We start from the raw sequence: 46128 nt of genomic DNA, 5'->3' as shown, positions 1-46128 counted from the left end.
GGTGTCCAAAAGGCCGTATAGATGAACTTGGAATAATTCCTAGCAAATATAGTAGCTTAATAGAGATCACGGGAAATTTTAATACTGAAAAAGAAAACTATGCTGCAAGAACAAAAGCCAATATAAAAGATTCTGATGGAACTTTAGTTATTGTACCTACATTACCTTTTCTTAAAGACAGTGGCACTGCATTTACAATCTGTGAAGCTTCAGTACAGGAAAAACCATATCTTATCATCGATATTTCACTATCTCAGGAAGAAAACTTTTCTAATATACAGGATTTTATTAGGCAGAATGATATAAAGGTTTTAAATATCGCAGGACCTAGAGAGTCAAATAATAATGGTATCTATCAAAAAACTTTTGATTTTCTTAAATATACTTTTCAACAACTGGAGCAAAGCTGCTCATATTCAATTTAAACATAAATTACAAAATTCTAGTTTTATATGTTATTACTTGCATATTATCCTTTTATTAAAGAACTTGCTGTTTTGAACGCTCTTTTTTTAAAGTTAGAAACTATAGCATAATTAAAAACACCCTGATCATATTATTTACATTACTCTGTAAAATGAATTTTCATTCCTTAAATCTAATTTAAATTTATTAATGTATAATGCACACCTATTTTTCTAGTATATAAGCTAGCATTATGCTATTAAAGTGCTATCAAATTGATTGCTCTATGAAATCATTTTGATAGCACATGATAGTAATTTTTACATTACCAATAAATTTATAATTTAATAACGTTGACTTTCTAAGTGCTTTCAAAATACATGCATTATGCTAGCATTTAGCTAGTATCCTAAAAATTTGTTTTATACGTACATGCTTTAGTAAGCTGATATCATTTTGCCTTTAAAGTGAGCGCATTATGCTCGCACTTCAATAGCATATTCAAACTTCATTCTAATATTAAAATATATAACCAGATATCAATTGGCTATCAAAATGCTTTCGAATTGCTATCAAAAAGCTTGCATTTTGATAGCAATTTATTAAATTGCGTTGGATAAGTAAAATTTTATAAAAAATTATTATCAAGCAATCAAAATGCTTTCAAAACAATTGCAAAATGCTATCAATATGATAGCATTTTTGTGTGTATAATTTAGGAAGAAAAATAAAATGATTATCTTAATTGGTGGTGAAAAAGGTGGGACAGGAAAAACAACCTTAGCTACGAATTTAGCTGCAACAAGAGCTATAGATGGATTTGATCCACTTCTAGTCGATACAGATCCTCAGAAAACTGCTAGCTTTTGGTCTTTAACTCGCGATGAGAATAGTTATAGCCCACGTGTAACAACCATACAGAAATTCGATAATGTTAAGCAAGAAATATTAGCCTTAAAAAGCAAATTCGATGATATTATTATTGATGCTGGTGGCCGTGACTCATTGGAATTAAGAACCTCCCTTCTTGTAGCAGATAAAGCCTTTTTCCCTTTAAGGGCATCTCAATTTGATCTTTGGACTTTAGCCAAAATTAATAGTCATATAAAAGATGCTCGTTCAATAAATGAAAAATTAAAAGCTTTTGTATTGATTAATCAAGCCTCCCCGAATCCGGGTGTTAAGGAAGGAGAACAAGCCTCTATGTATTTAGAAGAATTTGATGAACTTACTTCAATCGATACCATCGTTAGTGAAAGAATAGCTTATAGAAAGGCTGCTATTTTAGGTTGCTGTGTTCAGGAAATATCTCCAGAGGATAAAAAAGCTTCAGCAGAAATTTTATCCCTATATGAGGAAGTATTCCATGTCTGAGAAACCACCATTCAAAAAACCCCCTCTAACACCTGAAGAAAAGAAAAAGAAAGAGGCTGAATTTTTACGTTTTGATAAAACAGGTGAGGAAAATTCTTATCAGCCTCGCAAAAAAGAAAAGGAACCTACAAAAAGTATCTTTATTCGGGCCCCTGAAAGTTTCTGGCATGATATACAAGAAATTGTAAGCTTAACAGGTATATCTATGAATGCTGTATGTTTAGAGTTATTAAGACCAGCAATAAAGAGAAAATTAAAAGAAATTCGAGAAGATAATTAATTTTTTAAAATAGCATATTGCTAGCATATTGCTAGCAATTTATAGCTCCATACCTAGCAATATGCTCTATTTTCGCTATCAATCTGCTAGCAAAAAGCTATCAATTTGCCTTTAAATCGAAAAAAAAAATTATTGACATATAAAGATTTGCTACCCAAAATTACCGAAATGACAATCTATTAAATATTGATTTTTTATTTGTTTTTCTGAAAAAAGGACAGGAATAATGACAAGTTGATAGTGAATTAAAAGAATAGTTATGAAGAGCGCCAACTCTTCATAACTTAAGATATTAGCTAGGAACGTCTGCTAATTCATACTAAAATTAAGAAAGATTACCTTGCTTAAATTTAGTTTTTACTCAATCTATATTGTAGCTACGTTCCCTAAAAAAAACAACAAAGATAAGGAAATTATCTATGGGGAATTTTTGTTCAATTTTTCATGCTCATTTTGGTAGGTTGGTCGACTACACCCAAAGCCATAATAAAGCAGTCTTTTTAGATAAGTGTATCTTCTGGTGGCAGATATCCAACTACACGCTTAATGATGAGGAGATTTGGTTTACCAGGACCTTATCACAAATGGCTAAAGACTTAGCCTTATCAGAACGATCTATTAGTCGCTACTTAGAAGAGTTTGAGCAAAAAGGATTAATCGAGCGGGCATGCAAGCTCAGTGCATCGACTAAAAATGGCTTTCGTGTCACAAAACGCCTCTATATTCGAGTGACCCAAAAACTACTTGATTTGCTTCAGATACAGGAAGAAACAACAAAGTTAACTGATGCTCATACAACGCCATGCACTTTTTTAAATCAAGATGGCGAGATCGAAAAAGACAAAAAGTCTTTATTTATAAATAAAGAAAAAGATCATAATTATCTAGTTAACGGTACAGTTAGTTGTCAAGAAAATGTGGAAAAATTGTCTAAGCCCCTTAACCAAACACTCTATCCAATCTATCCAATTGAAAAAATAATTGGGGAGAGGGTAGGAGAGCGAACAAAAAATTATATTAAGGGCATGATGAATAATTTAAGCCATGAGCATCAAGTTCACTTTTCATCACCTGAGCAAACCTTTGCAGAAATTATTTTTACATTAATAAATCAACCGCAGCTAAAGCAGGTTGAGACTATTCAGCATAAGGTGCAAATTATTGCTAAGCTTTTGCGGGAAAAACGTTGGCGTACACCAAAGGGCTTTTATAATCACGCTGATTATGGCCAACACTTTAAACAAACATCTGGCAAATTAGTAGCTAAGGAAAACAAGCAAGACGCGTTATCTGTAAAAACCTCCCATTTTGAAAAAAACCGTTTGCTTAAACAAAAGCAAGATGCATTAGGGAACATTCGACATGCTATCCATAGTGAAAAGAGATATTTAGAGCTGGCTCTACAAGGCCAAGAGAAGGGAATTGATAAAAAAGCCTTGCTGGATTCTATCAAACGGCAACTTAATCAATTAGAAGACGAATCTTTTAGCCTTACAAAGGATATTATAACGCTTGAGCAGGAACTCGCTCCAGCGTTTAAAGCAGGACCTGATAAACGTAGCGAAAAAACGCACCAATTAAATCATCTCCAAGATAAAGCCGATGTATTGCGATTAAGTATTAATCGACAATTTGAAAAACTCTGTGAAACCATTGAATCCTTACCAAAAGGGCATAAAGAAATTAATATACAGCAACAAACCTATGAACATTTACAAACCGAACTTATTCGTCTTGAAAATACTATTTCAGAGCTAGAGTATGACTTGTATACTCATCATGCTGCTTAGAAGAGGTAAAGATTAGTAAAGAAAAGCTGGTTTATAAGGGAAGTGAGAACAATTATAGAGTTTTGTTGATATATTTATTTCGCACTGCAATATGTTATACACAATTTCTGTGGATAAGGCTGTGTGGTATTTATATAAAAGTCGCTAAAATCTAAGCTAAGTATGCGTTGAGGATGTGAGCGCTAGATAATAGTAAATTAACTCATAAAATAGACAACCATTTTAGCACATTAGCTAAGATAAGAGGATTATTTGGTTAAGTCGTTCCATTATTAAAAAAATTAGCAGAGAAAAATATGACATTAGACATTACTATACGTAAAGCGCTAATAGAGGATGCTCCAAGCTTCCTGCCTTTAATAGAGCAATTAGGGTATCCACTATCGCTTGAAATATTAAAAGCACAATTTGAGGTTTTTACTAAACAAGACGGTTATGAGATTTTTCTTGCTGAAAAGGCAGGTATTGTTGTTGGTTGGGTAGCCTGGTCAAAAAGCTATCTTTTTGTTTCGCCTACCACGCGGATTCACATTGAAGGATTGGTCGTTGATAAAAATTTTAGGGGTGAGGGTATTGGAAGGAAATTAATGGAGAAGGCTGAAGAATTCGCAAAGCAGTCAAGTCCTTGTATCGTTGATCTTACGTCGGGCTTAAGACGAGCAAAAGATGGCTCTCATGATTTCTATCAGTCTATGGGTTATTATAATGAAGGCTATATGGCTAAATTGTATTTAAGAAAGGAAATTTTCTAAAAATCTGCCACAAAAACTAATCTAAGTAAGAGTAATTATATTTGAGAATTCTTGCAGAGAGGCTTATAAACTATTTTTCTAATTCAGATTTTTAAGTTTATTTTCAATTTAAGCTCTAGTCTTAAGTCACCTAAACAAAAAATAACTATCAATAACCAGTTCCACTTCAAAAGATTAATTTATAATTTTTGGGAGTAGGTTAGGGGCAGTGCCACAAGTAATAGTTTCTAGCGATGATTTTTTATTTAACATCCTTAAAAGAATGTATTTTAACTAAAAAAGGAACTCTTACAAAAAATAAAAGGTACTGACGTTCAAGAATATATACAGTTATTGAAGAGGTCCTCAAATCATTATTTCAGGACCTCTTTTGAAAGTTATGAGCTGATATTTCTGCATTGGTAATATACTAAATTATTAAGTACTCCGTTGTTTACTTTTCAAGAAAGTAAAGCAACACGTTTTAATATTTTGTATTAGTAAGGTGAAATTATTTAGTAACTAATTTATTTTTGAGTAGCTATTTTAATAACATCTGGTGGCTTTTAGGACAGTAATTTTATTATTAGTGACACTCTTTTCCAGTCATCAAACCAAAGTACAAGAGCTAGAAAGATCAGCCTGAATTATTTTTATTATTCTTATACAGCACTACTAAGTGCTCATTATTATAAAAATTTATTAGATCTGACTGAGTTATTTAAACACTGTCAGATTTTATAATTCCTTCGTGAATTTCTGTCACAAAACTCTTAAGTGGGCTTAAACAAGTACTATCTAATGGATAATCTGTTAGAAGTTTAGTAACAAATTTTGGCCCATGGGATCCAACTTCGGGATTGAAATTTTCAACTTCTCCTACAGGCACTATAAATATCCCAATTTCATTTAACTTTGCTTTAAGTTCATTGTAATATCTTTGAGCATCACCGCGAGGAATAGCAGTAATACCGTATCTTTTAACTTGGGCCCAGGCTTTATTTTGATTCATTATATTTGAAATATCATTTTTACTTGGAAGAGAATCATTTGTAGCACTATCGTTTAATAATTTGATTATTTCATTTTTTATTTCATCATTAGTTTTAATTTCAATTCCTTTGCGCACTTCGCAGTCAATACGCCTCCATAAGCCCTCTAATTGCGTCCAAACACCGCCAAATGCTTCAACTGTTGATTTTACTAAATTAGAATCAGATAAAAAGTCCATATCGAAAACAGCCTTAACTGGAACCCCAACTTTAAGTAATACAGCAGCTATTTTAGGTATGTTATGTTTTCCGCCAGAAGGAATATATGATGTATCTTTCCAAGGTTTTTCTGATAATGCTGATATATAGTCTGCAATTGAATCGAATAAACGGCAGTCACTATCATCTTCACAAATAATTATTTGCTCATGGAAAATTCCTTCCAGGGCAGTTGAGTAACGAAGAACAGGTTGCCTCCAAAGTTCTCTTATGACTTCTTGAGATGCTTCATAAACTTTGTTTACATCGTTCTCTCTGCAAATTCTTAATATTCTAATATTTCCGCGAGTACCTTCTAAAAATCCACGAAGAATATCACTACTGTGTGTAGCAACAATAAGCTGTCCTGAAACTTTAGAGGAAAGAGTTTCCCCTAATCGCCGCATTTGAGGTGGATGCAAAAAAGCTTCTGGTTCGTCAATTAAAGTGATATCTCGATTTGCTACAATAGCCTCAAACAAAATGCCGGCATAGCTCTTCATACCATCGCCTTGTTTATCTAGCAATGGATTTTTGCGAACTCTATTTACATATTCGTCGCCAACTCGGTTAATTAATACTTCTTTATTTGGAATGGTTCCGACATGAATTGGCAGAACGCTTCCTCCTCTAAAATCAAACATAAGATCTTCTTTAAACGCATGATAAAAGAGAGTGCTTATTTTTTTCATAAGCTCTTCATCATCGTATAAAATATGTTGTGGTTTTGATTTTTGTTGACCTGGAGAAATACTTGATTGCTTCTTACATATTGTTAAACGTTCTTCAGCTGCGATTAATTTAATAAATCCTATAGCGAGATTATTTATAAGATAAGGGCTAGAGGACCAGTGGTTAATCATGTTTTCATGTAAATGCCAATCTTTATAACTATAATAACCATTAATGTATTCTGCTTCACTCTGAAGAAATTTTTTAAAATCCTCAGTACTTCCTGATTTTTTAATCTCTAGATCAGAAATCACAACTGCTTGTGATAGTTTACCATTTTGACAAATTTCCGAAATTTCACGAAGAGATTGTGATTTTCCGCTATTATTTGGTCCAACAATTATTATCTTATCCTGTGGGGAAAGAGTAAACTCATTTCCACCAGAAAAAACAACTTTCGATATGGATACATGTGGTTTGTTAAACTGTTTCATAAATTATTCCTTTCTGTTCCTAAACACAGAGAATATTTAATTTAAAAAACTTAATTCTAGACTTTCTGTGCTAGTGACAATGCTCCCTTTTTTAAACGATTAAATAGTTTTTCAGTGAGTTAAAATTAATAATAGTAAAAAACTGTGAAAATTACTTTACGTTTTTAATCTGATAAATAACGATACAAAGTTGGTTTCGAAATATTAAGAACTTTACAAATATCGGCAATGGCTAGGGCTTTATCTTGGTGCATACGCTTAGCAGCTTGAATTTTGGAGCCGTCTACTTTAGGGCGTCCACCTTTTCTGCCTCTTGCTCGCGCAGCAGAGAGCCCTGCTTGAGTTCGCTCTTGAATGAGTCGTCGTTCAAACTGGGCCATGGAAGAAAAAATATTAAAGACTAACTCACCAGAAGCAGTGGTCGTATCAATCGCCCCATCACATAATGATTTAAAACCAACCCCTTTTTCTCGTAACGTTTCAATAAGCGTTACTAAATGCACCATTGAGCGACCTAATCGGTCAAGACGCCAAACGACTAATACATCTCCAGAAGTTAAATTTTCTAAACATTGATTTAATCCAGGCCGCTCAGTTTTGGAGCCGGAAACTTTATCTTTAAAAATAAGATTTTTCTGACAACCTGCTTTTAGCAGGGCATCCACTTGCAAGTTTAAATTTTGCTCAAGGGTACTGACGCGGGCATAGCCAATTAAGCGTGACATTACTTTTTCTCAATTATTATTGTTTTTGATGGGTTTTCAATACTTTGATTTATTATACGGGTATTTGAGAAATATAGCCATGATTAGAAGTGGTGCTGCATAAGGGTTTTTGGTAAGGCAGGGTAGGGCGCTAAAAAAGTCTCAAAAAAGGGTCGTTTTACGAGACGCCTATATCACGAGTCAGTAACTTTTTTATGATATTGAAAACAGAGAAAATTTAAAATGTAACGCATTTGTTATACAATTTACTTATAGAAATCTTTGGAGTTCATAAGATGAATAAGGCAGCAACAATTAATGCCCGTATTGAGCCTGCTCTTAAACTAGAAGCAGAGGCTATTTTACACAAAGTAGGTTTATCATCAGCCGAGGCGATTCGCTTATTTTATAGCCAGGTATGCCTTCAAAATGGCCTTCCATTTGAAGTAAAAATACCAAATAAACGAACGTGTGATGCGATGAAAGAACTAGAATCAGGTAAAGGTGAACGGTTTAAAACAATGCAGGATGTATGGGATTCTATAGATAATGCTTGAATTAGAATTAGCGACTCAATTTAAGCGTGATTTGAAAAAAATTGACAGAGAAGGGTAGTTAACTTCTTAATTTTATTTTTGAACAATTGTAAAAGGAAGAGCCGTGGGCTCCAGGACATAAGAATTATTATCTTTTCAGAAATTGGAAATGTTATCATGAATGCTAATTAACTTTGATTAGTTATTAATTTTTAATGCAGTAAAATTATATTACTTTTCAGATGCACTACTCTTTGAGAATAGTTAAATTTTCTGCAAAGAAACAATTATGAGCAGGATATGGAAGAAGAATTAAACCATAATAAAGCAGAACGTAGTACCTTAAAGAAGGTCTTTTGGGAATGGCACTTGATAACCTTGCTGATGCAGGTGTTTATATTGTTATTATTTATGCAGTAGGAAAATCACATCAGGCCAAAGCAAGAGCGGCTCGTTTATCCGGATCTTTGTTAATTATTCTTGGATTAGCACTAATGGTGGAAATAGTACAAAAGTTTGGTGGAATTAGTGAACCTATAGGGTTTGCTATGATCATTACAGCTATTATAAATTCTCTTTCCAATCTTGTTTGTCTATACTTATTGCGCTCATACCAAAAAGAAGGGGCTCACCTGAGAGCTTCTTACATTTTTACAAGTAATGATATGTTGATTAATTTAGGTATTGTTTTATCGGGTGTTTTAGTAATGGTGTTCCAATCTCCTCTTCCCGATTTAATTATCAGCGTAGTTCTGGCAGGAATAGGGATTAAATATGGTTTTAAAATTTTAAAAGAGGCAAACCAAGAAGCAAAACTATAACCTTAAGAAGCTACTAAATTTTAGTATTTAAACTACATAATCCTTCATTGTTAAGATGTTTTTCACGTTCAATTTGTAAGGTAGTATGAGAAATTCCAAACTGTGAAAATAAGCACTTCTAAGGTTTAGATTTTTATCTTTATTTTGAGCTAATAAGTACATGGAGACTAAATTAATTATTAAACCTATACAAGCTATGATTAACATACCCATGGAATAAATCTCAGGCGGCTTTTTTAATCGTTGATAAGCTTCAAATAAAATATAAAGAGCAACCAGAAAGAGAAGACTTGCATTAAAAGCTGCAGCTAAAATTTCAAATCGATAATAGCCAAAAGTACGACGAGCATCCGCAGCCCGTTTTCCTATGCGAATCGCTATCAATGCAATAATTAATGCGGTAACATCAGTCATCATGTGGGCTGCATCAGATATTAAGGCAAGGCTGCCCGTGATAAGGCCGCCCACAACCTCTGCAATAAGAAAGCTCCCCGTTAACAAAAGAGCCAGCCAAAGTGAGCGCTCCCTTGCATCTTGTTTAGTGTTTTGATTCACTTAATCTCCTTTCCTTCATAAACTTCCTAGTTGTTAATTTAACTTACCGCTAATAATGTATTATTTATAATATTGTTTATGTATTTCTTTTCCGTGAGTAAATATTTTCTGCTCAACCGCGTGAGGAAACATATCATACAAAATAATATTTTCTTTAAAAGACTCCGCTTTATTCCATAAGGCATTTTTAATGGCATTAGTTGCTTGCTCACAACCCATGATAATATTCTGGGCAATGGCTTGTGCTGAAAAATTATAGTCCTTAGATGCTAAATCGGCTTCTTGCTCGTGCCGATGAAATTTAACAAATACCAATTTAGATTCTTTTTCCATTAAGGAAATATTTTTAAATTGAGGTTTTTTCTTAAGGGGCTCAGGTAAATTTTTATAAAGTTCTTTAATCATATGTCGCATGTCATATGCTTCACAAAAAGTTCTTAAGGCGCGATTGGAGTTACTTGTATAGATTATATCCTTTTGCTTTAATAAAATTTTATCTAAGGAGTTTGGTAGGGTTCCTTCCGGATCAAAAAGCTGCATCATGAAACACAAGGTATTGACTCTAGGTAAATCATCTAAAATAACCTCAAGGGAACTATTATTGACTAAAGCGCCATCCCAGTAATATTCCTTATCAATTTTAACAGCTGGAAAGCTTGGAGGAAGAGCACTGCTTGCCATAATATGGTCAAGGGTAATAGTTTGATATTTAGAATCAAAATGAACTTGTTGGCCATTACTTAATTGCACTGCTGATAAGGTTAAACGTATATTGCCACTATTGAGAATTTTAAAATCAATAAGTTCATTGAGGGTATCTCTCAGTGGTGCGGTTTCATAGAAACTAATTTTATCTGGTGTTTGATTATAGGTGAAATAGGGGCTTAACAAACGAGGATGAAAAAAGCTTGGTTGCCCATAAAATAGCGCAGATTGAGCTTGCCAAGCATTAACTAAGCTGGGAGAGAAGTCAAATTGACGAAAAAAGACCTCCCACCAAGCGATATAATCAGGCCTGGTGATTCTATGCCAAAACTCTTTAAGTTTATCAATCCGATATTCAGGCCTATTGCCTGCCACAATGGCTGCATTAATTGCACCAATAGAAATACCACTTACCCAATTGACGGAATACCCAGCATTATATAATGCTTCATAAACACCTACTTGAAATGCGCCTAAAGCGCCACCGCCATCAAATAAAAAGGCAATTCTATCATAGCGGAAATCCGGTTTATTATATTTTGCCATCACCTCTTCCATTTCAATGGTTTATATGTTTAGTCCATTAATAACAAACCCATTTTATTTTTGTATGAAATAAAATGATATATGCAATTGCTTATAAAAATATTAATCATCCTAGTGAATTTATATAATAAACACTAAACATGCGCTCTTACTCTACACAGTTACCATCTTCTGCTATTTACTTGCGGCCTGTAATTTATAGCCGTATCTATCTCTAAGGTTGTACTTCTTATTAAAGCAATTTGTTTACCTATTTTTTTGAATTTCGATTAAATAATTTTTAATTTTTGCGTCAGTAGTTAATGTTGCTAGCTCCAAAGCAAAATAATTAATGACCTCCATGACCTCCATGACCTCCATGACCTCCATGACCTCCAGAGCCACCAAAACCAGTATTAAGTGCGCCGGTTCCTGAAGGATGTGTAGGTTCATTATGATTACTACATCCTACAAGTAAGCCTGTGAATAATAAAAATAGTAATAATGTGCGGTTCATGTCTATCCTTGTTTATTAAAAACTGCTATTTGACATCTAATATGATTTACTTGGGTGACCTAATGTAAGAATATACCAATAAAAGGAAAAGCCCTTAATATTTTAAAATAGCGTTTAACTAGTATCTTTGCACTTATTTAACTTAGATATTCTCTTTGTTTTGGTGAATATGTCCGCCATCACCACCAAAATCACCATAGGTATTGCTGGGTTCAGCAGATGTTGGACTTGGTTGCGTGGTACAAGCCGTCAATCCTAAGACGAAAATACCAATAAAACACAAAATGCAAAATTTAATATTATTCATTAATATCTCCGAACTAGTGTGAATAGTAAAAAAGTATTTTCCATGTACTTTCAACTTATTTTTTTTAAAAATCAATTAAATTAAGTACACTATTTTGACTTATTGGTTTGGCAAAATAAAATGCTTTGCTCGAATATTTTTCCTCTTTATAAGTTGAAGAAGTCATTATAATGGTTGGTATTTGGCGATTTAGTTCTGAATGTTTTTCTATGTATGTGATAAATTCATAACAACTAAATCGTTATCTAAATACTTATCTAGTAGTATAAAATTATAAGGCCTTATTAAAATAAGCTCAGATGCTGTTTTAATATCTGAAGCCATATCTACTGAATAATTTAGCTTTAATAAATGCGAACGAATGATAATTCGCTCTACTAAGGAGCTATCAACCACTAAAAAACGAAAAGTATTAATCATATTTAGTGTAAAATCCCTATTTAATCTTGGTAATAGGGCTTCATTGGCTTTGCTTTTCCATCACCATACTATTAAGAGAAATATACTTGCTAGGTTTAACGTTAAAAATCGCTCCTGACAATTTCTTTTCGACGGGCAAGGTTCGTTACTGGTTATTTCTCTTTAACTCGCAGTATCTCAGTTGCAATTTGCATTAAACTTCGAATTATTAATCATGCTTTACACATTCAAATATGTTCGCCAAGCGCAAACAATATAGTAACTATAGACACTTTTAGGCCATATACCTGCAAACATAACAACAATATTAGTAAGAACCATTAAGCTGTTAATATTCAGGGTCCTGTTTTTCAAATACCATCTTATTAGTTCTCTCGTCGTTTTACAGCTGGCTTTGTAGGAGGTGGTATTGTTATTATTATGGAGGCACTATCTATCCATTTATTTATTTTGGCATTACTATCAATCAATTTAAAACAATATCCCAGCAATGCCTTCTAGTAATTTAGCCAAAAACTTAAAGTATCTAATGAGGGAGCAGAGTCTAAATTCCCTTAGTTTATCTAGACAAATCCATATTCCTCAACCAACTTTACACCATATCTTATCGGGGGTGACTAAAAAGCCAAGCTCTAAAGTCATTAAGGCTTTAACGGAATTTTTTAATGTTTCAGCGTCATCATTAATTGACTGTAAATTGCATATGTATGACTTAATTAGTTTAAAGAAAGTGCCAATATATACTTGGGATGAAATCAGTCATTGTTTCAAAGAGTCTAGGTGTTCAGAGCAATTTATTTTCGGTAATTATGCTGATAAGAGTTTTGCTTTTTCTATTAATAAAGGTACTTGCCAGTCATCCTGGCCTGATAAAAGCTTAGCTATAATTGAAAAAGGCCAACTTCCAGAAGAGGGTCGCATGGGTTTAGCTTGGTTAAAAGAGCATGGGCTTATTTTAAGTAAAGTTTATAAAGACAAAGGCTCCTTTTTTATCAAGCAGCCTATGTCAAAAGAACAAATAACATTATTGAAGTTTAATTCTGTGCAAGATGTTTGGTATGGTCTATTAAGTGAATTAAGGTTAGAAGAGCAAGAGGCGATTGATGACTATTTACATTCATAGTTTATGTATTTTTAGTAATGTTGAATCTAGAAGGTATTTTTTTAGTTTACTAGTTAATGTGCTAAATAGATTAATGGCAGTTTCTTCTTTTTAATTATTTTTATTAGGTATTAAATCACCTCAACTTCTTCAGCTTGCAAACCTTTTTTGCCTTGGCTTACTATAAAGCTAACCCGACTTCCTTCCCCTAAGGTTTTAAAACCGGCTGTTTGAATCGCACTAAAATGAACAAAATAGTCTTTGCCACTACTTTCGATAAATCCGAACCCTTTGTCTTCATTAAACCATTTTACTTTTCCGTGTATCTTGTCGGTCATTTTGCTAACTCTTAATTATGAATATATAAACTTGTTATTAACAGTTAGTTTAAAGAAACTGTTGATAAAAGCAATGGCTTTTATTTGTTTTAAATGAGTTCAATTTAATAGTTTTCGTGATTAACAATATAAGGATTCGTGTACCCCTCAATTTTAGTGACCGCTTGCGCCCACCATTTCTCCTGCGCTGTTGGCGGAAATTGCTTATCCCACACCATAAAAAGGGTTCGCTGTGCTTCGCTTAAGGTGATGTCATATTTATACGCCATAAATAAATTAGCACGTGCCACAATGCCTTTGGCAAAATCCGCAGGCTCAACACGACGTAATTTTTTATCAATCGTAATAGGGCAGCTATAAAAGAGGGTATGGTTTTCTAACATGCTGTAACGATAGTTAGAACGTGCGCCATTAACAAGGCCTACAGCAGGCCATAAATTATAAAGCTCAGCTTCTGCTTGTCTAAATTGTTTATCACTTCTTTCACAGCATTTTCTGCCTTTATAGCGCTTACCATTTTTCTTAATGCAGATGGTCTCTCGCCAACATTGGAAGTGATTACCAAAATTTTCAGCAGGCATCATATGTTCATATTCAACATGATAAGCTCGTTTGATTTTGGCTGCTGATTGCATATTACAGCCTGCTAAATCAACTTGTAAGCGGGCATCAAATTTACATTTACAATAGAGCGTTTCGCGCTGAAATGCAAAAACGATTCGTGCTTGCTTTTTAGCCTCACTAAAGGTTTTAGGTGGCTGCGCTAGAGTAGAAAAAGAGAGAAGTAAAACAAAAACAACGCCTAAAAAGCGAGAGTATAAAATCATCAGAATAAACCATTAAATAATAAAAGGTAAATCAGCTTGAGCTTTATCACCATCATAAGACGTGTAAGGACTTGATAAACGTGTCAGTACAAATAAATTTGTTTCCACAGTACCTTTATTCATAAAATAAATCACGCTTTTATTAATATGAGAAGAATGGCATCTTAATACCAAAGTCTAATTACCTTTGTAACGTTTGCTACAATGACGCTGTTTAATTCTCATTAAAAGCTACTTCCTTTCATCACCTGCATTGATAAGCGATACCTTCTAAACGATGCGTATCCACTAAATGTGTTTGAGGATTGCCTGCGTAAGTGGCTTTATCACTAATAATGACTAATGTATTACCACCTAATTGAGCCGTCTGATTTTTTAAGATGTTCAATTCATCTTGATATAAATGTTCATGTGACTGATAAGCTTGGCTCACACCATTAACATCAGAGGCCATTAGTTTGCCTAAATTTTTACAATGTTTAATCGCTGCATGTGATTGAGTAACAGTGACTTTTTGTGCCTCAGGCAGCAAAGCTACATTATTGCTACACCCCATCAAGGCCTGCAATGCAACGGATAAAATAGCGTAAGTGATTCTTTTCATTTTACTTAACTCTCCTTTTATTTAAATCTTTTTATACTTTTAGTATTTTCGAGTGTTGCATGGCAACATAGCTCATAATCATCATCATGCTACTTTCCTAACAATAGAGCATATGACACTGGATTATCTGTAGCAAATTGTACTTGAACTATGGAGTTAGGCAACACCAAAACCATATCGTACAAAAGACCATTGTGAATTGGCTTTCCGTCAATTTCATTGACTTCAAATACATGACGATGTAAATCCATCCATGGTCTTGTTGTTAAACACCATTCCTACCCATTTATTCACTTTTAATGGATTAATCTCAGGCCACGCCTGCTTATTTATTGTTCAAACGCAGCGCATCATGTCGCCTTCTAAATTAACTATTAAGGTTTGGCTAGGAGGTGCGTTTTTTGCTAAAGGTGTTGCCGTTTTAAACTGAAATCCTTGGTAATAGTTAAGCGCGCCTACTGTTAATACTCCTTCTCATTAAGCAATGAAACTTTAGCCTGTATTGTTGTTAAAATAAGTTTTGTCTGTAAATTCGTGCCCCTTTTTATTGCGCAAAGATAGGGTAAGCGTTCTCGCCTTAAGCAAAGCCAATCAATAGCAACAAAATTTTGGGAGGAGACAAGATACCTGTGCAATAAGTTATTTGGAACTCTTAGTAGCATACATATCCTGTCTTCCCCCTTTTTATTCTGTATTATTAACTCGACTGCATAGATAAAGTGTCTTTGTACATTCCGTTTGTAAGGTAGTATGGGAAATTTTAAATTGGCTCAACAATAATGACTGAACCTCCTCCCTGACCGACTCCTCTTTAAACCCTGAGCCAATGACAAGGTGGGCTGTCAAACTAATTTTATCGCTGGTTATGGCCCAGATATGTAAATCATGTACGTCTGAGACACCCTTTGTAGACATTATTCGAGACTTAATTTTATTAAAATCTACTCCTTCTGGTACCCCTTCTAAAAGTATGTTGATAGTTTCTTTGAGAAGTATCCATGTGCGGGGTAGCACCCAGAACCCAATTAAAACAGCGATAGCTGAGTCCACCCAGCCCCAACCAGTAAAGCGAATTAGAAGTGCTGCGATGATAACCCCTATTGAGCCTAACATATCACTCCAGACCTCAAGATAAGCACTTTTCAAATTTAAATTTTTATCTTTGTCATGCGATAATAAATACATCGACGCTAAATTAACAATTAAACCAATACTGGCAATAATTAACATACCCATGGAATAAATTTCTGGAGGTTGTTTTAGGCGCTGATATGCTTCATATATAATATAAAGAGCAACTACAAAGAGAAGAGCGGCATTAAATGCGGCTGCTAAAATTTCAAATCGATAGTAACCAAAGGTACGGCGTGCATCAGCAGGGCGTTTACTCACACGAATAGCAATTAATGCAATAATTAACGCGGTAACATCGGTTAACATATGCGCCGCATCTGATATTAATGCAAGACTGCCAGTCAGAATACCCCCTATTACCTCAGCAATCAGAAAACCACCCGTTAATAAAAGAGCCCACCAAAGTGATTTTTCTCTTGAAACGCCTAGCCTATTGGGATTAACCTTTTTATCCATTAATTATTCCTAACAAAACATGAATCACAAGACCTCCGGGTATCTAAAAATTTCATTCTTAGAGGCGCATTAAACAAAAATTTTTATAGTATTCTAAATGAAACATCCTGTAAAAAATGGCTACAAGAACAAATAGAGCAATATCATTATCTATGATTATCTCTGAGATGTTTTAACATTAAAAAAAGTTTACCAATATCTTCTTCGTCTTTAAAAACAAGAACCATCGTGTTATTTTCTATCTTTAAGATCTCATATTTAATTTTTTGTAAAAAATTATGAATATTAAACTCGATAATTCCACTTTCTGGAAGCTGAATATTTGCTTTAATTACTGCCACACCCGAAGAAGAAATATCGATAACCTCTAAAGCATGGGTTTCATATCGAGCCAGGATATCTCCTTTGTTTTTAATCCTAAAAAACTGTCTTCTCTCATCCATTAAGTAGCCAAATTAAAAAAGTGTTCTTTTAATTGTAGGTGTAGTACATAATAGACGTCAACAAGGAGGGAGGGAGCCCTGTCGTTTCAAAAGGAGCATGAAGTCATGATTTTAAGCTAAATTAAACTTTTCGTTTTTATCAAGATTGTCTACTCCTATTTTTAGTATGTCTTGACAAGTCAAACAATTTTATCTAATTTTTAATTAAACACTTGTTTAACTGTTAAAGTATATGAAACTGCCCTCAGAGAATATTATTGCAACAATAGCAGATATTTTGCGATTAATGGGCGAACCAAATCGGTTAAAGCTCTTATTAGTTTGCCTTGATAAACCGCAAGCAGTTAGCAACTTAGCAGAACAATTACACCTTTCCGTACCTCTGGTTAGTCATCATTTGCGTCTCCTTCGTTCAGCACGATTATTGTGTGCAAAACGAGAAGGGAAACATATCTTTTATGAAATTGATGATGAGCATGTCCGTTGCATTTTAATTGATATGATTAGTCATTTTACAGAAGAAGTAGAGTGTAATGACAATGGAAAGATGATATGAAAAGCTCAATAACAACCTTATTCGTTCCGGGATTAGATTGCCCCTCAGAAGAAAAACTGATTCGAAGGCAATTAGAATCTATTCCAGAAGTGGAAAATTTAATTTTTAACTTTATCACTCAAGAAGTGACCATTGAGCATTATTTAAACACGCCTGCGTCTTTTGTGAAAAAGATTGAGGCGCTTGGGATGAAAGCCACATTAAAAACAAAACAGGAGAAAGAGCACTTAGAAGAAAATTTACACCCCTCATGGTGGATAATAGGATTTGCAGGGTTTTTGGCTCTCATGGCCGAAATAATTGCTTATAGCCTTTCAAATGAACAATCACTGTGGGTTGCCGTACTTGCGCTCATTGCCATGGCCTTAAGTGGGAAAACCACGCTTAAAAAAGGGTGGTTAGCCCTTAGCACCAAAACACTGAATATTAGTAGTTTGATGCTGATAGCCATTACCGGGGCTGTGCTCATTGGCGAGTGGCCAGAAGCTGCTATGGTGACCGTTTTATTTGCGCTTGCTGAACGAATTGAAGTGTATTCATTGGACAAGGCACGAGAGGCTATTCGAAAATTGATGGAAATTGCGCCCGATGTGGCGACTGTTAAAGTGGCTGATGGTAGTTGGCAGAGTATGCCCGTCAATCAAGTTGCATTAGGTGAGGTAATCTGGGTAAAACCGGGTGAGCGGATTCCTTTAGATGGGGAAATCATTCTAGGAAAAAGCAGTGTCAATCAAGCACCAATTACTGGTGAATCCATGCCTATTGATAAAGAGGTCGGCGATAAAGTCTACGCTGGAACTCTTAACGAACATGGCTCATTTCAATTTAGTGTTACTGTGGTAGCTGGCGATACCGTTCTTGCAAAAATTGGAAAAACCATTGCGCAGGCCCAAGCAGAGCGTGCGCCTACTCAGCGTTTTGTTGATCAATTTGCCAATTACTATACCCCGCTGATGATTGTAATTGCTATTTTGGTCGCTTTTCTTCCGCCTGTTTTTTGGGGAGGTGCATGGTCATTGTGGCTTTATAAAGCGTTGACCTTGCTCGTCATTGCTTGCCCCTGCGCATTAGTTATTTCAACGCCTGTGACAGTTGTTAGTGGTTTAGCCGCTGCTGCTAAACACGGTATTCTTATCAAAGGGGGATCCTACCTTGAACAAGGGCATCGTTTAAAAGCGATTGCGCTGGATAAAACAGGAACCCTTACTGAAGGCAGGCCCGTGGTTACAAAATTGATTCAACTAAGCGACCCAGGCGTGAATGTGCTGCAGCTTGCAGCCAGTCTAGATGAGCACTCGGAGCATCCTATTGCTCAGGCCATTGTTAAACAATGGCAAAAACAGCAACCAGCAGATTCATTACTTTCAGTCACCGATTTTAAAGCCCTTCCTGGTCGTGGAGTAACGGGCTTAATAGCCGATGTGCGGTATTATGTTGGTAACCATCAATTAGCTGAAGACAATCAGGTGTGTAATTCCACAATTGAAGCACAGCTTAAAGCCCTTGAGCAAACAGGACAAACCACCATCATTTTAAGTAATTCAGAGCGCGTATTAGCCATTTTTGCTGTAGCCGATACCCTGCGTCCTACCAGCCAATTGGCTATCAAGTCATTGCATCAACAAGGTATTAAAACGTGCATGTTAACAGGTGATAATGCAACCACAGCGCAAGCCATTGCCACTGAAGTGGGGATAGATGAAGTTCGGGCCAATGTATTACCTGCTGATAAACTTAAAGCCATTGATGAGTTAATTAAGCGTTATGGTGAGGTAGGCATGGTAGGTGATGGCATTAATGATGCACCAGCACTTGCCAAAGCGACAATAGGTTTTGCAATGGGAAAGGGAACTGATATTGCATTAGAAACTGCTGATATTGCTATTATGAATGATAACTTAGTTAAGTTGCCCCAATTTATTGAGTTAAGCCGTAAAACAGCAACTGTGTTGTTCCAAAATATTAGTTTGTCTATTGTCGTTAAAATTATTTTTTTTGGTTTGGCTTTAGCGGGTTTGGCTACCTTATGGATGGCTGTATTTGCCGATATGGGTGCGAGCCTCCTGGTGGTTGCCAATGGGTTGCGATTATTGACCTTTAGTGGTAAGTAGGTATCTAAGCGCTAAGCTCATATAGTTTAATGATTAAAGGATTAATTGAATGCCCTGTAACTATTGGTTTTTTGTATTTTTGCTGATGAATACATTAGTAGCTCAAGCAAGCACGCTAACATTCCATCAGGCATTAACATTGGCTTATAGAAACAATCCTACTTTACAAGCCCAAGCGGCTATCGTTGAACAAGCTAAGGGGCAATTTATTCAATCAGGGTTATATCCTAACCCCTCTGTAGCGATACAGGTTGAAAATATTGGGACCCCTTCTAGCCTTGAATCAGGATTTACAGGTACTGATACAACCATTTTAATTGAGCAACCCATCCCCTTAGGAAACCGGTTATATTATCAAAGACAAGCTGCAAAAATGGAATTTTTAGCGGCCTGCTTAAAATTAGCAGCAACCCGCGCCTCTCTATATATCGATGTAGGTAATGCTTATGTGGATGCTTTTTACGCCCAATATTGGACTCATGCCTCCAAACGTCTTGTGAAACTCAATGAATTAGTAGTTTTAAGCATTAAAAAACGATTAGAGATAGGCGCTAATTCCGAAGTTGATTTGAGATTAGCTGAAATAGCCCTTGATGAAGCGATTATTGTTTTTGATAGAGCACGTCGGAATGAGTTAAAAACTAAAATTGCTTTATCTAATTTAATTGGCGTCAGGGGACTTAGCACACGTGTTTTAATTGAAAAAGGTCTCTCTCACCAATTAGACACCTGGGCCTCCATTAAAAAACGCATTCTGACAAGCAATCTGATTAAAGCACAAATGGCCTTGGTTAAGGCGATGGGGTCGCGCATTACTGCCGCTGCTAAGCAAGTCTGGCCTGATTTAAATCTGCAAGTAGGATTTCGTCATTTTCAGCTAAACCATCAAAAGGCTGCCGTGGTTTCAGCTGCAGCGCCCATTCCAATTTTTAATCAAAATCAAGGAAATGTCTATTCAGCACGTGCAAAACAGAGTGAGACAATTAAGGATTTACACCAATTAAAGTTAAACTTAGAGACTAATTTATACGGGACTTTTTTAGATGGCTTGCAATTTAAAGAAGAGGTACAAAAAATTACATCGAGGATGTTGCCTAATGCTAGGAAAGCAGTTGAATTAGCCCGGGAAGGGTTTGAGCAGGGGCGTTATAATTACCTTATTCTCAATAACGCGATGCTTATGCTTAACCGTGAAGAAGAACATTACACCAAAGCACATACCGATTACCATAAAGCAATTATTAAAATACAGGGACTATTGATGAGAGATAACTCTCAAGGAAAATAACAAATTAAAAAAGGAATTCGTGTGAAAAAGTACCATTATTTTTTAATCATCGCAGCAATCCTTATTGCAGGTGCGATATGGTGGTTATCAGCCCGATTGACGTTTGCCACGGAATCATTATCTAAAAGTACTAGCATCGAGGCAGAACACGGTCCGAATAAGGGTCGTTTATTCCGGGATAAGGATTTCATGTTAGAGTTGGTTATTGATGAAGCAGGCCAAGCACCTAAATTTAAAGCTTATGCCTCATTGAAAGGCAAAGCTATCCCACCGTCTAAAGTAAATCTTACAGTTAAATTAAAACGTCTTGAAGGAGACATTACTACTGTTACCTTTGCACCTCAACAGGATGCTTTAGTCAGTAATCAAGATGTGCAAGAACCCCACTCCTTTGATGTAACCATTAATGCAATTTATGAAAACAAACGCTACAGCTGGAGCTATTCATCCTATGAGGGCAGAATTACACTCAGTGACAAAGCAGCACAAGAAGAAGGTATTAAAGTCAAAATAGCAGGGTCTGGGGTAATAAAAAAATATGTCCACCTCAATGGTCGTATTACGCTTAACCGCAATACCACCACCGAAGTTCGAGCACGTTTCCAAGGGGTTGTTAAAAGTGTATTTGTTAAGTGGGGGGACTCGGTTAAAAAAGGCGATTTATTAGCGACAATTGAAAGTAATGAGAGTTTGAAAGAATATGAGGTACGTGCGCCAACCGATGGCCGTATCCTTAACCGAAATATCACACCTGGGAATGTGGCGGGAACGGAGACCCTTTTTACCATTGCTAATTTATCAAATGTGTGGGCCGAGCTTCATGTTTTTCCGCGGGATTTAGGTAAAATTAATGAAGGACAAATGGTCACCATTCATTCCGAAGAAGAAGATAGGGAGGTGAGTGCTCCTATTACCATGATTCTGCCTACCACTGACCCACTTAGTCAAACGGTTATTGCCATTGTCACTATTTTAAATCCTGCTGGAGAATGGCGCCCCGGAACCATTGTTAGAGCCGATGTACTCATTGCGGAAAAACCTGTCTCATTAATGGTGAAGACTTCTGCGCTGCAAAACGTCAAAGAAGAGACAGTTATTTTTATTAAGGTAGGAAATCAATATGAGATGCGTCAGGTGGAATTGGGTGAAAAGGATAATCAATGGGTGGAAGTGAAAAGTGGTTTAAAACCAGGTACAAGCTATGTAGTCAGCAATAGTTTTCTAATTAAGGCTGATATTGAGAAGTCAGGTGCTGAGCATGAACATTAAATCAGGACGATTATGTTAGAACATATTATTAATTTTTCCATTCAGCATCGCTGGTTTGTATTGTTAGTTGTTGTCGGTCTCATGGGATTTAGTATCTACAATTTTAAAAAATTACCCATTGATGCCGTCCCTGATATTACCAATGTGCAAGTACAAATTAATACCGAGGCTGAAGGGTATTCGCCCTTAGAAGTGGAGCAGCGCATCACCTATCCTATTGAAACAGCCCTTGCAGGCATTCCTAAACTGGATTATACCCGCTCACTGTCTCGTTACGGACTCTCACAAGTGACGGTGGTGTTTGAAGAAGGCACTAATATTTATTTTGCCCGACAATTAATCGCGGAAAGACTACAACAAATCAAAAGTCAATTGCCTTCGGGCTTAGAGCCTGAAATGGGGCCTATTGCTACAGGACTAGGCGAAATTTTCATGTACGCGGTGGAAGCAACCCCGGGGGCTGTTAAAGAAGATGGTAGTGCTTATACACCGATGGATTTATTGACGGTGCAAAAATGGATTATCTTACCGCAGTTGCGCAACACTAAAGGCGTCATTGAAGTCAATTCCATCGGCGGCTATGAAAAGCAATTTCATGTCATGCCCTACCCACAAAAATTACTGGCTTATCAATTAACGATTGGCGATCTTCTTCAAGCATTAGAAAAGAACAATGCCAATATAGGCGCAGGTTATATCGAAAAAAATGGTGAACAGTATTTAATTAGAATACCAGGGCAGGTGAAAACAATTGAAGACATCAAGAAGATAATTGTTGCGAAAAAGGATGAAGTAATTATTCGTATTGGCGAGGTAGCGGATGTTAGGTTAGGTTCACCGTTAAGGACAGGAGCTGCCACTCAAAATGGTAAAGAAGTGGTGCTTGGTACTGCCATGATGCTTATTGGTGAAAACAGCCGTGAAGTCTCTGTGCGAGTGGCTACCAAATTAGAAGAAATTAATCGCAGTCTACCCAAAGGTGTTATTGCAAAGCCTGTTTATGACCGAACTAAGCTTGTGGATAGAACGATTGCGACCGTTGAGAAAAATTTATTGGAAGGGGCTTTGCTGGTTATTGTTATTCTCTTTCTCTTACTGGGAAACATTCGCGCCGCTTTAATTACCGCAGCTGTTATTCCTATTTCAATGCTCATGACCATTACCGGTATGGTAGCGCAAGGAGTATCTGGCAACTTAATGAGCTTGGGCGCCTTAGACTTTGGTTTAATTGTGGACGGCGCGGTCATCATTATCGAAAATTGTATACGCCGATTTGGTTTGGCGCAACATGAACTAGGGCGCGTATTAACTAAAGAGGAGCGATTTAACTTAACGTCAGTGGCCGCTGCTGAAGTGATTCGCCCGAGTATCTTTGGTGTAGTGATTATAACGGTTGTCTATTTGCCCATTTTTACTTTATCAGGTGTTGAAGGCAAGATGTTTCATCCGATGGCGATGACCGTCGTTATGGCACTTTTATCAGCCTTAGTGCTTTCGTTAACCTTTGTACCCGCGGCGGTTGCTCTATTTATTAGTGGTCGAATAGAGGAAAAAGAAAATTTCATTATCCGCTTTATTAAAAAAGGGTATGAGCCTTTATTAAACTGGAGCATGAATAATCCATGGAAAATGGTTAGCGGCGCTATGATAATAACAGTGCTTAGCTTATTGTTATTCTTACGCATCGGTGCAGAATTTATACCAAGCCTTGATGAGGGAGACATTGCACTCCATGCCATGCGTGTGCCGGGTACAAGTCTATCCCAAGCGATTGCAATGCAGGCCACATTAGAAAAGCGCATTAAACAATTCCCCGAGGTTCGCGAGGTGTTTAGTAAAATTGGTACGGCTGAAGTAGCGACCGATCCAATGCCTCCTAATGTGGCAGATACCTTTGTTATGCTAAAGTCTCGCTCTGAGTGGCCTAATCCTAACAAGTCAAAAACCGTCCTGGTTCAGGAAATGGAAACTGCGGTCAAAGAAATTCCAGGAAATAATTATGAATTTACGCAACCCATTCAAATGCGATTTAATGAGCTCATTTCTGGCGTAAGAAGTGATTTGGCGATAAAAATTTTTGGTGATGATATCGAGCAATTGCTAGTTTTAGCCAAGCAAATCAAGGGGGTATTACAAAAAATACCAGGCGCTGCAGACATTAAAATCGAGCAGGCCAGTGGTTTGCCGGTATTATCCATCATTCCCAACACAGCGGCTCTTCAGCGTTATGGGCTTAATATTGCCGATGTCCAAAATGTGATTCAAATTGCTTTGGGTGGCAAAGAAGCAGGACAGTTATTCGAAGGCGATAAACGTTTTGATATTGTAGTGAGATTGCCTGAGTCCCTGCGAACAGATATTAGCATTTTAGAAGAACTACCCATCCCTTTACCGCTACAAGCTGATACGAACAAATCAAATCCTAACTACGTTCCGCTAAAAGAGGTGGCGAAATTAACGTTCTCCTATGGTCCTAATCAAATTAGCCGTGAGAATGGTAAGCGCCGAGTGGTTGTAACCGCGAACGTTCGAGGACGTGATTTAGGTGGTTTTGTTGAGGAAGTTAAACGCATGGTTGGGGATAACGTTAAGTTGCCTTCTGGCACCTGGATAAATTATGGCGGCACATTTGAGCAGCTTATTTCAGCAGAAGAGCGGTTAATGGTAGTGGTGCCGATTACTTTATTACTTATTTTAGGTCTTTTATTTATGGCCTTTGGTTCAGCGCGTGCCGCATTACTCATATTCTCTGGCGTTCCTTTGGCATTAACCGGAGGAATCATAGCACTCTGGTTGAGGGGCATTCCCTTTTCCATTTCAGCTGGCGTAGGTTTTATTGCCTTGTCTGGTGTAGCGGTATTAAATGGGGTTGTTATGGTGTCATTTATTCGCAGTTTGATTGAGGAAGGAAAAGCCCTACACAATGCTATTGTTCAAGGCGCACTCACGCGTTTAAGACCTATTTTAATGACGGCTCTCGTAGCAAGTCTTGGTTTTGTGCCTATGGCCATTAATGTCGGGGCAGGCTCCGAAGTACAACGACCACTTGCAACGGTGGTTATTGGAGGTATTTTGTCATCCACTTTCTTGACCTTACTTGTTTTACCTGGACTGTATTTAATTATGCATAGAAGAAAGGAGAGTAGTACTGAAAGCTTATAGAAAGTTTATCTCTGTTATTTAATAATGGCTGAAAAATTGAGGTGCTCAAAAAGCAATTCGTTTTAAAAAGATAGCTTCTTCATAAACCCGTTCTGGTGGCATTAATAAGATAGACGGTTTTCCAATGATTTCTTTAGCAGAGTAACCAAATAGTTGTTCAGCGCTATGATTCCAACTGGTAATAACCTTGCAAGGGGATGGCATCATATGAAAATTCTACAATTGAATTTAACAGGGATTGCTCAATTTCTTGTTTTATTTTTTTACTAGGATAGGCATTATCTAGCATCTTACGTTCCATTTATCTTTTTATAAAATAAGTATAGCTAGTTTAGAAATTTCATTTTAGCGAAAGGAGGCATATAAAAACATTGGCTCTTTATTATTAAAATTTATTTTTATAGAGTGTGTACCTGTAATAGGGAGCTAATCCACTTATAAAATCGCAGGTTAATCAAGATGTTAAAGTGAATATTTGCTTGTTTAAATCTGACCAAAACTCAATCTGTGGTAAAAAGAAACAGGGGCAAGCTGTTTTATTGATAGTCCCATTTAACGCTTTAGGTAAGTATTTTTGCAATTATCTAATATGCTTTAAAATGAAATTAATGCTCAATTATGGTATTAAAGTCTTATTTATAAAATTATTCAATAATATTATTTTTTTGAATTTAAAAAAAATATATTTAATTGTGATTAATTTTAAATATTTCAACGGAAAAATTTCTACACTAATGGATTATAAATATGAAAATAATTTACTCATTGCTTGGTTTTGTAATTCTTTCTATCATCGCTAGTTGCGCAGGAATAAGGAAAATGAATTCAGGTGCGGAAAAAGTTAATTTGTATTTTTCCTATCCTACAAAAAATTGTAGATTTTTAGGGACCATTGAAAATCCGAATGTGCACGAATTGGTAGATATAAAATCTTCACTACGTGAATTAAGAAAGGATGATAATAATTTTCTTAGAAATGAAGGAGCAAGGTTAGGCGCTAATGTTATTGTTCTTTTAACCCATAACTCAAAGGGGTATGCTATAAGATATGTAAGGGGCTCAAAAAATTTAACCACTATTTATATACATTCTATAACCGCTAAGGCCTATTACTGTCCATCTGCAAATGTAGCAGTAAAAACAAAAGATTTAGAGATTAATGAAACGCCGTTATTTAATAATGATGATTTTCAGATAAATGATTGAAATTTGTTTGTTAAATTTTAAAGTGTCTTGTAAGCTAAGCGCTTTTACCTGGATTGTATTTAATTATGCATAGAAGAAAGGAAGCGCGGTACTGAAAGCTTATAGAAAGTCTATAGTTGTATTTGGCTGATTAATTAGATTATAAGCATTGGTATTTGAGTTATGTGGAACTATGCTTCGTATTGCCTGAAAATAAATCGATATGGCTTGACATTATGGGTTGTATTTTTCGAGCCTATAAGCTACCTCTACCTCTCAGTAAATTTGTAGCAGAGCAATTGAGACTGCCTCCTTCAGACCAGAAAAAATCCATCCCTGATTTCTATTCATACTCGGGGATGAATTATCATGACAGATGGGAAACCCACCTTACTGGCAGGCATCTCTTCCTCACGCATCCAGAAATAACAAAAACAGCTCCTCTGACTTTCTTTAATCTGTTCGAGCCACCGCTCTATATAACGTTGCCTGTTAATAACAGCCAGAGTTCATTTACATTATTTAATGAAAAATTATTACCTCTGATTCATGAAAAAACTGTAATAAATAATTTATGTGAAGTAGTGGTCAAGATTGATAAATCAGAATATCCAGATGATATACTGGAATGCATTTTTGATTTCTATGAAATTCCGGAAAGAATAGCCAAGCCAATCCGGCAGGAGTATCACGCTTCAGTCACTGAAGATGGGGTAGTGACCCCATTCATGTCAAAATTTACGGTTTTATACTCTAAATAATCTACTAAGATATTTTTGAATGTATGGCAACAAAGCATCTTAAATAAGGCTATGACCACTTTGCGCATCCCATAGATTTTTATAAAAACCATTCAAAGAAATTAGCTCACTGTGGCTACCTTGCTCTATGATTTTACCTTGATCCATAACCACAATTGTGTCCATTGACAGAAGAGTTGAAAGCCTATGAGCAATGACTATAACGGTTCTATTTTTCATTGCAGAGTTTAGCGACTGCTTGATAAGATCTTCTGTAATGGAGTCAAGCGAACTAGTAGCCTCATCTAAGATTAAAATGGGCGCATTTTTCAAAATGGCTCTAGCAATCGCTATTCTCTGTCTTTGCCCACCTGATAATTTAACACCTTTTTCACCAACAAAGGTTTCGTATCCTTGCGGTAGTTGACTTATAAAATCATGAGCATAGGCTTGCTTGGCAGCACTAATGATTTGGTTATGAGTGGCTTCTGTGCAACCATATTGAATATTTTCAAAGATAGAACGATGAAATAAAGAGGGGTCTTGGGGTATGAAAGCAATATGTTCTCGCAGGCTTTGTCTATGAGAATCTTTAATACTTTGACCATCAATTAAGATATCACCTTTATCGATATCATATAATTTGGTTATAAGATGTACAATAGTACTTTTGCCTGCGCCACTAAATCCAACTAACCCAATTTTATTGCCGCCTTTTATTGTTAGATTAAAATCGGTAATAGTTTTTTTATCTTTAATATAGTTAAAATTTACATCCTTGAATTCAATTTTCCCCTCTCGAATTCTTAGTTTACTATCTACCGAGCTTAAAGGTTGTAAGTGAGGAGTAAAAATGGTGTCAAGAGCGTTCTGACAAACACCTGCTTGTTCCCCAATTACTAACAAACTTTCAGTTAAATACCAAATTTGATCTATAACCGTTATGGATAAGATAAATATAAAAGCAAAATCACCAGCTGTAATTTGACCTTTTGCACCAAGATAAACCAATAATAATATAGATGTGCTTTGTAAAACCCAGGCAAAAAAACCAAGTAAGGACGCATTGAGCATATTTTTAACCTGCATTTTAGTTTCTTTTTCTAAAGCCAGATTTGTGTTGTGGGCTAAATATTTTGCTTCATAATTTTCTCTTGCAAATAGCAGCACATTTAAAATATTGCTAAAGCAATCAACGATGGCGCCAGAGTATTTAGTTTTTGCCTCTGCATAATCTTTTGCATAGGGTCTAATGCTGGATGCACAATAATACGATAAATAAATAAAAACAGCTGATACAACAAGAAAAATAGCGCTAAAGTACCAACTAACTGTTCCAACTATAAAAATTGATAACAGGATAGTTAAAGCTTGTCTTGCGATATTGAACCACGAATTGACAACATTTTGGATATTATTGGTTAAATCTGAAATTTTAGCGCTAATATCACCACTCATTCTATCTTGAAAAAATGCATATGACTGGTTTCTTAAGTGCTCTGTGGCAATAGTTACAATATCAGCTTTTATTCTTGGTAATGATTTGAGTACTACATAGTTGTAAAATCGCCATACAAGAGTGATTAGAAAACCGAGAATAATTAGTAATAAAGCGGGTGGTAGGCACTTCGAGACAAAGGAGGTTGCTCCAGATGTAGTTACACGGTCTAGGATAATCTTAAGTACATAAGGTTGAATAACGCTGTGTATAGAAGAATAAATACCTACCATACTCATTGCTAGAAACCACCACCGATATGGTGTGGCGACTTTCATAAAAAAACTAGAAAATTTGTTATTCTCAATAGTAGGCAAAGTGATTTCTTAAACTTTAAAAATGTCTAAACTCTAAAAGTATCTTAATGTAATTATTCAGCTTATATCAATCTTGTAATGTCAATCTAGAGTGTACTCTATTCTGACCTCATGTCTGAATAACTTTATATGCCAATTTAGGGTGGAAAATTCAATTTATAAACATAGGACTTTATTCTTCTAAACCCTAACCTGACACTTTAATAGTATTAAACACCTTAAACAGTAAATTTTGACATAAATGGGGTCGATACCCCATATATTAAACATTAACATCCCTATTGGAGTTGAAGTATCAATTTTATTATCAAGTGACTCAAAGTTAATACCGCGTTCTTTAAAATCTAGTATCATTTCAGCATGCTTAATCATTCGCCTACCTAGTCTATCAAAGCGTACAACACCGACAGTATCTCCCTTACGTAATTTTTCGAGTAAGCAATTTAACTCTTGGCGATCATTTTTAGCGCCACTAGCTTTTTCACTAAAAATTTCATCACATCCTGCTTCTTTAAGTTTTTGGATCTGAATATCTAGGCTTTGATAATTTGTTGAGACGCGAGTATAACCGAATTTCATTTAGCATCCTTTGCATGAATTTTGTCCCACAAACCTAAATATCATTTCGTTTCGAGACAATTAGTTTTGGGAGTATTTTTGGAACACTATTTTGATAGTTAATTTGCATAAATTCAAAAGGGCAGGTCGGTGTCCCAAAAACACATCTTATATAAATAGACAGAGCTATCTCACCATAGGAGAATGATAAATAAACTCGATTTCGTTACCTGATGGATCAAAAACACTAAAAGATTTAGTTCCTATACCAAATGTTTCTGGAGGGCTTTGGAGGTCAACATGGTATGATTTACAGTGTTCATACCACTGATCAACTTGCTCTGGCGACTCACATGCAAACCCGAAATGCTCTAGCCTTTGTTCTGGATGAAAGTTAATTGCACCTTTTTCGTGAAGTGAGATATTATCTTTTCCTGAAGTAAAATAAGCATAATTTTCGGTTTGAAGCTCTAATTTCATACCAATAATTCTTTGATAAAAATCAATACATTGTTTAAGATTGTTTACTCTTAAAGCAATATGTCTTAGCCCGAGGTGTTTTGGGAACATAATTTAATAATTTGTATTGATATATTAATGTTCATAGTAATACATTAACTATGTTAAATGTACTTTACATATATAAATAATGGTCTTCAGTGGTTACTGGTTCAATCTCAAAATCAAAATTTGATTAAATGAGTATATTGGCAACTTTCCCAAAAATACATAATAGCAGAAATTAACTATTGAGAGCTTTCATTACAGCTTTGGGATCTTTGGCAATCACTGTTAAGTATGCACGGGCAGGACCTTCTGGGTGACGCTCACCACGTTCCCATTTTTCAAGTGTACGTATGCTAAAACCAAAGGTATCTGCAAACTCTTGTCTAGTCATATGTAGATTATCTCTAATTACAACAACATTTACTCCATCAGGAATTTTTACAGCATGAGTTCTGACGTTAGATTGATTACCTTTGGCATATTCCAAGGCTTCAGCGGCTCCTTGAAGTATACTTTTACCTAGATCAGTCATTATTATCGCTCCTATAAATATCGACCAGCTGTTTTACTACCATTTTTAATGCATTTCGCTCGCTTTGAGAAATATTCTCTCTTGTAGCTTTCGAATAAGCAGTAAACAAAAAAAGTGGCATATTATCGTTATGGTAAAAATAAATTACTCGTGAGCCACCGCTTTTACCTTTGGCAGGATCGCTAGCCCATCTCACTTTTCTAACGCCACCTGTACCAGTTATTAAATCGCCTGAGCATGGGCTAGCTGCAATATAGTCTATAAACTCACGTCTAGTCTCATCAGACATAAACTTGCTTGCCTGTTTAATAAACTCAGCTGTTTCAACAACGGTTATTAATTTATTAATATCGTTCATTAACTAATAATAACCCCGTTGGGGCTAATTGTCAACCCCATTGGGGATAAAGAGTATTTTTTAAAAGTGTCCCAAAAACACAAGAGATGGGCTATAGAAGATTAGACTACACTGCTGTAATTCTTTACAATAAAGATGTTTTTATTTTCTTGGTTATAAATTATGTTTGCCGTTATTTATCGAGGCTATATACCGCCTGAGAATGAAGAAGAATATAAAAAATTATGGAAAGTTATTGCTACTTACTTCATTGAGAAGAGGGGAGCAATAGGGTCTCGCTTACATAAAGCTTATAATGGCGATTTTCTAGCTTATTCATGCTGGCCAGATAAGGAAACTCGTGATAAATCTTGGCCAGGAGAAGATGCGCCAAATGAAATCCTTCCACAAGAAATAAGAGAAGCTATTATACAAATTAGATCTCTTTCCCCATATCCGTTTGAAGAAATTCCTTTGGATGTTCTGGAAGATAAGTTATTCGCTAATAAATACTGAAATTTCGCTAGGTGACCAATATCAAATGCTATTGACCTCACCTTCCCAGAAAGGGAATGTCCCAAAAACACATAATAAAGAATAGCCGTTATTGTCATTTTATGAAGTAAAAGCCAACTCGTGCTTTTGAGGGACTACTGAGATAAAACTTATTGAAGTGTATTATGTCGGAACGAGCGTAGAGAAAGATTGTGGATATAATAGCTGTCTTGAAACAGCTATTTCAAGACAGTACCTTTTACATCTTACATCGTTCTTTTGAATATTGGTTATTACCATGGTTGAGTTTTGAAAGGTGATGGATTAAATATTTCTTGTTTTTTATTATTGTTTTCAATTTTCTCCCTTGTTGTAGAAGGGAAAGATTTAGATTCCATTGAAGGTGAATGATGAGCAAGCCCTTGATCACTGGTAGCTTTTTCTTGTGCTATTGGCACTAAACTATTTGCTAACCGCTGGGTAAATGCATCATATAGGATTAATGTTGGCGCGCTAATTCGAAGAGAGAGTATATTACTTTCATCTTGAGTAATGTGTACATGGTCATTAGTAAGATGATTTTCCTCTTTAAACTTATTGAAATCTTTTAAAATTGCCTCAATAAATTTTTTTAATTCTTTCTTTTGTTCTCCAGTTAATGAATTAGGCTCACAAAGTAATTTAACAGTAAGCGTCATTGATGCGCGATCACTGTCAATCAGCAATCGTCCTTGTGCAATCAACGATTCAATTATTTCCGGATTAAAAAATTTTTCCTCTAATGACTCTAAATCAAATTTGCTCCCCAATTCATTCTCAGTCTCAACTACCTTGCGTAGTTTAGATAGAGCGTTATCTTGATAAGAACTTACTTTTTCTTCAGATTTCTTATCAGTGATAGTACTATCACCTCTACTGCTACCACCTCCATGTCCAGAACAAAGGCGCTTAGGTGCGATTTCTTTAAAACATACTGGACAGCGCGTTTTTGCAGTTTCTTCAGCAAGCGCTTTTTTTTCTTCTTCTTTTTTAAATTGTTGTAAAGCAAATGCTATAGAAGAGATTTTTGGCTCGCCTGCCGTAATAGATTCCGAAATAGGCTGACGTATTTCTTTAGCTTTTTTCATGAGAATACTCCAGTTCAAGTTCATAATGATTTAATTCAAAAAAGATTAACTTAGCTTTTATTATACCGAGTTAAAAAAAGCCAATTGTATATAAAATGTACATAAATACTGTGTGTTTGCTTATATCGTTATAGGTATGTAACACTTAACTGAAACAGCATTTCAAATTAATTTGTTTCGATGTTTTTCTTATTTTACAGAGGCTTAGGCAGAGCGAATGAAAGATAGATCAATATTGCTTGTAGAAGATAACGTTAAGCTAGCAAATTACTTCAAAGAAAGCCTAGAAGAAGCTGGTTACGAGGTATCTATTGAAAAACGTGGTGATAGAGCTGTCTATCGCATTATTCGTGAGCAACCTAGCCTAGTCATATTAGATATAATGCTCCCCGGGATGAATGGCGATCAAATATGTCACACCATTAGAGAGGACTATTTGGGGAAAATACTTATGTTGACTGCAGTTAATGATATTGAAAGTGAAGTATCCTCTTTAAACTTAGGAGCTGATGACTACCTAACTAAACCTGTTGCAAACGAGGTTTTAAAAGCAAGAATAGCAGCTTTGTTACGTCGGCCTAATTTAATTAATAATCAAAATCAATTTCAATTTGGTAATTTCTCTATTAATTTTAGTACTAAGAATGTTTATCTCTTTGGTGAGGAAATTTCAATAAGTACCAGTGATTTTGAAGTTCTTGCTTTACTGGTTAAGAATCATGATAGATTACTTAGTAGAGATAGCATTATGTATGCTCTGTCTGGACATGAATATGATGGGGTCGACAGGAGTATCGATTTAAAAATATCACGGCTGAGAAAAGCATTAAATGATAATAGTAAAGATCCTTACCGTATAAAAACAATCCATAAAAAAGGATATATATTTGTATCTGATGCTTGGAAATAGACATAGGCCACGGCCAGCAATTTTATGCAGGACTTACAAAAAAGCCTCAATTTTAAAAAACTCTTTTGTCTAGATCTTGATGCTTTTTATAAGCACTGTTATGAGAGCTTCATGTAATATCACAAATCAATAAGTAAATCCCTCAACAAAATTATTATTTTATAATGATAACAAATGTACAATTTATATACATCTGAGTTAGGTATTTTTGATAAGATCAACCTATAAAGTAATATTATCGAGTTGAGCTATGAAAGATGCCGCAATACAAATCTTAATATATAAACCAGATCCAGATCGTCCGGTGCCTGAAATGCAAAGAGGTGTGGTAGTAAACCCTCACCTAAGACAACGGTTTATGCAATTTGTGCCGATTGGTGTTTATTTAGAAGGTTCCGATTTGAGGTATTATTTTTTCGATGAGTGTGATAAATCCCCCAAAATCTATAATAACTTGGATGCACTCAAAGCAGACTTACCAAAGGGATCAGACAATACAACTATATTCGAAAAAAACCCAAAATTATTTATTATGGGGCATGCCAATGGTGGCTATTATGGTTTGGGTAATTGCCATGGCCCAAGTGAGCATTTATATGAGGAAAATTTTGATAAATTATTATTCTCCTTTAAACAAGCGTTACCCAAACATCAGGGCGAAGTTTTTGTAACCTTAGAAGGCTGCAATACAGACAGTCAGCTTGATGCTGCAGCCAACCAACAGGAAAAAACGTTCTTAGAAAGGGTATCTGTGAATCATCCAGAAATCACGTTTGGTGGGACTGGCCCATGGGACGCTCAAGATGCTCAGACTGGCTTTCGCTCACTTACGCCAGAAGCGCCTATCACATCAATGGGAGGAAATATTTGGAAGGCTGGAAACCATGTTATTTTCTATCATGGTCAATATCAAGTTGCCTTTCGAAAAACTTTATTTGCTTCAACAAAAACGGCTAAAGAATTAAAAGTTAATACCATAGATTATGCACGTGCAGTATTAGGGAAAGACCATGAGGAACTAATAGCGAAAATAGCTTTAAGTCGAGATATTTTAACGATTCAAGATTTAAAAAAAATGAAGGTTTTTTCAAAATTGCGACTTCAAGAAGAGAATATTTCAAAGTTTCTTGAAAAGGAAGAGCAAATTTTAGGACAAGAACAAGAAAATTATTTAATACGTGTCCGCGATATTTTACATCGAGCAAACCCCATAGAACAATTGACGGATAGAGACGTACTAGAAATTCTCTTAGGGTTAAAAGAACCAACTATATTTAAAGGCCATGAAGACTTGCTAGAATCAATTTTAGCTAATAAAGCCTTATTACAGCTAGCAATTGTAAGTTGTGGGAAAGTCCTTATCGGAGGCCCAAGCAATGATAGTGTCATTGATTTACTACTAAAACATGGTGCCAATATTAATAGCACTGATAAAAAAGGCATGACAGCTTTGCACTATGCGGTACAGAATTTTTATAATTATAGGAAAGAGCCGCTACATCTCATTAAAAAGTTATTAGAGTGTGGTGCTAGTCTTGCAGTGCAAAACAAGAAAGGGCAGACCCCTATCGAGACAGCACAAGAACATAGTAAAGATAGAAGGGTGAGTGCTAGTGATAAACTTCTGGCATCTTTGAAACATGGCAATTCATCAATAACCCCTTTAGAACTAAAGCAAGCCGTTAAGCAACTATTTCAGATGAGTCAACACAAGGCTGATGAGTTACTATCATTACCTATTGAAAAGCGTGAATATAGCAGATGTAGTGAGGGCACTCTTTATATTCCAGAAGATGTAGTGGAAAAATTGCATGGCGTCTTGCAATCTGCAAAGAGCAATAATGAACTATTGTTGGCATTTGAATCAGAGCTTAGTACAGTTACTATGGCTCTTGAAAGAGGCCTTAAAACTGGAGAAGTAATTGATAGTGAAGATGAATGTATCCCTAAACGTTTTGTTGATGCAAAAATCAAGCTAGCAGCGGTTATGGACTCACTGATTGAGCTGAAAAAAGAGGCACCCACTTCAAAAGATGCTGAAGTTAAAGATATATTTCCAAACCTTTAGAGTCATAAGGTGTGTCCTGAAAGGAAAATGTAATTCTTAGGGTTGGTTGCTACTCATAAGGATATCGTGGAAGTACTATTGTGAATCTAGCACCTTTTAATATTGGCGATTGTGTAGCCATGATTTTTCCTTCATGGAGATGAACAACTTTCTTAACAATAGCTAATCCTAACCCAATATGTTTACCTTCAACGTCGGCTTCTTCAGCAATTGCATATTCAGAAAAAATGTCATCTGCACTATCTTCCGGCAAACCTGAGCCATCATCATCTACATGAATTAAAATATGGCCATTATCCAGCGAAATGGCTAAAGAAATATAGCGCACTGCAAATTTCATAGCATTTGTTATTAAATTAGTGACAGCATGTTTTAGAATATTTTCGTCTATGTATGCTGGCAAGGAATTTAACTCATTTGTATGAAATCTAATTTCAAATAGTGATGAATAATAGGGCTCTAGTAATTTTCGTAACCAAAATACTATATCTATCTTGGACTTTTTTAATTTTAATTCGCTTGAATGCATTTTTGAGTAAATCAAAAAAGTGCTGACAATATGATTTATGTCTGCAATATCTTCTTGTATGCTATTCACTTGATTATTGAGTAATATATCTTTAGCGTTTTTTCTTTTGATACTATCCGTTGCCATTTGTATGGTTGACAGAGGCGTTCTAATTTCATGTGCAACAAATCGGCACATTTGTTTATGTGATTCAATCAGCTCTTTTAATCGCTTACCCATATGAATGATGTTTATATAAAGTCCATACAAAACAGAGGTAGTGCTTATTTTCTGATTAAAGACAAAATTCCCTTGACTAAAATTCTGCGTTATCTGATATACCTTTTTCATATTCCTCACAAAAAGTAGTGAAAAAAATGCAATAAGACAAAGGGATAAGAAAAAGAAAGCCAATATAAAATAATACATAACATCACTGATTCTCGCCATAACTGGAAGATAGCTGAGTGGACCAATTTTGAGTATTCCATCACTAAAACTATGATAGAGGGTAACAATTTGTGACGAATTTTTATTTGTTTCAAATATTAGAGGCTTTGTTGATAAAGAATAAATGATATGAGCTGGCAAGCTTTTACTCTTGGCATCATAAACATGAATTGGGAAGCCATATATTTTTTCTAGCTTTAATGTTTCTTCATTCCAAGTATTATTTGGCTTCAATAACAAATAATTAACTATTTGGTTTAAAGCAGGGCTCATATAATGAAAAATAAATTGGCTTGGATCTGAAAAATAATAAACTAATACGTATGGGAAATTACCAACTTTTTTATATGCTGTATGTTCTACAATGACCTCGTTGAGAAATTGATAGGTGTTACCGGATAGAAAAATTATCTCGCCATTATTTAATTGGTTATTTTGCGTCGAGGTAAGCTTTAGACTATTGATTGATATAAGATGAACAATATTATCTGTCTTTTTCTTTATTATCGCATCCCAGTTGGATTTTGGGTTATTAATTAATTCATTTTCTAAACTAATTAAAAGTCCTTGTGACATTGTTTTCCCTGCATTAATAACTATTTCTGTCTCCACTGACTTTAAATAGTTAAAAAATACCAAACCAAAAATTAAAAAAATTATAAAGAACGCAGTCAAAACTTTAATATAGATATTAAATTTCATTACCATGCACTCTAAATAAATAGATACCTGCCACAAGAAAAGCTTTCATTTTATGTTACTCTTTATAAAAGAAATTCTAAATTCCTCCTAAGAATTGCAATTATTGGATCTATCTTTGAATCAATACCAGCATAGGCGCTGATGCAATCAGTTATGTTGTTTATCAATCATGACATATTGATAAGTTGCAATGCAAAATTAAAGTTTGCTATCTCACCCAGACATGTCCCTAAGTTCATCATTTCAGGATATCATTTAACAAGATATGATAACTTTTTACTGAAGCTTAAAAGGCTTAAATAAGATGAAAATCTTTTCAGAAATAAACACACCCAGGTTCGTTATTCGGCCAATGCAATTAATAGATGCTATTCCTTATTTTGAAGCTGAGCAGGCTTCTCTTAAAGAGCTTGCTCCTCACTGGAGTTGGGCCAAAGCAGATAAATCGACTAATGATATTCAAATATTTATTGAAGAATCCATGCAAGTTAATGAAATGGAAAATCCTCCTGAGATGTATTTTTCTATATTTTCAAGAGAAGACTATAAATTTCTAGGCACAATATGGCTTTTTGAAATTAATTGGTTTGTGCCTCATTTTGAAATTGCTTATTGGCTAGATACTAGAGAAACAGGTCATGGCTATATGAGCGAAGCTGTTAATGCTTTAACAAGAGCATGTTTTATTTTATATGGTGCCAAGCGTATTCAAATAAAAATAGCCACCTATAATCAAAAAAGTAATGCACTTGCAAAAAAACTAGGATTTCAACTTGAAGGCGAGATGAGAAATTTTTTTATTAATTTTACCACCCAGCAAATAAGCAATGGAAATTTATATTCGTGTATTAATCTAGAAGTGCTCCCAGAATTGGATATAAAAATTACCTGATTTTTAAAGGATATAATTAAGCTCCAATTTAATAGTAGGCTAATATTTTATAGGAGAGGAGGAGATATAACCTCTAGTACTGATTCCAACTTTGGCGTTAAGTCTGATTACTGCGATAATCAGACCTAATCAAATTTTATTTATAGCAAATCCAATTCAATTTTCATCTTAATTTATCTTAAATTTAATTTATTCCACGTATACTTTACAGTGACAGGACTTTCTAACCGAGGTCTAGCTAAATTTCAGTGCTTAGTGAGGACCTCTAGCTAACGCCACTTTTGTAAGCCTCTGACTAATGTCTTAGAATAAATTCTTGTAGATTTTAGTTAAAATATAACCTTCTTACTCTTTGTTTATTAGAATTTCGGTCCAATACGTACAGCTTGTCTTGTCATTGATAGCCTTTGTAAATATCTGAAGAATCACTAAATGATCTAAGCTTGTGTACCTATTGATTGATTCAATGTCTTTAATAGTTGATAGAACAATTTGCTCAAGTTTTTCGCTCTGTAACAGCGTCTAAATAAACTGTACCATTTTTATGATTAAACAGCGCATCATTCCTTGACTAAAATTCTTTATTCCTTTTTAAATATAATCGAAGAAACTTCTTTAGATGACAGCCTTTATTTACAGCCTAAAAAGAAAATTAAATATACATTTAAATAAAGTTGTATTTAAAATACATCTTTAATATAATACCTCTGTATTTCGTATACAGGGGCCTAATATGCCAGTAATTCACAGACCTGCTAAAACTGCCAGTGATAAAATTGCTTTTGCTCTAGTAAAATTTTTTCGATTTTTTGCTGATACCTTTTTTCAGAAACGCTATGGTAACCGCGCCATTGTACTTGAAACAGTCGCTGCGGTACCGGGTATGGTAGGAGCAGCTTTACTCCATTTACGTTGTCTCAGAAAAATTAAGAACGATGAGGGCTGGATTAAAACGTTATTGGATGAGGCAGAAAATGAAAGGATGCATCTAATTACCTTTATGTATATTGCCAAACCTAATTGGTTTGAACGATTTATTATTTTTACAGCACAAGCTATTTTTGTGGTTTTATACCTCTTTATGTATGTTGTTTCATCAAAAACTGCTCATCGTTTTGTGGGCTACCTTGAGGAAGAAGCTGTCGTTAGTTATACCCATTATTTAGAAGAATTAGATAAAGGGCACATTGAAAATAGTCCCGCACCTGAAATTGCTAAAAATTATTGGGGACTTGCTTCAGATGCACGCTTACGTGATGTACTTTTAGTTGTTCGTGAGGATGAGGCTCAGCATCGCGATGTAAATCATCAATTAGCTGACAAACTTGCAAAGGATCGTACTCTTTTAACTAAACTTGAATCAGAAAATAGATAATAAAACCAACTAAAAAATAATTGCAGATTATTAATAATAAAGAATTGTAAGGTACATCATAGTAGCAAAATATAATAAGCTAGTGTGCTATAAAAAAATAGAAATCAACAGCCATGGGAAATTGAAATCTTTCCTAGATAAACACAGTACTCAAGAGGGAACTTGGGGCTTGTTTTCTTTGGCAGAAGGAGAAATTGATTTCGTTTTCTTGGATGGTCAGGGCCAAGAATTGTTACCCAATCGAATCAATCGTGAGCATTATCAATTATTTATCCCTTCCGCATCATGGCATAAAATCATTCCCATTCATGATTTAAATCTGCCTTCGGCTCTTAAGCCAGCACATTTTAATCTAGTCATCTAAACGCTCACCTTGCAATTTCTAAATGCACGACGAATGAGCTGAACTTCAAAATTAACATAGAAAAATGGCTATCAATTTCTGGTTTGTCTTATTTGATCAGTACCCTACCCTTTTCCAAATTTCTTTACTTTTCTACCACAAAAAGAGGAGCTTTATCATGTTTATTAAGATAGAGGATTATCTATCCTCTAATATGAAGAATCGGTAAGTAATCTTCATAAGTAAAAATGAATTAGGAAAGCCAATCATAAGTTTGTCTAGTCCCTTACTTGCGCAAAAATCCTTTAATGAGTTGTCTATTGTTGGAAACTAGTTGTCCTTTTATTTTAAATGCATTCAAATTCTTGTGCTTTAATTTTTTTAATTTATCATTTGACGCTCAATAAAACAGACAATTCACTTTTGTTATACAGAACATCAGCCAGCGTGTATCGTTTTAAAATACCCATAAAGGTAGCTTGAGCTTCGTGTAATATGCCCTTTAATTTACATACGGGTGCAATACAGCAGTTAGCCTTGAGTTTATTAAAACATGGTACTAAATCAAAATGAGGTTCCAATTGGCTAATCAATTGTCCTAGATTAATTGTTTCAGGTTGGGTTGCCATTAAAATACCTCCATTCTTGCCGCGAGTAGTTTTAATCAATCCAAGCTTGGATAGATTATGGATGATTTTAATCATGTGATTATTTGAAATACCATAAGTCTCAGTAATGTCTTTAATTGTGCATGACTCTTTTCTAAGGGCGATATAAATTAATGCCCGTAATGAGTAATCTGTAAACTGTGTAAGCTGCATAATCAATTCCTAATTGTTAATTGACTTTAATACTTTCTTTTTATAAGATGCATTTAAAATATATCTTTATGGAGTATATCATGTCTGAAACATTATTTGAGCGATTAGGTGGGCAAAATGCCGTTAATACCAGTGTTGATATCTTCTATCGCAAAATGTTAACAGACGATAGAGTAAGACATTTTTTTGATGATGTGGATATCGAAAAACAAATCATTAAACAAAAAGGTTTTTTAACCATGGTTTTTGGTGGACCCAATCGCTATGAAGGAAAAGACATGCGGGAAGGTCATCGCCACTTAATTAAACGAGGGTTAAATGATTCACATATTGAAATCGTTATTGAACACCTAGGGGAAACCTTACGAGAAATAGGTGCTAACGAGGAAGATATTCAAAAAGTAGCCTCCATCGCTAATAGCGTACGTAATGATGTATTAGATAGGTAAGACTATGCCAGAACTTCATTATAATAACCAAAGGCTTTCCTCCATGGAAAACGAATCGGTATTAGATTGTTTGTTGAGATATAATATTAGTTACCCTCACTCTTGCCGCTCTGGTATTTGCCAAGCGTGTTTAGTGAAAGCAACAGACAATAAAATAGAGCCAACCTGGCAAGAGGGGCTACCTGATACATTGAAAACCAAGGGATATTTCCTTGCTTGTCAGGCAAAGCCTACGACTGACCTTTACCTGAAGGCTCCCGCTGTTGCAGAGTGCGACCAACAAGCTCTCATCACGGAAATTACTAAGCTAACTTATAATGTTATTCGAGTAAGGCTATTAGCAGAAAATCTACAAGATTGGATACCTGGACAATATTTAAACCTCATAAATCCTCATGGTCTATCTCGCAGTTATTCCATTGCCAATATGCCAGCTAACGAAGGTTATATCGAAATTCATATCAAACTTAAGGATGATGGTGAGATGAGTCGATGGTTTCAGAAAAAAGCAGCCGTTGATACTATAGTCCAGATTCGAGGCCCCTTTGGAACGTGCTACTATATTAATCCTGACAAGGTAGCATTTGATATACTTTTAGTCGGAACAGGGACCGGGCTTGCGCCTTTATTAGCTATCGCTAAAAGTGCTTTAAGTGAGCAACATAATGGCAAGATTACTTTAATTCATGGTGGCTGTCAGGACGATGATATTTATTACGCCGAGGAATTAGAAACATTAGCATCGTGGTACCCAAATTTTGTATATATACCCTGTGTGCTGAAAACCAGTGGACGCTATCTAGAAGCTAATGTTCTTGATAAAACGCAGCATACTTTGACTAATCTCAAAAATATCCACGTTTATATTTGTGGGCCGAAAGAAATTACAAGTAAATTAAAAACAAACGTGTTTCTCGCAGGCGTTCCCTCAACAAAAATATACAGTGATTCCTTTTTTTAGTAGAAAAAACAATGTTTAAGTGTTGTAAAAACAGTCTATATTGCATATAAATTAAATTATAAGGCAATTAAAGAAGAAGGTTTTAATGGATATATTTGAGCTAATCATGCAAAGACGTGCCGTAAGACAATATTCGGATAAGGCGCTCAGTAAAGAAGATATTGAAACCATTCTTAAAGCTGGCCAATATGCGCCTAGCCCTTTAAATTCGCAGCCCTGGCATTTTACGCTAATAAAAAACAAAGACAACTTAAAACTATTGGCTGAAAAAGCCCAACATGCTTCATTTCTTTCACAAGCACAACTTTTAATTATTGTCACAGTGGGTACAAAAATTGATATAGATAATTGGTTAAAACAACATAACCAGCATCTTTACAGTGGTGCAGCTGCCATGCAAAACATGTGGTTAGCAGCATGTGCACTTAGTATTGGCTGTTGCTGGGTTACACTGGATGAAGCCTTCACCAAAGAGCAAATAGCAATCCCTGAAGGACAAGCTATTATCGGAGGGTTAGCGTTAGGGCATCATAAGGAGCCGCTCAAGGCACACACTGAACAAGACAGAAAAGCGTTACCCTTATTAATTTCCCTAGAAAAATTTAATTCTAAGGAAAACCACGGGGAAAAAGAAAGCTGTTTTACTTGTCTTAAGCTTGTTCCAAAATCAGCAGCTAATTCCTTTGAAGGTGATGATTATGTTAGGCATTTTTGTGGTGAAGAATGTTATAAAGCCTGGAAGGAACAAACTCAGAGATGGCTAAATAATGACAGATGACCACGATATTTGCCTATGAGCTATAAGGCCTAAACTATTATGCAGTTATAATTACGGAAGTTAAAAAACTCATAAGCAAATAATTTATGAACCATATGGATTTGCCTTAGCTCATTGTTCGAGGCCCCTTACACCTAATCTATGACGGGAAACTAATTCTCCCTAAATAACTAGAAAATATAAGCCCGTGTTAGACGGAATAAAGATTACTTATATTCATATTCCAACACCAGATGGCTTATGCCGAATGAATAAAAATTCTATTAATCTAGGATGGCGCAATACAAGCTTTCGTAGATATACGGATTATATACAAGCACCTGAGTTTTACATTGAGCTCAAAGAGTTAAATTAGTTACTAGGTAGTAAGAGCAAGTTATTATGCGTGCTGAAACCCCACCTAAAAACTAGTTGCATTATATTTTCAATCAATGAGCCATACAAATCAGGTATTTTTCATTGGGTTCTGCATAACGCACTCGGATTTAAAGAGCTAGTATTAAAATCTCCTCGGTTAAAGGATGGATTATCGGAAAAAACTGCTCAGGAAATTACAGAAATTAATAGTTTTATTCTTTCTTAACGGTAAATTGCACTTGCAAATTGAATCCACATTTAACAAGTAGTTTTTTATAAGTCTGATAAGTGTGCTAACCAGACCTAACGTTTGACTTTGAGAAGCGATCAAATACTAAAAGTAATTAATAATCCCCAGATTAATGCAAGAATAAAACCTAATAGTAACAAATCTGGTAGCTCTTTAAATGGCTGCTTTATTCCTTTATAAGACAAGGCAACCTTAATAGGTATCAGAAAATGTTTGATACCATTATTTTTATCATTCATAAATTTAACCTTTTCTATTTTCTGCTGGCATATTTACCTTTAATGGGCCCTAAGTTCTGTAATACCATGTATTTCTACGGGCGCTCTATCAGGAAACTCAGCGATTAGTTTTAATGAGCCCCCCGCCGCTGAAATATATTTGTTCAATGTCGAAATTAACATATCTGAGCGTTTTTCTAATCGAGAAACGCCATCTTGTTTCATATGTAAGATAGCGCCTAAATCTTCCTGAGTTTTGGCCAGCGCTAAACGTAAATCGCGCAACGTCATTTCTTCAGCGATTAACTGATTAGCTCGCTTTTCAATATCATTTCTTCTCTTCTTAGGAAGAGATTTTAATTTATCATCAAGTGATTTAGCCATAATTCACCTCACTTTTTTAAATTTGATAAATGCTTATCAAATCGTTGGTCTGCCTTTTTAATTAACTCTTTATAAAATCTTTTTTCACTTCCCCCGGACTTATCTCCAGCAATAAGCAAGATAGCTTTACGCATTGGATCAAAAGCAANGCACAAAATTTATTAGGGTGAACTCAACAAGCTAATGCAAGATACATTCTTGTAAGTGATCAAATACTAAAAGTAATTAATAATCCCCAGATTAATGCAAAAATAAAACCTAATAGTAATAAATCTGGTAGTTCTCTAAATAGCTGCTTTATTCCTTTATAAGAAAAGGCAAACTTAATAGGTATCAGAAAATGTTTGATACCATTATTACTATTTTTATTATCTATAACTGGCATATTAACTTTAGTGGTTCCTAAGTTCTGTAATGCCGTGTATTTCTACAGGCGCTCTATCAGGAAACTCAGCGATTAGTTTTAATGAGCCCCCCATCGCTGAAATATATTTGTTCAATGTTGAAATTAACATATCTGAGCGTTTTTCTAATCGAGAAACGCCATCTTGTTTCATATGTAAGATAGCGCCTAAATCTTCCTGAGTTTTGGCCAGCGCTAAACGTAAATCGCGCAACGTCATTTCTTCAGCGATTAACTGATTAGCTCGCTTTTCAATATCATTTCTTCTCTTCTTAGGAAGAGATTTTAATTTATCATCAAGTGATTTAGCCATAATTCACCTCACTTTTTTAAATTTGATAAATGCTTATCAAATCGTTGGTCTGCCTTTTTAATTAACTCTTTATAAAATCTTTTTTCACTTCCCCCGGACTTATCTCCAGCAATAAGCAAGATAGCTTTACGCATTGGATCAAAAGCAAAGGCTAGCCTCCATACACCCTGATCTGCCTTAAATCGAAGTTCTTTCATATTAGCATGCTTAGAGCCCTTTAAAGTGTCCACATGAGGGCGACCCAGCTCCGGTCCAAATTTTTCTAATACCTTTAAATGGGCTAAGCACTCGTTCTGAACTATTTCGTTTAGTTCATCAAATTCATTATTGAAATCATCTTGAAATAAAATTTGCCATTTCATAAATTTCATTATGTCATTAAAAACATATGTTGTCAAATACATATTTTCTTAATGACATCCTATTATTATAATATTATTGTAAGAACCTACTTTAGTCAGAATTAGATAGATAAGTTGATCTTACTCAGATCTTATTATCTATAACTGGCATATTAACTTTAGTGGTTCCTAAGTTCTGTAATGCCGTGTATTTCTACAGGCGCTCTATCAGGAAACTCAGCGATTAGTTTTAATGAGCCCCCCGCCGCTGAAATATATTTGTTCAATGTCGAAATTAACATATCTGAGCGTTTTTCTAATCGAGAAACGCCATCTTGCTTCATATGTAAGATAGCGCCTAAATCTTCCTGAGTTTTAGAGAGCGCTAAACGTAAATCACGCAACGTCATTTCTTCAGCGATTAACTGGTTAGCTCGCTTTTCAATATCATTTCTTCTCTTCTTAGGAAGAGATTTTAATTTATCATCAAGTGATTTAGCCATAATTTACCTCACTCTTTTAAATTTGATAAATGTTTATCAAACCGTTGATCTGCCTTTTCAATTAACTCTTTATAAAATCTTTTTTCGCTTCCTCCTGACTTATCTCCAGCAATAAGCAAGATAGCTCTACGCATTGGATCAAAAGCAAGCCTCCATACACCCTGATCTGCCTTAAATCGAAGTTCTTTCATATTAGCATGCTTAGAGCCCTTTAAAGTGTCCACATGAGGGCGACCCAGCTCCGGTCCAAATTTTTCTAATACCTTTAAATGGGCTAAGCACTCGTTCTGAACTATTTCGTTTAGTTCATCAAATTCATCATTGAAATCATCTTGAAATATAATTTGCCACTTCATAAATTTTATTATGTCATTAAATACATATTTATTTAAAAACATATGTTGTCAAATACATATTTTCTTAATGACAT

The 46128-nt window shown here is 35.2% G+C and carries 52 protein-coding genes; 24 read left to right on the top strand and 28 right to left on the bottom strand.

Annotation, left to right across the window (positions count from 1 at the left end; all coding sequences use genetic code 11):
- The 5 genes from E1P04_RS14920 to E1P04_RS14900 all read left to right on the top strand — a co-directional run.
- Positions 1-425: YpsA SLOG family protein (locus E1P04_RS14920; RefSeq protein WP_131783700.1), on the top strand; the 425-nt coding region annotated here is incomplete at its 5' end.
- A 712-nt stretch (positions 426-1137) separates the two neighbouring features.
- Entirely contained in the window at positions 1138-1779 is a 642-nt protein-coding gene (locus E1P04_RS14915) for an AAA family ATPase (RefSeq protein ID WP_131783689.1), read from the top strand.
- Entirely contained in the window at positions 1772-2059 is a 288-nt protein-coding gene (locus E1P04_RS14910) for a hypothetical protein (protein WP_131783688.1), read from the top strand. The genes E1P04_RS14915 and E1P04_RS14910 overlap by 8 nt, the downstream gene beginning before the upstream one ends.
- A gap of 419 nt (positions 2060-2478) precedes the next feature.
- The gene (locus E1P04_RS14905) at positions 2479-3849 is read left to right on the top strand and encodes a hypothetical protein (RefSeq protein WP_131783687.1); all 1371 of its coding nucleotides are present in this window, start codon (positions 2479-2481) and stop codon (positions 3847-3849) included.
- Between the two features lie 296 nt (positions 3850-4145).
- Positions 4146-4601 (top strand): GNAT family N-acetyltransferase, encoded by a 456-nt coding sequence (locus E1P04_RS14900; protein ID WP_131783686.1) that lies wholly within the window; start codon positions 4146-4148, stop codon positions 4599-4601.
- A gap of 700 nt (positions 4602-5301) precedes the next feature.
- On the opposite strand, the gene E1P04_RS14895 is transcribed toward E1P04_RS14900, so the two are convergent.
- Positions 5302-6996: an ATP-dependent nuclease gene (locus E1P04_RS14895; RefSeq protein ID WP_131783685.1), complete on the bottom strand. Its 1695-nt coding sequence runs from the start codon at positions 6994-6996 to the stop codon at positions 5302-5304.
- Positions 6997-7160: 164 nt separating this feature from the next.
- On the bottom strand, positions 7161-7721 hold the full coding sequence (locus tag E1P04_RS14890) for a recombinase family protein (protein WP_131783684.1): 561 nt from the start codon (positions 7719-7721) through the stop codon (positions 7161-7163).
- A 275-nt stretch (positions 7722-7996) separates the two neighbouring features.
- Between E1P04_RS14890 and E1P04_RS14885 the strand changes: the two genes are divergently transcribed.
- Complete coding sequence (locus tag E1P04_RS14885) at positions 7997-8257, top strand: type II toxin-antitoxin system RelB/DinJ family antitoxin (RefSeq protein WP_115332911.1); 261 nt, start codon at positions 7997-7999, stop codon at positions 8255-8257.
- A gap of 341 nt (positions 8258-8598) precedes the next feature.
- Positions 8599-9057: a cation efflux transmembrane domain-containing protein gene (locus tag E1P04_RS14880; RefSeq protein ID WP_115332910.1), complete on the top strand. Its 459-nt coding sequence runs from the start codon at positions 8599-8601 to the stop codon at positions 9055-9057.
- Positions 9058-9084: 27 nt separating this feature from the next.
- Here the strand turns inward: E1P04_RS14880 and E1P04_RS14875 are convergent, their stop codons facing one another.
- The 5 genes from E1P04_RS14875 to E1P04_RS14860 form a co-directional block, all read right to left on the bottom strand.
- Positions 9085-9612: a cation diffusion facilitator family transporter gene (locus E1P04_RS14875; protein ID WP_278043148.1), complete on the bottom strand. Its 528-nt coding sequence runs from the start codon at positions 9610-9612 to the stop codon at positions 9085-9087.
- Between the two features lie 60 nt (positions 9613-9672).
- Entirely contained in the window at positions 9673-10863 is a 1191-nt protein-coding gene (locus E1P04_RS14870) for a patatin-like phospholipase family protein (protein WP_115332909.1), read from the bottom strand.
- Positions 10864-11191: 328 nt separating this feature from the next.
- A complete protein-coding gene (locus E1P04_RS17725) occupies positions 11192-11359 on the bottom strand; it encodes a hypothetical protein (protein WP_165482807.1) in 168 nt (55 codons plus the stop codon).
- Between the two features lie 142 nt (positions 11360-11501).
- On the bottom strand, positions 11502-11666 hold the full coding sequence (locus E1P04_RS14865) for a hypothetical protein (protein WP_165482176.1): 165 nt from the start codon (positions 11664-11666) through the stop codon (positions 11502-11504).
- Positions 11667-11873: 207 nt separating this feature from the next.
- Complete coding sequence (locus tag E1P04_RS14860) at positions 11874-12086, bottom strand: response regulator transcription factor (protein ID WP_115333002.1); 213 nt, start codon at positions 12084-12086, stop codon at positions 11874-11876.
- Between the two features lie 529 nt (positions 12087-12615).
- Here E1P04_RS14860 and E1P04_RS14855 point away from each other — a divergent pair.
- Positions 12616-13209, top strand: coding sequence for a hypothetical protein (locus E1P04_RS14855; RefSeq protein ID WP_160116251.1), 594 nt, complete (start codon positions 12616-12618; stop codon positions 13207-13209).
- A gap of 110 nt (positions 13210-13319) precedes the next feature.
- Here the strand turns inward: E1P04_RS14855 and E1P04_RS14850 are convergent, their stop codons facing one another.
- The 5 genes from E1P04_RS14850 to E1P04_RS14830 all read right to left on the bottom strand — a co-directional run bounded on the left by E1P04_RS14850 (position 13320) and on the right by E1P04_RS14830 (position 16990).
- Positions 13320-13526, bottom strand: coding sequence for a cold-shock protein (locus E1P04_RS14850; RefSeq protein WP_115333000.1), 207 nt, complete (start codon positions 13524-13526; stop codon positions 13320-13322).
- 104 nt (positions 13527-13630) lie between these two features.
- Complete coding sequence (locus E1P04_RS14845) at positions 13631-14353, bottom strand: endonuclease (protein ID WP_131783682.1); 723 nt, start codon at positions 14351-14353, stop codon at positions 13631-13633.
- A gap of 244 nt (positions 14354-14597) precedes the next feature.
- Positions 14598-14957, bottom strand: a complete 360-nt coding sequence (locus E1P04_RS14840; protein ID WP_115332998.1) for a DUF4156 domain-containing protein — start codon at positions 14955-14957, stop codon at positions 14598-14600.
- Between the two features lie 684 nt (positions 14958-15641).
- Entirely contained in the window at positions 15642-16547 is a 906-nt protein-coding gene (locus tag E1P04_RS14835) for a cation diffusion facilitator family transporter (RefSeq protein WP_131783681.1), read from the bottom strand.
- A 146-nt stretch (positions 16548-16693) separates the two neighbouring features.
- Positions 16694-16990 carry a PilZ-like domain-containing protein gene (locus E1P04_RS14830; protein ID WP_131783680.1) on the bottom strand — a complete coding sequence of 99 codons (297 nt, stop codon included), beginning with the start codon at positions 16988-16990 and terminating at the stop codon, positions 16694-16696.
- A 232-nt stretch (positions 16991-17222) separates the two neighbouring features.
- Between E1P04_RS14830 and E1P04_RS14825 the strand changes: the two genes are divergently transcribed.
- The 5 genes from E1P04_RS14825 to E1P04_RS14805 all read left to right on the top strand — a co-directional run bounded on the left by E1P04_RS14825 (position 17223) and on the right by E1P04_RS14805 (position 25376).
- Positions 17223-17546 (top strand): ArsR/SmtB family transcription factor, encoded by a 324-nt coding sequence (locus tag E1P04_RS14825; protein ID WP_427853479.1) that lies wholly within the window; start codon positions 17223-17225, stop codon positions 17544-17546.
- Positions 17543-19657 carry a heavy metal translocating P-type ATPase gene (locus E1P04_RS14820; RefSeq protein WP_115332995.1) on the top strand — a complete coding sequence of 705 codons (2115 nt, stop codon included), beginning with the start codon at positions 17543-17545 and terminating at the stop codon, positions 19655-19657. Before E1P04_RS14825 ends, E1P04_RS14820 begins: the two co-directional genes overlap by 4 nt.
- Before the next feature lie 85 nt (positions 19658-19742).
- The gene (locus E1P04_RS14815; protein WP_165482806.1) at positions 19743-20945 is read left to right on the top strand and encodes a TolC family protein; all 1203 of its coding nucleotides are present in this window, start codon (positions 19743-19745) and stop codon (positions 20943-20945) included.
- 21 nt (positions 20946-20966) lie between these two features.
- Positions 20967-22214 (top strand): efflux RND transporter periplasmic adaptor subunit, encoded by a 1248-nt coding sequence (locus tag E1P04_RS14810; RefSeq protein WP_131783678.1) that lies wholly within the window; start codon positions 20967-20969, stop codon positions 22212-22214.
- 12 nt (positions 22215-22226) lie between these two features.
- Positions 22227-25376, top strand: a complete 3150-nt coding sequence (locus E1P04_RS14805; protein ID WP_131783677.1) for an efflux RND transporter permease subunit — start codon at positions 22227-22229, stop codon at positions 25374-25376.
- 45 nt (positions 25377-25421) lie between these two features.
- Here E1P04_RS14805 and E1P04_RS14800 read toward each other — a convergent pair whose 3' ends face one another.
- The gene (locus tag E1P04_RS14800; RefSeq protein ID WP_131783676.1) at positions 25422-25583 is read right to left on the bottom strand and encodes a PAS domain-containing protein; all 162 of its coding nucleotides are present in this window, start codon (positions 25581-25583) and stop codon (positions 25422-25424) included.
- Between the two features lie 540 nt (positions 25584-26123).
- Here E1P04_RS14800 and E1P04_RS14795 point away from each other — a divergent pair.
- Together E1P04_RS14795 and E1P04_RS14790 are read left to right on the top strand one after the other, a co-directional pair.
- Complete coding sequence (locus E1P04_RS14795; RefSeq protein ID WP_131783675.1) at positions 26124-26582, top strand: DUF4156 domain-containing protein; 459 nt, start codon at positions 26124-26126, stop codon at positions 26580-26582.
- Positions 26583-26764: 182 nt separating this feature from the next.
- Complete coding sequence (locus tag E1P04_RS14790) at positions 26765-27322, top strand: hypothetical protein (RefSeq protein WP_165482805.1); 558 nt, start codon at positions 26765-26767, stop codon at positions 27320-27322.
- 39 nt (positions 27323-27361) lie between these two features.
- Here E1P04_RS14790 and E1P04_RS14785 read toward each other — a convergent pair whose 3' ends face one another.
- The 5 genes from E1P04_RS14785 to E1P04_RS14765 all read right to left on the bottom strand — a co-directional run bounded on the left by E1P04_RS14785 (position 27362) and on the right by E1P04_RS14765 (position 31071).
- Positions 27362-29116, bottom strand: a complete 1755-nt coding sequence (locus E1P04_RS14785) for an ABC transporter ATP-binding protein (protein WP_131783673.1) — start codon at positions 29114-29116, stop codon at positions 27362-27364.
- A gap of 180 nt (positions 29117-29296) precedes the next feature.
- Positions 29297-29695 carry a recombinase family protein gene (locus E1P04_RS14780; RefSeq protein ID WP_131783672.1) on the bottom strand — a complete coding sequence of 133 codons (399 nt, stop codon included), beginning with the start codon at positions 29693-29695 and terminating at the stop codon, positions 29297-29299.
- A 165-nt stretch (positions 29696-29860) separates the two neighbouring features.
- Entirely contained in the window at positions 29861-30244 is a 384-nt protein-coding gene (locus E1P04_RS14775) for a VOC family protein (protein WP_131783671.1), read from the bottom strand.
- Between the two features lie 172 nt (positions 30245-30416).
- The gene (locus E1P04_RS14770; RefSeq protein ID WP_131783670.1) at positions 30417-30713 is read right to left on the bottom strand and encodes a helix-turn-helix domain-containing protein; all 297 of its coding nucleotides are present in this window, start codon (positions 30711-30713) and stop codon (positions 30417-30419) included.
- Positions 30706-31071, bottom strand: coding sequence for a type II toxin-antitoxin system RelE/ParE family toxin (locus E1P04_RS14765; protein WP_131783669.1), 366 nt, complete (start codon positions 31069-31071; stop codon positions 30706-30708). The genes E1P04_RS14770 and E1P04_RS14765 overlap by 8 nt, the downstream gene beginning before the upstream one ends.
- 162 nt (positions 31072-31233) lie before the next feature.
- Here E1P04_RS14765 and E1P04_RS14760 point away from each other — a divergent pair, with 162 nt between their 5' ends.
- A complete protein-coding gene (locus E1P04_RS14760; RefSeq protein WP_131783668.1) occupies positions 31234-31566 on the top strand; it encodes an antibiotic biosynthesis monooxygenase family protein in 333 nt (110 codons plus the stop codon).
- A gap of 272 nt (positions 31567-31838) precedes the next feature.
- On the opposite strand, the gene E1P04_RS14755 is transcribed toward E1P04_RS14760, so the two are convergent.
- A complete protein-coding gene (locus tag E1P04_RS14755; RefSeq protein ID WP_131783667.1) occupies positions 31839-32672 on the bottom strand; it encodes a hypothetical protein in 834 nt (277 codons plus the stop codon).
- A 217-nt stretch (positions 32673-32889) separates the two neighbouring features.
- Here E1P04_RS14755 and E1P04_RS14750 point away from each other — a divergent pair, with 217 nt between their 5' ends.
- The gene (locus E1P04_RS14750) at positions 32890-33582 is read left to right on the top strand and encodes a response regulator (RefSeq protein ID WP_131783666.1); all 693 of its coding nucleotides are present in this window, start codon (positions 32890-32892) and stop codon (positions 33580-33582) included.
- 250 nt (positions 33583-33832) lie between these two features.
- The gene (locus E1P04_RS14745; RefSeq protein WP_131783665.1) at positions 33833-35650 is read left to right on the top strand and encodes an ankyrin repeat domain-containing protein; all 1818 of its coding nucleotides are present in this window, start codon (positions 33833-33835) and stop codon (positions 35648-35650) included.
- A gap of 49 nt (positions 35651-35699) precedes the next feature.
- On the opposite strand, the gene E1P04_RS14740 is transcribed toward E1P04_RS14745, so the two are convergent.
- Positions 35700-37310: a sensor histidine kinase gene (locus E1P04_RS14740; protein WP_131783664.1), complete on the bottom strand. Its 1611-nt coding sequence runs from the start codon at positions 37308-37310 to the stop codon at positions 35700-35702.
- Between the two features lie 304 nt (positions 37311-37614).
- Here E1P04_RS14740 and E1P04_RS14735 point away from each other — a divergent pair, with 304 nt between their 5' ends.
- From E1P04_RS14735 to E1P04_RS18125, 3 genes are all read left to right on the top strand, one after another.
- A complete protein-coding gene (locus E1P04_RS14735; RefSeq protein WP_131783663.1) occupies positions 37615-38202 on the top strand; it encodes a GNAT family N-acetyltransferase in 588 nt (195 codons plus the stop codon).
- A gap of 733 nt (positions 38203-38935) precedes the next feature.
- Positions 38936-39577, top strand: coding sequence for an alternative oxidase (locus tag E1P04_RS14730; protein WP_131783662.1), 642 nt, complete (start codon positions 38936-38938; stop codon positions 39575-39577).
- A 121-nt stretch (positions 39578-39698) separates the two neighbouring features.
- A complete protein-coding gene (locus tag E1P04_RS18125) occupies positions 39699-39941 on the top strand; it encodes a TehB-like domain-containing protein (RefSeq protein ID WP_242604484.1) in 243 nt (80 codons plus the stop codon).
- 368 nt (positions 39942-40309) lie between these two features.
- On the opposite strand, the gene E1P04_RS14720 is transcribed toward E1P04_RS18125, so the two are convergent.
- The gene (locus E1P04_RS14720) at positions 40310-40741 is read right to left on the bottom strand and encodes an Rrf2 family transcriptional regulator (protein ID WP_131783661.1); all 432 of its coding nucleotides are present in this window, start codon (positions 40739-40741) and stop codon (positions 40310-40312) included.
- A gap of 80 nt (positions 40742-40821) precedes the next feature.
- Between E1P04_RS14720 and E1P04_RS14715 the strand changes: the two genes are divergently transcribed.
- From E1P04_RS14715 to E1P04_RS14705, 3 genes are all read left to right on the top strand, one after another.
- Positions 40822-41190 carry a group I truncated hemoglobin gene (locus tag E1P04_RS14715; protein WP_165482804.1) on the top strand — a complete coding sequence of 123 codons (369 nt, stop codon included), beginning with the start codon at positions 40822-40824 and terminating at the stop codon, positions 41188-41190.
- A 4-nt stretch (positions 41191-41194) separates the two neighbouring features.
- Entirely contained in the window at positions 41195-42151 is a 957-nt protein-coding gene (locus E1P04_RS14710) for an FAD-binding oxidoreductase (RefSeq protein WP_131783659.1), read from the top strand.
- A gap of 85 nt (positions 42152-42236) precedes the next feature.
- A complete protein-coding gene (locus E1P04_RS14705) occupies positions 42237-42929 on the top strand; it encodes a DUF3330 domain-containing protein (protein ID WP_131783658.1) in 693 nt (230 codons plus the stop codon).
- A gap of 684 nt (positions 42930-43613) precedes the next feature.
- On the opposite strand, the gene E1P04_RS17720 is transcribed toward E1P04_RS14705, so the two are convergent.
- The 7 genes from E1P04_RS17720 to E1P04_RS14675 form a co-directional block, all read right to left on the bottom strand.
- Positions 43614-43775 carry a hypothetical protein gene (locus E1P04_RS17720; protein WP_165482803.1) on the bottom strand — a complete coding sequence of 54 codons (162 nt, stop codon included), beginning with the start codon at positions 43773-43775 and terminating at the stop codon, positions 43614-43616.
- Positions 43776-43814: 39 nt separating this feature from the next.
- On the bottom strand, positions 43815-44138 hold the full coding sequence (locus E1P04_RS14700; RefSeq protein ID WP_131783657.1) for a transcriptional regulator: 324 nt from the start codon (positions 44136-44138) through the stop codon (positions 43815-43817).
- Positions 44139-44346: 208 nt separating this feature from the next.
- A complete protein-coding gene (locus tag E1P04_RS17915; protein ID WP_207386039.1) occupies positions 44347-44523 on the bottom strand; it encodes a hypothetical protein in 177 nt (58 codons plus the stop codon).
- Positions 44524-44530: 7 nt separating this feature from the next.
- Positions 44531-44854, bottom strand: coding sequence for a helix-turn-helix domain-containing protein (locus E1P04_RS14690; RefSeq protein ID WP_131783655.1), 324 nt, complete (start codon positions 44852-44854; stop codon positions 44531-44533).
- 8 nt (positions 44855-44862) lie between these two features.
- Positions 44863-45216, bottom strand: coding sequence for a type II toxin-antitoxin system RelE/ParE family toxin (locus tag E1P04_RS14685; protein WP_115332986.1), 354 nt, complete (start codon positions 45214-45216; stop codon positions 44863-44865).
- Between the two features lie 158 nt (positions 45217-45374).
- Positions 45375-45698: a transcriptional regulator gene (locus E1P04_RS14680; RefSeq protein ID WP_131783654.1), complete on the bottom strand. Its 324-nt coding sequence runs from the start codon at positions 45696-45698 to the stop codon at positions 45375-45377.
- Positions 45699-45706: 8 nt separating this feature from the next.
- Complete coding sequence (locus E1P04_RS14675) at positions 45707-46054, bottom strand: type II toxin-antitoxin system RelE/ParE family toxin (RefSeq protein ID WP_131783653.1); 348 nt, start codon at positions 46052-46054, stop codon at positions 45707-45709.
- Positions 46055-46128: the final 74 nt, after the last annotated feature.

The sequence above is a fragment of the Legionella gresilensis genome (assembly GCF_900639865.1).
Classification (GTDB): domain Bacteria; phylum Pseudomonadota; class Gammaproteobacteria; order Legionellales; family Legionellaceae; genus Legionella_C; species Legionella_C gresilensis.
This window is presented reverse-complemented; position numbering and strand designations above follow the sequence as displayed.

Bases quoted from the DNA above. Each gene is read 5' to 3' on its own strand.
- E1P04_RS14915 (WP_131783689.1), top strand. From the start codon at position 1,138: ATGATTATCTTAATTGGTGGTGAAAAAGGTGGGACAGGAAAAACAACC.
- E1P04_RS14910 (WP_131783688.1), top strand. From the start codon at position 1,772: ATGTCTGAGAAACCACCATTCAAAAAACCCCCTCTAACACCTGAAGAA.
- E1P04_RS14905 (WP_131783687.1), top strand. From the start codon at position 2,479: ATGGGGAATTTTTGTTCAATTTTTCATGCTCATTTTGGTAGGTTGGTC.
- E1P04_RS14900 (WP_131783686.1), top strand. From the start codon at position 4,146: ATGACATTAGACATTACTATACGTAAAGCGCTAATAGAGGATGCTCCA.
- E1P04_RS14895 (WP_131783685.1), bottom strand. From the start codon at position 6,996: ATGAAACAGTTTAACAAACCACATGTATCCATATCGAAAGTTGTTTTT.
- E1P04_RS14890 (WP_131783684.1), bottom strand. From the start codon at position 7,721: ATGTCACGCTTAATTGGCTATGCCCGCGTCAGTACCCTTGAGCAAAAT.
- E1P04_RS14885 (WP_115332911.1), top strand. From the start codon at position 7,997: ATGAATAAGGCAGCAACAATTAATGCCCGTATTGAGCCTGCTCTTAAA.
- E1P04_RS14880 (WP_115332910.1), top strand. From the start codon at position 8,599: ATGGCACTTGATAACCTTGCTGATGCAGGTGTTTATATTGTTATTATT.
- E1P04_RS14870 (WP_115332909.1), bottom strand. From the start codon at position 10,863: ATGGCAAAATATAATAAACCGGATTTCCGCTATGATAGAATTGCCTTT.
- E1P04_RS17725 (WP_165482807.1), bottom strand. From the start codon at position 11,359: ATGAACCGCACATTATTACTATTTTTATTATTCACAGGCTTACTTGTA.
- E1P04_RS14865 (WP_165482176.1), bottom strand. From the start codon at position 11,666: ATGAATAATATTAAATTTTGCATTTTGTGTTTTATTGGTATTTTCGTC.
- E1P04_RS14860 (WP_115333002.1), bottom strand. From the start codon at position 12,086: ATGATTAATACTTTTCGTTTTTTAGTGGTTGATAGCTCCTTAGTAGAG.
- E1P04_RS14855 (WP_160116251.1), top strand. From the start codon at position 12,616: ATGAGGGAGCAGAGTCTAAATTCCCTTAGTTTATCTAGACAAATCCAT.
- E1P04_RS14850 (WP_115333000.1), bottom strand. From the start codon at position 13,526: ATGACCGACAAGATACACGGAAAAGTAAAATGGTTTAATGAAGACAAA.
- E1P04_RS14845 (WP_131783682.1), bottom strand. From the start codon at position 14,353: ATGATTTTATACTCTCGCTTTTTAGGCGTTGTTTTTGTTTTACTTCTC.
- E1P04_RS14840 (WP_115332998.1), bottom strand. From the start codon at position 14,957: ATGAAAAGAATCACTTACGCTATTTTATCCGTTGCATTGCAGGCCTTG.
- E1P04_RS14835 (WP_131783681.1), bottom strand. From the start codon at position 16,547: ATGGATAAAAAGGTTAATCCCAATAGGCTAGGCGTTTCAAGAGAAAAA.
- E1P04_RS14830 (WP_131783680.1), bottom strand. From the start codon at position 16,990: ATGGATGAGAGAAGACAGTTTTTTAGGATTAAAAACAAAGGAGATATC.
- E1P04_RS14825 (WP_427853479.1), top strand. From the start codon at position 17,223: ATGAAACTGCCCTCAGAGAATATTATTGCAACAATAGCAGATATTTTG.
- E1P04_RS14820 (WP_115332995.1), top strand. From the start codon at position 17,543: ATGAAAAGCTCAATAACAACCTTATTCGTTCCGGGATTAGATTGCCCC.
- E1P04_RS14815 (WP_165482806.1), top strand. From the start codon at position 19,743: ATGAATACATTAGTAGCTCAAGCAAGCACGCTAACATTCCATCAGGCA.
- E1P04_RS14805 (WP_131783677.1), top strand. From the start codon at position 22,227: ATGTTAGAACATATTATTAATTTTTCCATTCAGCATCGCTGGTTTGTA.
- E1P04_RS14800 (WP_131783676.1), bottom strand. From the start codon at position 25,583: ATGATGCCATCCCCTTGCAAGGTTATTACCAGTTGGAATCATAGCGCT.
- E1P04_RS14795 (WP_131783675.1), top strand. From the start codon at position 26,124: ATGAAAATAATTTACTCATTGCTTGGTTTTGTAATTCTTTCTATCATC.
- E1P04_RS14780 (WP_131783672.1), bottom strand. From the start codon at position 29,695: ATGAAATTCGGTTATACTCGCGTCTCAACAAATTATCAAAGCCTAGAT.
- E1P04_RS14775 (WP_131783671.1), bottom strand. From the start codon at position 30,244: ATGTTCCCAAAACACCTCGGGCTAAGACATATTGCTTTAAGAGTAAAC.
- E1P04_RS14770 (WP_131783670.1), bottom strand. From the start codon at position 30,713: ATGACTGATCTAGGTAAAAGTATACTTCAAGGAGCCGCTGAAGCCTTG.
- E1P04_RS14765 (WP_131783669.1), bottom strand. From the start codon at position 31,071: ATGAACGATATTAATAAATTAATAACCGTTGTTGAAACAGCTGAGTTT.
- E1P04_RS14760 (WP_131783668.1), top strand. From the start codon at position 31,234: ATGTTTGCCGTTATTTATCGAGGCTATATACCGCCTGAGAATGAAGAA.
- E1P04_RS14755 (WP_131783667.1), bottom strand. From the start codon at position 32,672: ATGAAAAAAGCTAAAGAAATACGTCAGCCTATTTCGGAATCTATTACG.
- E1P04_RS14750 (WP_131783666.1), top strand. From the start codon at position 32,890: ATGAAAGATAGATCAATATTGCTTGTAGAAGATAACGTTAAGCTAGCA.
- E1P04_RS14745 (WP_131783665.1), top strand. From the start codon at position 33,833: ATGAAAGATGCCGCAATACAAATCTTAATATATAAACCAGATCCAGAT.
- E1P04_RS14740 (WP_131783664.1), bottom strand. From the start codon at position 37,310: ATGAAATTTAATATCTATATTAAAGTTTTGACTGCGTTCTTTATAATT.
- E1P04_RS14735 (WP_131783663.1), top strand. From the start codon at position 37,615: ATGAAAATCTTTTCAGAAATAAACACACCCAGGTTCGTTATTCGGCCA.
- E1P04_RS14730 (WP_131783662.1), top strand. From the start codon at position 38,936: ATGCCAGTAATTCACAGACCTGCTAAAACTGCCAGTGATAAAATTGCT.
- E1P04_RS14720 (WP_131783661.1), bottom strand. From the start codon at position 40,741: ATGCAGCTTACACAGTTTACAGATTACTCATTACGGGCATTAATTTAT.
- E1P04_RS14715 (WP_165482804.1), top strand. From the start codon at position 40,822: ATGTCTGAAACATTATTTGAGCGATTAGGTGGGCAAAATGCCGTTAAT.
- E1P04_RS14710 (WP_131783659.1), top strand. From the start codon at position 41,195: ATGCCAGAACTTCATTATAATAACCAAAGGCTTTCCTCCATGGAAAAC.
- E1P04_RS14705 (WP_131783658.1), top strand. From the start codon at position 42,237: ATGGATATATTTGAGCTAATCATGCAAAGACGTGCCGTAAGACAATAT.
- E1P04_RS17720 (WP_165482803.1), bottom strand. From the start codon at position 43,775: ATGAATGATAAAAATAATGGTATCAAACATTTTCTGATACCTATTAAG.
- E1P04_RS14700 (WP_131783657.1), bottom strand. From the start codon at position 44,138: ATGGCTAAATCACTTGATGATAAATTAAAATCTCTTCCTAAGAAGAGA.
- E1P04_RS17915 (WP_207386039.1), bottom strand. From the start codon at position 44,523: ATGCCAGTTATAGATAATAAAAATAGTAATAATGGTATCAAACATTTT.
- E1P04_RS14690 (WP_131783655.1), bottom strand. From the start codon at position 44,854: ATGGCTAAATCACTTGATGATAAATTAAAATCTCTTCCTAAGAAGAGA.
- E1P04_RS14685 (WP_115332986.1), bottom strand. From the start codon at position 45,216: ATGAAATGGCAAATTTTATTTCAAGATGATTTCAATAATGAATTTGAT.
- E1P04_RS14680 (WP_131783654.1), bottom strand. From the start codon at position 45,698: ATGGCTAAATCACTTGATGATAAATTAAAATCTCTTCCTAAGAAGAGA.
- E1P04_RS14675 (WP_131783653.1), bottom strand. From the start codon at position 46,054: ATGAAGTGGCAAATTATATTTCAAGATGATTTCAATGATGAATTTGAT.